This is a genomic window from Bacteroides sp. NSJ-48, from assembly GCF_014287405.1.
Lineage (GTDB): Bacteria > Bacteroidota > Bacteroidia > Bacteroidales > Bacteroidaceae > Bacteroides > Bacteroides stercoris.
The window spans coordinates 57672-115342 of sequence record NZ_JACOOD010000008.1; the positions used below are offsets into that span (position 1 = coordinate 57672).

A 57671-nucleotide genomic window follows, 5' to 3' on the forward strand; every position below is an offset into this window, starting at 1 on the left:
AATTAACGTGCTTGAAACCACCAGTTGCCACTTTTCCATCGCCGTCATTCTTCGCCGCATAATTGCCATCGCCATTCGAACTACTTGTGTTATAGGACAAATTGGAATGTTCCGGATCTATCATAGCAGAAACGTTGTTTTCATACGTTATATTACAACCTTGATTGGTTCCTTGAATCGGAGTTTTATCCAAACCAACCAATGTACAATATTGTACGGTTATTGTAGGATTGGGAGCAGTACCATAAGTATGCGGATGAATAGCCTGTCCCGACATCTTATAGAAAGTAGAATTTGTAAACATCATCGTCTCCGAACGATATTCTTCAAAGACAGAAACGATATCGTGCATATAACAATCGTTTACCACAAAAGAAGACAAGGCATTTCTTTCAACATCACGATCCTTATTACCATCCCAATTACATACATATTTCATTCCTGTAAGCTCACATTTTTTAATCTCTACCACTGCACCCGATGCAAATTGGTTATCAAGGTTATCTTCTGCCGCATTACTCAACAAAGTTGCATTTGATTCGCCTGTAATCTTTAAATTATTCAAAGAAAGTTTCTGAAGACCGGTATTTATAATGCTCTTCATGGACAATACCACTTGCTGTTTCCCGTCACCCAACAACATCAATTCCGTAACCGCAGACGGTATCACCAGATTAGTGCTAAAATTGTAAGAATTACCTGATGCAAACAACAAAGCAATCTTACCAGAAGCACCGTCCAACACAGTAGTCAGTTCTGTATCACCATTAACCGGAATGGTTTCATATCCACTTGGTATTTCCGGATTGGTCTCTGTAGCATCGCCACCTTCATTCTCACCAGGTTTCCAACCTTCATTACTTCCATTCCCGCCCGAAATCAAATCGCCGGATGAGTTTTTCAGATTTATGTTAAATATGTATTCATAACCGGCTTCAAACTTAGAAATCTTACTGGTTGCCGGTACCATATATTGAAAAATCTTTCCACCTGCTTCAATGGTTACAGACATAACCTTTGCTATATTAGCAACAGGAAGCATCACACCTACAAACGATTTATCAGACAATTTATGTAAAGTGACTGCTTTCGGTGCATCATCTACAGACAGTTCTCCTTTGAGCAGGTCAAAATGAGCAGTTGTATTGAGTCCATTTACTTTCACATTTTCGACTTTCACATCTTCATTACCTATATTTACATACAATAATGCCAACTGATGATGAAAAGTCATAGACAGCCCGCTACTTAGCAATTCATCCGAAGTCTTGTTCTCAACCTTTGCCCACATCAAGTCATGACCGGCAATACCGGCAGACTGGTCTGCCAAGTCTATCTTGTATACACCTGCACCGGCATCCACTTTCCCTTCCTCACCGGAAGAATAGGGATAATATGCCACGAAATCGCACGGTTGGTCATAAATACCTATTCCATCTGCGGCAGCTACAAAGTTGGTTTCTGTAGATGTTTCTGCCACATCGGCATTATACTGTATATTCATTGCAGAGTTACGGATGTTTCCTGTTCCTGCATCGAGCATATATACTCCGATAGCATCACCACTCTCCCACTCGCTGTTCAGATTGACACGTGTGGCAAAACGGTCCGTGCCCGAATGGATGGCATCCAATGTCTTCTCTGAGCGAATACCGGAGCTCAACTCGTCTGCTTCGCTGCAAGCAGCCGCCAATGTAGAGACGGCTGCTGCATAGAATAAATGTTTAAGTTTCATATTATTAAATTTTTAAGTTTATAATTTCGTCAGTTTTATTATCGTTCTTTTATCAAGGCAACCAGCGTGTATCACCCGCACGATTGGTAACTATCGGCGAAGAACTGTCTTTGATGGTAAGGTCGCCATTGTCGGGATCGGCAAACAGTTCGGCTGCCGTAATATCCAAGTCTGTAGCATTCATCTTGGCACCACCCAAAGCATAATCTTTCGTCGTATAGTTGTTGGCAAAATGAGTAGTGGTATTGGCACCCGCCACATAAAGGTCTCCTGAAGGCGACGCAAGCACCATGCCCTCGATAGTCAGTTCGGAGCCTACGGCAGAACCGATATTTATCAAACGCTTATTGAGACAGTAGTTATAAACGGTGATATTCTTGAATTCCAACTGTATGGGCTTATCAATGTAAGGTGCATTGAAAAGATTGCCCCAACCGAATCCTGTCGTACCGTCATTGTCACGGCTGAACGTACAATTGCGGAAGACAACTTTATCCACTTGGTCGTATGCTGTCGGGTCATTGAACGAGCGCAAATCCATCAAACCGTAACCACCTGTCTGCCAACCGCACTTATCGAAACGGCATCCTTCCACCGCAAAGCTCATGATATGCTTGCTGGTTGCCTGTTGATGACGCCAGAAGCCACGGGTAAGCCCGATGAAATCGCAGTTGACGAAGCTGACACTTTCAATGGTGAATGACTTGTCGGCATTCATGAAATACTTATTGTTGGATGTATGTGAAAACTCGATATTCTCAAATTCCAATGCCGTAATATACGAGCCTTCGGCAATCCTCCACCAATCGTCCAAAATCACTTTCGGCTTGACACCCTCACTGCTACCTACCAGACGGAAACCTTTGGCAAGTTCGAACGGAGTAATACGGTAGGAAGAACCGGCAGGCAGGTAATATTCCGTTCCTTCCGGAATCTCCGGATTAAGGTCATTCTCCAGCAACATGGCAGAAAGATCGTCTTCCGGTCCTACAGGAATGGACGATGCAGACGGTCCGGCAGTACGGAGCGTTACGGAATTGTAAGGTTTGTCGTACTTGCGAGGTTTATTAGTATCGTATACATTAACTGTATAAAGCGTATTCTTCGTCAGCCCTTCAATTTCCGCATACCCCTGCAACATTTCATCAATGGTGAGATAACGGCTTACTCCCGGCAATGTAGCGTCCATCATAGGCATTACGCTGATACTGTCCACGGGATCTTTCTTATAATCTTTCTTCCAACGGATAATAGCAGTTGTTTCTGTAATCTCTGTCTTTGAAACATCTTCGAGCAGACGGGTAAATTCCGGCCGTTTCTCGGTAGAAGCCGTGGTGTAACTCCACTGCGAATTGTTGGCCTCATCAGCCGCATTGCTACGTACACGAATGTAATACGTAGTTCCGTAAGGAATGTCATCGACAAACAATTGCGGTACTGTTGTTTCCTGAGCCATGAACAAGTTGCTGTGGTACTGGTCGAGGTAATACTCCACCGTATAGGAAACAGCATCATTAACCTTATACCACACAAGGCTGATAGAATTGCCTTTCACTTCCGGCTCCTCCAATACGAAACGAGGCTGGAACAGGTCGTTTATCTTATTATATTTATCATCCGTACAGCCGGTAAGCAGTGTTCCACACAGCAATACGGGCAATGCGGCCGTCATCAGTTTATGAAATAACTTTATCATAAGTTTCATCTTTTAGCTGTAATTAATATCCGTAATAGTTTTGAATCAGTCCTCTATGGTCGGTAATCACTTTGGACGGATAAGGACAGAGATAACGCAAAGGATCGGTAGGTTTCACCATCTGCTCATTGTTTTTATTAATGAATCCACGGAAACTCCAGTAAATTTCGCTTGCCGGCTCATACTGCTGGGTCTCCTGATTGAGCGTACGCCATGTAATGGCATATTCCTTCATCTCATAACCGGCAGGACGTCCCACCTCGGGACCGTATTCATCGATTCCCACAATGTCAAGAACCGTACGACCGGCATGTTCCGGGTCGGGTACGCTCTTATAGTAGATGCGTTCGGGTACTTTCTCTATTCCCGGCACAGCCGTACCGTTGGCTACCAGTCCCCAATTAATCATTTCATTGTAAAGGTTATAAATAACTTCACCGTATTTATTCCACCGGGCAAGGTCGTACTTACGGATACCTTCACCGCCAAATTCCCACTTACGTTCATTCATAATGGCCTGGAAGAAATCCTGTTCATTGGTAAGCGATGCCACATAAGTATCCACTTTCTCTGCATGGAGAGAAGAGGCAAAAGCACGGCGACGCACACGCTTCAAAGCTTCCTGCGCATCCTCACGGGGACCGTAAAGTTCATTCACGGCTTCGGCATACATCAACAATACGTCGGCAAAGCGCATACGCACATTGTTGACACCTGTGTTGGTTCCGCTGCTTGTGCCCAACGGAGACTGCATATAGAGTTTAGACCATTTGGCTGCCCCCATACCGGCAATACCCATATCATATTCCTGATTCAAATCCTTATCGTATTTATAAGGCGCACAAGTCATATCGCGACGCAAATCGTCCTTATCGAACGAAAAGATATAAGTGCCGCAGAAAGTGACGTAATTACGGGCACTTCCGTATTCATGGTTACCCTCGGCAATGGTAACACCGATATTATAAGCAAAACGGCTACTTATACTTTTCAGCATGGGAACTGCAAAAATAACATCATCATCATTGGCGGTTTTCCAGTTACATTCGTTCATCCACAGGTTTTCAAAACTCTGTTTCAAATCGTGCTTGCCTTCTTTGATAACCTTGCCCAAATAGGTAACGGCAATCTGATAATAATGCTCGAAATTATTTCCACGCTCCATATAGCCTACATTCGTAGGATTATCTTTATCGGCACGTAATGCCCAACCGCCACGGTACAAGGCAAGCTGTCCGATAAGTGCCTGACAGAATTCGCGTGAAGCACGTTCTACACCGTAATCCAAGTCGGCAGCATACTTCATCATCGGTTCTGCTGCAATAAGATCATCAATAAGGAATTCGAGTATCTTGTCACGGTTGGTAGTGCCGCGACTGAAGAAATCATCCGTAGACTCTGTAGGTTCGGTAACAAACACCACATCGCCCCATGTACGAATCAAGTCGAGATAGAACATGGCACGAAGTGTCTTTACCTCGCCATACATCTGTTGTGTTTCGGTAGGGCCTTCTTTACCTATCTCTTCCGACCAAAGAGGAGACTCTTGAACGGATTGCAAAAAGTCATTGGCATAGTTTATGACAAAATACAGATTATTCCAAGTACTGTTCAGTGTTCCCCAGGTGGGACGTGCATCAAAGCAACCTATATCCGACCCTGCGGAATTGACCGTACTGTTCTTGAAGGAAGACATTTCCACATCGGTATTCGTATTAAATCCGCTGGCCAGATTACTGCCGTAAAGACCGTCTTCCGTCATGGAAGAATAAATACGGGTCATCAATGATTTCATCTCCGTCTCGGAAGAGAATACGTAATCGGGGGTAAATCCCGAAGCCGGTGTCACATCCAAGAAGTCATTGCAGGAAGACAAAGAAAGCAGAGAACCTGCAACGAACGCATATAAAAGTTTCTTATTCATAGTTCTTTTTTTAAAGATTCAACTAAAAGGTCAACTGTGCGCCAAAAGTATAGGTACGGCTACGCGGATAACGGTTATTGTCTATATTCGGCGTTAATCCCGTGGCAATATCCACTTCAGGGTCATATCCGGTATATCCGGTAATAGTAAACAGGTTACTTCCCGCCACATAAAAACGCACTTTGCTCAGACCTGCTTTCTTAGTCCACTCCTGCGGAAGCGTATAACCCAAAGTAGCCGAGTTCAGACGCAGGAACGAACCGTCTTCCACTGCATAAGACATACAGATAGGCTTACCTATGGATGTAGGATTCCACATAGTAGCGTTCTTATTGAATTCGGCAAGAATTTCCGGACTATAGCGGATTTCATTACCCATATCGTCGAAATTGCGCCAACGTCTGTCGGAAGCTACTTCCATACCGAAGTTATTTTCATGGTTATCCGCCCACGTGGTAAGCATTACCTTATTGGCATTGAATACATCGAAATCGTACATGAAGTTAAAGAACATACTGAGGTCAAAACCTTTATAGGTAGCGTTCAAGCCAAAGCCACCCGAGAACTTCGGAGTCGTATTTCCGATAACGGTACGGTCGGCTTCTGTCAGTTGATAAGGATTGGCGCTGTTCGGGTCTACCGGAGTCAGCTTCTTGAACTTGGCATTACCGGGACGCGGAGTATCCGACAACGGGCTGGAGTCTACCACACCCTCTTTCAATTTCCAAGTACGCGATTTAGCATCGAACGATTCAAAATCATCCACCGTATAGAAACCGTCATTGACGTATCCGTAAATCAGGCCACTGGTACCACCTACGTAAGCACGGTAATCATCAGCATTCATCAGACCTTTATTCCAACCGGAAGTCAGTATCCATTCTTTCTCACCGCTTGCCAGTTTGTCTATTTTGTTCTTATTATGACCGATATTGAAATTCGCATTCAGAGAGAAATCTTTTGTTTCAACGATATAGGCATTCAACTGAAGTTCGATACCCCGATTGGAAGTCTGCCCCACATTAGTCATCAATTTGGTATACCCCGTATAGCCGGGAATGTCCGAAGGAACAAGCAAATCTTTCACCGTATTCCAGTAAATATCTACCGTACCGCTGAGACGTTCCTTAAAGAAACCGAAGTCGAAACCAAGATTACGGGTAATGGTAGTCTCCCATTTCACATTGGGGTTGTACACATATCTGGTATTATAGAACTGATAATAGTAGCGGCTTATTTCGCCCCAGCCGGCAGGCGTCTTGCTGCTTACTCCGTAGAGTTTCTGATAGAGGTCGGCATCAATACGGTCGTTACCGGAAGTACCGTAACTCAAACGTAGTTTCAGGTTGGAAATCCAGGGAATGTCCTGCATAAAGTCTTCATTGGAAAGACGCCATGCCAAAGCTCCTGCCGGAAAGAATCCCCAACGATTATTGGAAGCGAATTTCGATGAGCCGTCGGCACGAAGCGTAAACGTAGCCAGATATTTGTCCTTATATCCATAATTGATACGACCGAAGAAAGAAGATATGCGTGAGGGAGAATCCGCTTTTGAAGAATTTTCGTACGGAGTACCGAGTGACAGATTGTCAAACGCCTGCTCGGCCGTAGTATTCTCCGGGAAATAACGGGTGGAATAAGTCTTGGTCTTGGTTTGCTGGTGTTTGATTTCCTGTCCCAACATCAGCCGGATATCGTGCGCATCATCATCCAAAGTAAAGTTGTAGTTCAATACATTGGTCAACTGCCACTTGGTGCCTTGCTTCATCATCCATTCCGCCATAGGCTGGTTATTGTTATTCTTGGCATTCTTGGTGCCCATACCCCAGAATTTGCGTTGTTCTTCGGTATTATTTTCAAAACCGAACTCATTGCGCAAAGTCAGTCCTTTCTTTATTTCCCATGTCAGCGCTCCCATGGTATTGAGCAACTTATTAATACGTTTCTTATAGTTTTTTTCTGACTCTTCTTTGGGATTGAAACGTACGACTTCTTCCAGCTGGTCCGGATCGAAATAAGTATCGTCCTCAGGTAGAGTCATGTATTCATCCAATCCTTCGGTAGGTGCCTGGCGCAAAGCATCCAACAAACTGACTCCCTCTGTTCCGGAACCGTCTACTTCCTTATGCAACAAGCGGGTACGATATTCCATTGTGAGAAACTTGAAAGGCTTTAGGTTGAACGAGGCATTCAGGTTGTTCTGCTTCAAACCATTGCCTACCATTACGCTGGGTTGATCCTGATGAATAAAAGCCAGTTTGTATTTTGCTTTCTCCGTACCGCCATTCACACTGAGATCAAGATAAGAAGCCACGGGATGAGTACCGAACACCTCATCCTGCCAGTCGGTACCAGGGTCGCCTTGATAGATATAATGTTCGTAGGCATGACCGTATTTATTGTTAAAGTCAGTCGGATTGGAGCTCTTCTGGCGGGCATTCTCATACTGCATCAATACAAATTCATACGGGTCCATCACATCCAGTTTGTTGGAAAGCGTCTTGGTTTGTACATAGGTATTCAAGCTGATAGAAACACGACCCTCCGTCGGATTCTTGGTTGTCACCAAAATAACGCCGTTGGCTCCACGAGCACCATAAATAGCTGTAGAAGCGGCATCCTTCAATACTTCAATAGATTCGATATCCGTGGGCGGAACATCATTCAGGCTGTTTACTTCAAAACCGTCGAGAATAATCAGCGGACTGTTGTCCTGTGTGATAGAGCCGCCGCCACGTACCAGAATCTTAACTTCCGCATCGGGCGAACCATCGACCGTCGTCACCTGTACGCCCGGCAGTTTACCGACAATAGCTTCGGCTGCAGAAGTTGTCTGCACTTTTTCCAGAATCTTTCCCGACACACTGGAGATAGAACCGGTAAGATTACCTCTTTTCTGAGTACCGTAACCAATAACGACTACATCTTCCAGCATACTGGCAGACTCAGTCATGTGTATATTAATACCCGAAGTACGACCCTTCAACGGTTCTTTCACTTCTTCCATACCTACAAAACTGATTTTCAAAACAGCCTTGTTCACATCAGGAACGTTTGTCAATGTGAATTTGCCATCCAAATCCGTAGTACAACCCAATGTCGTACCTTGTACAATCACAGTGGCGCCGATTACAGGACCATAGTCGTCGGTCACCGTACCTGTTACGGTGGCAGTCTGTGCCATTGCACCGACCGCTACCATCAACAAAGTAAATATGCTTATGATTAACTTATTCATTTTTCTAAAATATATAGTATATGTATGTGTTGTTCACTATTTTCTCTCCATAGACAGACCACCTTCATTCTGATAATAAACGATATGCTGTACCAGATTATGGAAATATACTTCCAAATTGGAGTAACGGCCATTAGGATCTACATTGGTACTGATTTGATTGGCATCTGCAGGGTCTTCCGGATTCATGCCGTATGCCTGTTCCCAAATATCGGGTATGCCGTCATTATCACTATCCGGCCAAAGATAACCTTTCTTCACTTCTTTATAGCCTCCGGCTGCATCACTCGGAGTATCGATAATACCCGGTTTTTTATCAGAGTCTTTCAGAGTAACCAAATTTCCTTTGTCATCCCAATATTGCATCTTCGAACCTTTATAAGGAGCACTTCCTGCCCTGACTTCTCCTACTACTCGCTGGTCTATCTCATCACGACGCAAAGAAGCCCCGGCATAATCCAATACTCTTTCATAAGCAATTTGCGGCGTATGACTGGTCACCTTACCGAACGGTTGATAATCCGCCATCTTCATAGCTTGTTTCTCTTCTTCAGACACACCTTGCTCAATCAAGCTCTTATCAAACTGCGCCCAAACACCGTCCGTCCAGTTATCGGCACTGACCTTCGAATTACCTTCTACATAATTACCATCGATATAAGCTCTGGCAGTGGGATCGGAAGAAAGAATACGATATGACTTATATCCCGTACCGGTAGCCGGTCCCGGTTTATAATAACAATTTGTCAGATTGAATTTCGCATACTTGCCACCATAGCTTCCGAAACCGCTTTCACTCCAATTGTAATAAACATTATTGCGTACATCAAAATATCCGCAATAGTCATAGTCAGCCTGAGTTCCCGGTTCCGAAAGATCGGAGATACGCGGACAACGGCTACCATGATGTGCCAACAGAATATGGTGGAAAGAAGCATTATCACCGCTAAACATAGCACCGTAACCATGGGCGCCTTTGGCATGGTTAGACAAGTTCAGACTCTCACTGGCAATGCACCATTGCGCCGTAAAGTTTCTCACTCCATAGAAAGTCAACGTTTCATCCACACTCCAACCGGCAGTAACATGGTCGATGATTCCATCTGTAAAATAGCGTCCGCCAATAGCATCCTCGGCATAATCGGAATGAGTATCTCCCGGACGGATTCGCAAGAAACGGACAATAGCATTGATTTTACTTCCTGCACCTTCTTCCGGCTTTTTGGAAAGGTTGAAAGAAAAATTATAATTCTTCAATGTAATACCCTCTCCCGGAGCAGTCTGTCCGATGATGCTCAAATCCGGATGATTTACCAGATAAATACCCTGTTTCAATTCAATAATACCGTCAACATCGAAAACGATAGTACGAGGACCTTCCACTTGTTCGATACCATACCGCAGACTACCTTTTATCGGTGTTTCTCCACTACCGTAATCTTCCAAATTGGTAACCTTATAGAGTGTACCGCCACGTCCGCCCGTAGTAAAGCGACCACCACCTTCCGCACCGGGGAAAGCCAACGCTCCGACACTCTTGTCATCACCGATGCCGGTATCGGGCTTTCCGTATTGGAAAATCGTCACGCTCTTATCCAAGATACGCACTGTACATGTACGGGGTAAAACACCCTCATTATCTGCAATTGTCAATACAATCTCATTTCCTGTTGACTCCCGCTTATTGTGGGTAATCCAAGACTCAGAAGGAATGGCATCGAAATCCTCTACCAATTCATCCCCTTCCTGGGTGAAAGGAATTACCAGTTTACGGCATTTATACGGAATGGCGTACTCATCCTGTTCAATGGTTGCCATACCGTTCACTGCTTCTTGCATTACTTTCAGTACACGTTGCAGTTTGTATTCGCCTACTGTTTTGAAAACAAGTTCCGTAGAACGGGCAACACCCGTATTAAGAGCCACTTTGAGTTTCAGGTTATCGGTAGTGAAATTACGGGTTGCCGGAGTTTCCTCCACTACTTCAATCCAATCACACTGCTCATCGATATTCATTTCCCACTCTATGTTAGAAACGACTTTAAGTTCCACTTCCGCTCCCCGGAAAGAGATAGGTTCGGAAGTAAATTCAAACAGAATGTCAGGGTCGGAACCCAGTTGCTCTACGGAAATCTCCTGTTCCAAAGCAGCACCGGCACCCGCCATGGTTATTTTAACCTTACCAGTACGTTTGGCTCCATCTGTATTTTCCGTAACAAACAGACGAAGTTCATCATTTCCCGTACCACTATCTTTCGACAAGGTAAGCCACGTATTCTCCGCATCGCCAACCGGTTCTACCACAGCAGCCACCCAGTCGGCAGTAGCCGTTATATCCACAGTAGAAGAACCGGCTACATTGGAAAGTTTCAGTTCATTCTTCGACAGTTCCAGATTATCGGCTTCCACGGCGCCATTCAGTTCGCCATCGTCGCTACATGCTCCTAACAAGCCCGCCAATAATATGAATAAGAAAGTTCTCATAGTTTTTATTTGTTTTTCGTTAGTATTCCGGTTTTATTTTCTCCAATACGGGTCACCGATGCCTTGTGTATAAACCTCAGAGGATTTATCCTTAATGGTGAAATTCCTGTTAGACACATCTTCGAACAGTTCATTCATGGGAAGAACGGTTTCTATCGGTTTTTCATCCTCTTCCACACCCCAGTTTTTCAATGCAAAACCATTGGTGATATAATTGTTCTCGAATGTACGGGCAGTGATATTTTTATGAAGACTGAACCAAGTACCATTATCAGCATCAACCTCACCACTGAAAAGGTTGTTTTTTATTGTGACACTTCCGTCAGTAATATTCTTGGCATTCAAGTCAAAGAAAGTCATACCTGCTTTCGTGGCAACAAACGTACAGTTCTCCACCACTATATCCAGTTTACCTTTCATTGAGCTAACTCCTGTAATCAACGCTTTAGTCATATCATTGGCGTGGAAAGTCGAGTTTCTAAATTCAAAGGCATGTATCGGGGCATCCTGTTTGGTAGAAAGGCCGAACAAACCACTCTTACCCGAATTCAAACCCAAAATACGGCAATTCTCAATGCAAACCCTATCCACAATTTGCTTTTGAGCGGCATCTACCTCCTGATACCACATAGTACGTTGCAAATCATTAATTTCACAATTCTTCCATGAAATAGTACCTACATGGAATTTTTGATTTTTCAGTTTGAAGAAATCTTGTGCATCTACTTTAATAACCAAATTCTCAAAATGGAGTTCCTCAATCAGATTCTCACTTGCCATACTCAAACTCGATTTCAATTCCAACACGGCAAGTCCTTCACCGGCTTTAGGTTCTTGTCCAACAATCGAAAGTCCTTTCGGAATATTATCCAATGTCTTGGATGTAAACTGATAAGCAGTTCCGGCTTTCAGGAACAGTTTAATGTCTGCTGCCGTCTCATCACTCTTCAATTTGTTATAAACATTATTAATATTCTCTCCGGGGCTGACAAATGTATACCCATCCGGCACACGAATAGGAGCATCTGGAGTAATATCCTCTTCTTCCCATTCTTCGGGAGTAATCGTTACCGTATAATCCTGAATTGTAGGTTCATCCGGATTATTAAGTTCGAATGAAACCGTAGTAAGCTGTTTAGGCAGAATGGAGAAGGTACCATCTATGTCCTTGGTCTGAATTACCTGTTGTTTCTCATCGAGATACTCAATACGTACAGTTACGGCTTCTTGACTGGTCTCTGTTTCAAACAGCACCAAATCATCGGTATAGTTCACACCCCCTGTAGAAGTCGCAGTATTGCGTACCACCTCGATAGGAGACTTCACAAATGTGGCATCCGAAATCTTATACCCGGATATAGGTGTAGATACAATAGCACGTATCGTGGAATACCGTTTGTCCGCTTTACGGTCTGTAGCTCTCAAACGGAGCGTACCGGTACGGTTGTACATACGAACCTCCAAAGGATTATTAAACGGAGAAGTGTATTCCACAGGTGCGGATAAAGCATATATTTTCTCTGCTTTCGGGTCTTGATTAAGCACGATGTCGTTCAAATTGCCCGGATGAGGAAGAGAATCTGCTTCGGTAGTAGCAACAACACGGTATGTACCGTTAGGAAGCTGAAAACGATATAACGTAGAATAGTTAGCCACATACCTGCCATCGGAGGCATAAATAAACAACGGCTTATTGGACGAGCCGGTATTCAGCGAATAAGCCTCATCGTCCAGATACAATTGAATGTCCGTCACCACCGAAGAATCATATTTATTCTCCTCGGAGCAAGCGGCAATGCCGAGCAAGAACGTCACTCCTGCCACAGCTGATAATATACTTTTTCTCATATCAGATTTTGCTGTTTTTTAAAAATCAATTTCTTCTATCATACTCTCCCACTCGGTTTCCACCCAGTCTTCATTCAGTATTTCCATATGAACAACCGAACGTTTGGAAGATTTAAAGATGATACCCGTATCGAGAGAGCCATTCGTACGGTTCACTATTACTCCCTCTTTCAGATAAGCGACATCAACAGAAGTGCGTGAACCGTTGTTCTCCGTAGGGAAAGAATAAACATATGCACCAAAATCTGACTCGCGGTTTGTGCGTACAGTGACGTCCTCAAGAACAGCCTTTTCTTCTTTCACACTATAAGCTACTCCTACATTGGTGAAAGTTATGTCCAATGCATCAAATTGAATAATGCCATCCATTTCCTCCTGCGACTCCACCGGAGCAAACACAGCCTGCCCCACTAACCGTTTCAGCTCCACATCAAGTGACTTTACAGAGTTATCAGAAGTAAAACCTATTATTTCAGAAATGTAAACCGGCTTTTGCATATTATCGTTCTGACGGATAACAGCCGTGGAAAGCTGATCGGCATCAGCCACCTCATCCGCATTCGCCACAACAAAAGTCTGTAGGTTTTCTCCCAAAGGTAAGGGAACTTCAATAGCACCATGCACCAAAGGTTGCTTCTCTCCATATATAAGAGAACCGTCCATGTACACATAAATGCCAATTTCTGAAATACCTTCTTCTGCAAATGCAGCAATACTTGATTTACTAAAACTGATACCGACGGGATGCAAAGTAGCTTCCACAGAAGCATCCTCATTGTTCTGAGGAAGATCACCGTCGTTCAAAACGCCATCGACTTGCGTAGTGCAAGAAAAGAATAGCAAAAACGGAACAAATAATAATTTCATTAAATGTTTCATAAGTATTAGTGTTTTATAGTTAGTATTCAATAGTCACAAATAAACATTCTATTGCCTGCGCAAATATCCGTAAAAGACAGCATCACCATGAGTAAGATTTAGTACAAAAAGAGTAAAATCCGGTCTGCAATAAATAAATCACCTTTGCTCTGAGTATCTCTACACCAAGATTAGCACATTTCAAAGATAAATGTATCCGAATATAAAGCAAAAGGGCTGCACTTACAAAAGCGCAACCCTTAACTATATCCAACCATCAAAAAAACGTTGTCTATTTCCGTTCGAGATATTACGGATTCAAACCTTGACAAGCTCCTTATAAAGCCGCTGCACCGGCAGCCCCATAATATTATAATAGCTTCCCGAAATATTCTCCACCCCGATAAAGCCAATCCATTCCTGCACCCCATAGGCACCGGCTTTATCCATCGGCTGGAACTTATCTACATAATAGGTTATTTCTTCTTCGCTCAGCTCAGCAAAGCGTACTTCCGTCTGAGCGGCAAAGCTGCGCTGCCATTCCGTTGTAGTAATACAAACTCCGGTAAACACTTCGTGGGTGCGACCGGACATATCCCGCAGCATGCACAAAGCGTCTTCCCGGTCTTTAGGTTTCCCAAGCACCCGCCCGTCCAGCCAGACAATGGTATCGGCAGTTATCATCAGTTCGCCCGGTTGCAACATGTTCCGATAGGCATCCGCTTTTTCTTTTGCGATATAAAGAGGTATATCCGCACCCTGCAATGTATCAGGGTACGATTCATCTACATCCGGTAGGGTACGCACTTCGTAGTCCACACCAAGTCCTGCCAGCAACTCTTTCCGACGGGGAGAGTTGCTGGCAAGTATAACTTTATATTTTTTGAGATTATCCAACATGGCTTTAAGTAGAGTTATGAGTTATGAATTATAAGTTATGGATTGCGAGGTATAAAACCGACAGAAGTTACCAACCGAAGGCCCGCTCGTCTGCCATCCAAAGGCCTTTCACTTTCAGAAACTGCTCCACGATATCCCGTCCGCAACCGTATCCCCCCTCTTTGTGGGAGATGTAGCGGGCAACGGATTTTACCTCAGGAGCGGCATCCCGCGGACAGCAAGGCAAACCGCAAGTGCGCATCACCTCAATATCGGGAATATCATCGCCTACATATAGAATTTCTTCATCCCGCAGGCCGTAGCGGTCGCGGAAGTCGCGATAATCGTGTATCTTGACGGAAGACCCCATATAGATATTCTCCGGCAATAATCCCAAAGCAAGGAAACGCTTGCGCACCGCTTCCGTGCGTCCACCGGTAATGATAGCCAATGGAATTTCATGTCTGGCAGCCAGATGCAAGGCATAGCCATCCTTTATGTTTACCGTACGCAGCGGCTCGCCTTCCGTACTCATCGGAATGACATTGGCGCTCAACACCCCGTCCACATCAAAGGCGAGGGCTTTTATCTTATTCAAATCGTAATTGATTGTACTCATCCTTATTTTTTCCAAGAAGTTAACTATTTTGCCGATGTATGCTTTCGCTAATCAGCCTATACAGTTCCTGCATGTCCGGTTCGTCGGAAAGCATCTGCAAGTGCTCGCCGATAACATTTTCGTCATACCGCACGGCAGGCCCCGTCTGCGCAAGACGCGGTTCGAGTTCATGCACCTTACGGGCGGTCTCGTCTATCAAAGGCAGCATCACTTCAAAAGGAAGCCCGTATTTCTTCAACAACCCGGCTGCAAGGGCATACATATGATTGGTAAAATTACAAGTGAACACCGCTGCCAGGTGCAGACTTTTACGCTGTTCGGAATCGGCCTCATAGACATTCTCGGAGAGTACGGAAGCAATATCTTTCAGTGTCCGGGTATCTTCCGCAGAATTGCTTTCCACGAAAACCGGTATCTGCCGGAAATCGACCGTACGCTGTTTGCTGAATGTCTGCATCGGATAGAACACGCCATACCGGTTTACCTTGCCTGCCCAAACATCCATCGGGATACTTCCGGCTGTATGTACCCACAGGGCATTTTCTTTTCCGGCAACAATTTCGGGCAGCAGTTGCACAAACGCCGCATCTTTCAGCGAAACGATATACAGCCGGGCATCCGCTGCCACAGACGACAAGTCGGTAGTATAGGCAGCCTCTACCGCCTGTGCCAATATTCGCGCCGACTCTTCCGTACGGCTGTATACCTGCACGATACGGAATCCTTTATAATAAAGCGCCTTTGCCAGATTCGTAGCCAGATTGCCGGCTCCGATAAATACAACAGATGTATCTTCTATGCTTCTTTTCATCTTATCTCGTAGATACCAAATACAAAATACCGCCTACAACCAACAGTGCCACCGGCAGCAAATAAGCGGACATAGTACCGAGCAGAGCCGTTATCAATCCGAAATTCAATATCAGCCACAGGCCCGTCAGCACCAGTCCCACCGACTTGTCATTCTTGAATAACAGGAAGATGACTGCCGTATAAAGCAGAAAATTATCCCGGTTCATCACCCACGACAGTCCCAGTGTGGAGAAATGCAGCAGTTTGTCTGCCAGATAGAGCACGCCGAACACAATCAGCGTGATAGCCGTAGCCTTATAGGTATCTTTATTGTTATTTGCTTTCGCCGCGCTCACCGTTACTTTCCTCCATATTTGTTAAGGTGAATCTTTTCCCATTGCAGGTTGTCCTCATTGAAAGGCTTGCGCTCCATTCCTTTATGCCCGATGGCAATGATACTGAGAGCCTGCAACTGCAAAGGCATGTCGAGTACTTCGTGCACATATTCGTTAGAGGACATGCCGGATGCCGTAAAACGCTCGCGAAGCTGTACCCAGCAACTGCCCAATCCCATATCTTCCGCCTGAAGTTGCAGGTAAATGGAAGCGATAGAGGCATCTTCTATCCAGACATCGCTTGCCAGCGGGTCGGCGGTTACAACCACAGCCAATGCGGCATCCGCTATGAATTGCGACGCCTGCTCTTTACAGAAAGACAGCTTTTTCAATGTTTCCTTATCATCCACCACGATAAACTGCCACGCATTGCTCCGTTTGGAAGTAGGCGCCATCAGTGCGGCTTTCATCAGCGTAACCACCTGTTCTTGCGTCAACTCCTCTTCTGTAAACTTCCGCATGCTGCGGCGGGTCTTTATCAATTCGCTAAAACTTTCCATAGTGTATATCGTTTAGAAATGAATACTTTGTCGTTAAGTAATGCAAAGATACAAGATTATTTTTTTAAATTTGCAGCAATGCCCTTGAAACTGACTACATACCATCGGGGAAGCCGGATACCCGAACTGCCGGGAACCGATACATTCCACTCTACGGAGCTGTTTCACGTCTATGAAGCAACTCCGGGATACACACCTTTGCTTATTGTGGCGTCGGAAAACGGAATACCCGTAGCCAAGTTGCTTGCCGCCATACGGAAGAGCGTACGACTGTTTCCACCCGCCATCATCAAGCGGTGTGAGGTGTATGGCACCGGAGAATATTTCGATGAAACGCTCGACCGCGAAGCTGTCTTTAGCGATATGCTGCAACGCCTCACGGACGAAGCCCTGCGGGAAGCCTTCCTCATCGAGTTCCGCAATCTGGACAATTCGTTGTCCGGTTATAAAGTATTCCGCAAGAACCGTTACTTTGCCGTCAACTGGCTGCGCGTACGCAACTCGTTGCATAATGTGGAGCAGGTAGAATCCCGTTTCAGCTCCTCCCGCATCCGCCAAATCAAAAAAGGGCTGAACAACGGAGCAGAAGTAAAAGAAGCGCATACCCCGGAAGAAATCCATGCTTTTGCCAAGATGCTGCATTACAACTACTCTGCCAAGATACGGCGGCATTTCCCAAGCATAGACTTTTTCCAGCTTCTGGAGAAGCAAATGCCCCGGAAAAGCCGTATTTTCATTGTAACCTATAAAGACAAAGTTATCGGCGGAAGCGTCTGTATCTATTCCAATAACAGTGCATACCTATGGTTCTCCGGCGGCATGCGTAAAACATACGCTTTGCAATATCCCGGCATTCTTGCCGTGTGGCAGGCATTGCACGATGCCAAAGAACGCAGCTACCGCCACCTGGAATTTATGGACGTAGGCCTGCCTTTCCACAAACACGGCTACCGCGAATTCGTGCTCCGCTTCGGCGGAAAACAAATCAGCACCCGTCGCTGGTTCCGTTTTCGGTGGGAATGGCTGAACAGGGTGCTGATAAAGATGTATGAGTAAACGGGCTATTGGGCTATTTTATAGACCACTGACGAATATCCTCCCAACCGTATGGAAGTATTATCCCCTTCTTTCACCTGAACAGTTCCCGATACACCGACAGCCTTCTCGATATTATCTGTCAATGACAGTTTAACAGATGCGCTTCCAAAGTTGTGAAGAACAAGCATCTTTTCATTATCTTTTGTCATATACCATGCAGCAATGCTCTTGTACTTTTCGTTCGATTCGTTATATACTGCATGTTTTGTCATTGTACCTTGAGCCAAAGCCGGATAGGTATTACGCAAACGGGTAAAAGAGAGATAGGTATTCAGCAACGAATTTGCATTTTCCTTCTGTTCTGCTACGGATTTTATACTCGAAGCCACGGTAGCATCAATCTTATCCGTATAGGCAGTAGTGCAATTATCTCCCCACAGCATCGGACTACGTACATATTCATCCGCCTTTTCTTTCGTTCCGTAGATACCCAATTCTTCCCCATAATAAATATAGGGTTCGCCCGGTGCGGTGAGCAATACGGCAGCCGCAAGTTTACACTTTGCCTCTGATTTTCCTAGTTTGGATGCTGTACGGTCTTCATCATGGTTGGATAGTTTGGTAGCTTCTATGTAATCGGCACGGTATCTCGCATATTTCTGTTGGAAAGAAAGTATGTCTTTCGCAAAGTAACAACCAGTGGAGTTGGCAATCGACCAGTCCAGTTTATACCAGAAGTCAAACTCAAACAATGCGGGAAGTCCTTGATAATAAGGTGCCACCTCGTCACTGCCCGAAAGGACTTCACCTACAATATAAATATCATCTGTATGCCCTTTCGATTTATAATATTCGTTCATATCATCATAGAACATTTTCAGAAAACGGGGATTCTCATCCGAAGTGGCACTGTGATAAATATGCTTCACCGCATCCAAACGGAAGCCGTCAATTCCCCTGTCTATCCATTTTTTTGCAGCAGCGGATATTGCTTTATATGCCGGAGAGTTGTCAGCATCATCAATAGCACCGTAATTAAGGTCGGCAAACCAGTCTGTTTGGAAATGGGAATGGAAATACCATGCTTCGACCGATGCAAACAATATGTCCTCAGGATTTGCATTACTCAAAGTAAAAGGCTTGCCCAACTGCACTTTACTTGCTTTAGACGGAGCTCCATACTTCGTTCCGTTGTCCCATGAAGTATTGCTTGTACGGATTAAAAAGCCCCAATCCGTATCAAGATCAACCGTTAACTCGTACTTATTATTGCCTCTCGCATAGAATTTCTTGCAAATGCCCTCACCATAATATAAGTACTTGGCATCTTGCGTGGTTACGTCCGGAGTATCCGCGTTCGGAGTATCTGCTTTTGTAACTGTTATGGTGGGTCTTGCAGCATTAGACCAGTCGAGTACAAACTTATAATATCCTTTCATGGCATCACCTATACCAGCCGAAAACCATTCGCCTGCATTATATCCCATAGAGCTTTCCCGCTTTATCATTGGAATTTTACCGGCAGTAATATCGGATTTCGGGTCTTGTGAGAAGATGTAATAGTTACGGTATTCATTGTTCGGAGAGGCCTTGGCTTCCTTAAACCAAGGATGTGCACTCCCCGTATGATTCATCACATAATCCAGATAAATTTTAATACCGAGGCTATGGGCTTTAGTAACCAACTCTTCAAAATCGGCCATCGTTCCATATTGCGGATTCAACCCTGAATAGTCTGTCACATCATATCCATGATATGACATAGCCGGATGAATAGGTGATAGCCAAATAGCCTTTATCCCTAAATCATTAAGGTAATCCAGTTTTGTAATAAGTCCTCTGATATCTCCACATTTATCATCATTACTGTCAGCGAAAGAGTATACCAACAGCTGATAAGATATGTCCGCCCTCTTTTCACCATCCCAATTGGCAGAAGATGCCGCAACATCTATCCAAATACCATCGTCATTGCCACTTCCACCACCAATTTCATCGTCACTGCATGCTATGAAGCAAAAGGGAATTATCCAAAATAAAAAAAGAAGAAGTAATTTTACTTTTTTCATATCATTAGATTTTTCTGTTTAAAACTAATATCGAAAAGAAGAGAAGAGGCTACAATGAAGATTCATCCATTGTAGCCTCACTTTCTTTTATTCTTAAGACTTATTGGATAGTACCGGTATTTGTCCTAAAATCAAGAGTAACAGTCTTTCCGGTTTCTATCTGAACACGAGGTTCCTGATCGCCACCCTTACCACGGTATTCAATTTTACCATCTCGTAGCAGAAATTCAGACTGCCACCAATCAACTCCTTGAATTCCAGTAGACACATAAATACGCAGGTCTCCGTCTCCGGCTGCTACAGCCTCATAAGCAATGCCATCTGACGACAAGGTGAAAGCAACTTCCGAATCATCCGGTCTACCTGCACCTGCGTCTGCCCATCCACCGGCACAAGCACCTCTTAAGAAGAGTTTCGGCTCAGCAAGAATAACTTTTCTGTTTATAGATTTTTTATCCGCAGAAAGAGTACAAGATACAATTACCAAATAATATCCTGTATCAGCAACTTTTAAATTAGAACCACCAGCCGGATATTCACCATAACCTTTAGGATCCTCATTTTCCACTCCGAAATTCTCACCGGTACTCCAACTCTTTTCATTATTGAATTTCATTCCGTCACCTGCCTGCAAATAATAGATGCCCCAGAACATTCCATCATGGCTATGAACAGGTATCATCTCAGGAGCTGTACTCCAATCCTGCTTCCACTCCCAAGCATCACCATTTACAAACATTTTTTCAGGTAATGTAGCAGAAGATGTATCTTCAGCTGTACAAACAGCTTTTGCAGAGAACTGCCCGGTACGCAAATCCAGTTTTAAGGTAACTGTATAGACACCGGCTTTGCCCACCTGAAAGTTTGCTCCACCACCTTTACACTCACTAAAAGCTTCTGATATTGCAGATGCATTATCGCCATTATATCCCATATTAGTATGAAGTTTAACCTTACCACCTTGATAAGGGAATTCCAGCCCCCAATCACCTGAATAACGGAACTTCATTTCTTTCTTATCCAACGTTACATCACTAATAGTATATTCAACCGTAGCCTGAGTTTCATTATAACTTGCCTGCATGGCAGTTTCACCATTCCATTGCAAGGGAGTAGCATCACCGATAATACCGAATGTAGCAGGTATTATCGTCAGTTGATTATCTGCTTTATTCATAGCCACATAGTACAAACCATCCTCCGCAACAGTGAAAGGCGTACCACCAGCTGCTAAAGCTACTGTTTCAGCAGGAGTAGAAGCTACTACGTCACCCTTGCCATAATTTATCTCATTACCTTCCTCATCTACATTCAGAATGGTAAAACTTCCGTTTGACTTCAGCCAAGTGTAAATACCTATTACATTTGTACCTTCCGGAGCTCCATCCAACGGTGCAGCCACCAGTTGGGACGATGTAGCCGTAGCACTATAAATCGTAGCATCACCAGTGATATAAGCTCCCGGTTGAGCATCAGTAATGATTCTCCAGTTATCATTGCCTTCTTCACAACTTGTTCCCACCACCAACAGCAATAGGAGCGTTGTCATATATTGGAATACTTTTTTCATATTACTTTCCATTAAATCATTAATTATTAATAACCGTAATTTTGAGTCAGTTTACCATTCAAGCTCAATACATCTTCATGAATCGGGAATACAGTAGTATAACCAGTATCTTCTTTCGGCAACTGAGGTCTATCAGTATATGCGCGGGTAAACTTACCGAAACGAACTAAATCCTGACGGCGAAGACCTTCCCATGCAAATTCTCTCAAACGCTCTTCCAATAAAGTTTCAAGAGTGGCTGTCACATCCAAAGTAGCACCGGCACGCTCCCGAACCTCTGTCAGTTCAGCATCTCCATTGCCACCATTACGCACTTTAGCTTCACTCTTCATTAAAAGTACATCAGCATATCGGAACAGAACAATATCATTACTTTGAAGTTTACCATCATTGGTAGCAGAAGCATCCAATTCATATTTTTTCATACGTGCACCTGCCGTCTTCTCTGAGGCTTTGCCAGACAAATCCAAAGTAATTTCAGAAGGTACATATTCCAAATCTGTTCCATCATCAAGCTTTATAGTCCCATTAGGTCCTTCTACTTTTCCTGCATAATAAGTCAATTCAAAACGCGGATCTGGGGAGCTTGTACCATAACCAAAGGCATCGAGAGCTTCTTTTGTTGCAGACGAACCATTCCATCCACCTTGTCCATAAGCATTACCATGATTATAGTGGCGGGAACGAATCAAATTATAAAATTCATTCTTATAAAGATTTGCATCCATCGGAATAGTAAAGATATTCTCTACTGACGATTCATTCTTAAGTGAAAAGTTTGCTTCAAATTTTTGTTCCAATTTATAGCCCAGATTCTTTATCTTGTCACAGTATGCGATTGTAGCTTCCCAAGCATTCATTTCAGTACCGTCTACTGTAAATTTGATATTCTTTCCATCCAATTTGGTACCGTCCGTCCAATTGTCATCTGCATAGACTTCTGCATTAAGAGCTAGCTTCGCCAACAGAAAATACGCAACAGGTTTTGTTATTCTACCATAATATTCACCTGTCAAATTACTGTGCGCATCGCTTAGGTCTTCAACCGATTCTTCTAATTCGGTTCTTACAAAATTAAAAACAGCGGAACGTTCGGATTGTACTACATCTTCCATTGCTACTGAAGAAGAAGTAACCAATGGAACACGGGCAAACATATCCAATAAATAATAATAGTACATTGCCCGGAATGCCCGTACTTCCGAAATATATTTAGGAACTGAAATGTTCTCCGGATTGTTCTCCAAAATTTCTTTCAATTTATCCAATGATTGATTAGCTTGTGCAATCACCTTATAAAGATAATCCCAACTGCCTTTTACCAAATCATTCTTCGTACCCCAATTATGAAGAAACAGATTTTGCCACAAGCCACCATCATACCAGTCACCACCGCGCGTGGGAAGCATAGCTTCATCGGTTGTGAAAGTATTCAAATCATAAAGCCCACGGTCAGTACCTTGTAGTCCTGCCCCACCGCCATTAGCACCAACTTGCGTATAAAGGGAAGCTACCGTATTCAAGTATAATAAGGTAGAATTCTGATAAGCTTGTTCTTCTGTAATTTGGTCTTTCGGATTTTCCGACAAGAAAGATTCACAAGAAGATAAGCCAAGTGTTGCTGTCATCAACAAACTATATAATATTCTTCTTTTCATAATATGCATCTAATTAAAAGTTAACACTAAGTCCCAATGAATAAGTACGTGACAAAGGATAGAAACGCTTGTCATCAATACCAAGGTCACTTCCTACCGTTGTACTGTTTATCATCGGAGAAAGCCCTGAGTATCCTGTAATCGTAGCCAAATTATTTACAGAGAAAGTAACACGTAAAGATTTGATGGCTTTCAGATTTTTTGTATTCAAGTTCCAACCCAATGTAACATAGTCAAAATGCAGGTAATCACCTTTTTCCAACCAATAATCGGTTACAGTTTGGTCTTTAATATTTTTCTGAGGAGCTTCAGCCAAAACATTATAAGTCGGGAACTGACTCATATTCATATAAGACAAAGAAGTACCATTATAAATCTTATGTCCAAAAGCTCCATTCATTTGTACCTGAATATCAAATTGTTTATAACGGAATCCGATATTTGCACCCAATAAAGCTTTAGGCATAGCCTGACCAGCAATATAACGATCCTTTCCATCAGCCAAATCAACACCTTCCACGCCATCAATATCTTGAACATGATAAGTATAATCACCAAAACCATTATCAACCAATCCATCGCATTTAGGCAAATAGAATACGCCTACCGGTTGTCCGACCATTTGATAAATAATTTGATTGTATCCACCAATAAATCCGGCACCATTCATACCGCCCAAGTTCATGTATTCCTTAGCGGTCATAGGTTCTCCCATATACGTTCCGTTCAAAGAAAGCAACTTATTCTTTTGAAATGCAACATTAGCACTGATATTCAACTCCATATCTTTTGTTTTCAACGGAGTACCGCTGATTGCTATTTCAAAACCTGTATTACGCATTGCACCCAAATTGGCAAGCAAAGTAGGATAAGTAAAAGGCGGAACCTTTACATCATAATTATACAATAAATCTGTTGTTTTTGAATTATAATAGTCTAAAGTTAAACTCAATCGTTCATCAAACATCCCAAAGTCCAAACCTACATCAAAAGTTTTCTTTACTTCCCACTTCAAATCAGGATTGTAATTGCGAGTAACTCCCATTGTTACTACCGGAAGCCCATTTACTGTTGTCGTACCATTAGGACTCATCAATGGCAATGAATTATAAGAGCTAATAGCATCTTGATTACCAGCAAGACCGTAACCTACTCTCAATTTCAAATTACTAATCATATCAACATCTTTCAAAAACGCTTCTTCTTTAAGAACCCATGCAAGAGATGCTGACGGGAAAAACGCCCATTTATTGTTCTCTCCTACTTTTGAAGATCCATCTGTACGAGCATTCACTGTAACAATATACTTATCTGCGTATGAATAATTGACACGTGCCATGAAAGAAGCCAAACTCGGGTTATTATAATAAGAAGTATTATCTCCCCATTTCAATACAGCACCAGCCTGCAAATTGTTATATAAAAAATCGTCTGTGCTGAAACCATGTACCGTAGATCCAAAACCCGTATTGGTTACCCGTTGAACTTCCGCCAAACCTAAAGCATTGATATAATGTTTTCCAAAGCTTTTTTTATAAGTCAACATCAAGTTAGCCAACATTGACTGAGATTTATTATCACCACGATATGCCTCTCCACGATTACTCAGGCCGGCCTTTATAGAAGAAGGAATATATTTTTTATTCTCTTTTACATTATAGGTATATGAACCGAATGCACTTAATTTCAAATCATTATTAATGCTCCATGTAATGCGGGCATTTGTATTGATAAAAGCATTAGTTTCGCGGTCATCAATATCCAAACGGCCCAATGGATTTTGTACTTCATTAGCATTTGCATTTTCATCCCACATACCTGTTTCCGGATTTTTAAAATTAGGGAAAGTAGGATTATAAGAAGCAGCAGAATAGAATGTTTTCTGATAGTCATTCACATATCTGTTTTCTTTCAACGAACCGAACATTCCAAATTCCAACTTCAACTTATTATGGAACATATTTTGCATAGCATCAATCTTAGCGGTATAGTTACGCATTGTATTATTTTTTATAATACCTTTTTGATCTATAACACCAATAGAAGCACGGTAGTTTGAATCATCATTACCATTGGAGAATGACAAGCGATGATTTTGAGTATAACCAGTCTGCTGCATTTCTTTAATAAAGTTAGTATTATACCCCTTATCCAATATATCAATTCCCAAATTCTGTGCAGCAGCTCTATACTGGTTAGCATCCAGCATTTCCAAATTCTTATAAACGGTTTCAATACCGAAACTACCATCATAACTTAAGCTCTTAACACCATTTTTACCTTTAATAGTGGTAACAACAATGACACCGGAAGCACCACGAGAACCATATTGAGCCGTTTCAGAAGCATCTTTCAGCACTGTAAAATTCTCAATATCAGCAGGAGAAATAGCATTCAGCATATTCAAATCGCCAAATACGCCATCAATAATAACCAACGGGTCGTTACCACCAGTCAAAGAAGTAGTACCACGAACACGAATAGCCGGAGCAGCAGTAGGGTCACCACCGGTTTTCTGAATATTCACACCTGCAACTTTACCTTTAATGGCAGATAACGGATTGACGACAACACCGGCATTCATTTCTTCACGTCCCACTTTCTGAACTGCACCGGATATTGTCCGTTGACTTCCTGTTGCATAACCAATTACAACGACATCATCAAGAAGTTGAGCATCTTCTTTCAAAACAACATTAAGTACGGATGCAGCTTTTACTTCTGCAGGAAGATAGCCCACAAAAGAAACAACAAGAGTTGCACCCGCCGATGTTTGCAACTGGAAATTACCGTCTAAATCAGTAATAACTCCATTTGTAGTACCTTTTTCCAGTACATTTGCGCCAATTACAGGTTCACCTGTAGCATCTTTTACATTTCCTTTTACAGTAATGTTCTGTGCATAAGCGCCAACTGACAAGAATAACCCTAACAACAAGGGAAGAATCGTTCGATAGATTCTAAGATTAACTTGCTTCATGCATTTAAAAATTAAAGTTAACAATATTAATTATCCATAGTATATTCAAAAAACGTTTCAGTATATTAACTTTATTACGAAACGTATCCCAAATACTTTATTATGATAGAACAAATGTATACCATATTATCGAGTAAGCGACAAAGATGCTGCAAAAACTTCAATAAGAAGAATGCAAACGATTGCACTATATCCGGTATAATACACAATCATCTGATAAATGCACGGACACATAAACAAAACACGCAATGAATAACGGGAAATCAACAAGATAATACCTGCAAAAGCACTCACTTAATAGTAGTTTACCTACTATATTTTCCCCGAAAAAGCAGGTTTATTTTTTCGTTTCGCAGCTGTGGGCTCTACGGTTGCCAGCTGCGGGCTGTTGGGCTTGCAATTGGCAACTGTAGAGCCCGCAACCGAAAAACAAGGAAAAGAAAGTGATAAAACGATATTATATATGCGATAAAGCAAAAAAAAGAAAGAAGAAATAAGACATTTATCCCTAATAAATACCTTATTAATATAAAGCAGATTCAAAAAATTACGAGCTTTTTATATCCAAATAGTACACCGAATTGCATGATAAAGCTACTTTGAACTTAGAAATCATTAAATAAGTCTCTATTACCACCTATACGCAAAACATCATAGCATCCTCATTATAAACTAAATAACACTTATCTAAGTGATGACCAAAAATTTGTCAACACTCTCGTCACACTTGTCATCACACTCTGTATCCCTTTCCAATAAAGGGATACAGAGTGATTGGTGACGAGTGATGACAAAATGTATAAAACTCTAAAACAGGAACTCCTTTCCCAAAAAGACAGACAAGGCATCCCGTCTGCCCCATTAAGGCAATTCATACGATACCGTCCTACCGCAAAATTCCCCCTGCGGCATAGGTACTTCTATCGTTTTACCGTTATAAGTAAGCGTTATTTTCTTCAAAGCCGCATTCATGCAGGCATCCGTCACTGTAAAGACGGACTTTCCTGCCACCGTCTTTATCATTACGGTACAAGGTTCAGAAGCTGTAAGCGACACACCGCCGGCCTGCAGGCCATTGTTGCCCGGATAGAACACCGCCTGCAACAGTTTTTTGTCTGCCGACTGCACCGCCTGTACCAAAGAGTCATTCCTCAGTACACGAAAAGGCAACCGGGCGGACGGAGTGCCCTTTCCCGTATACACGGTATAACCGTACGTATCATCCACGGGCGCTTGTCCGTGGTCAATCCACAAACGGAGAATTTTCACGCTATCCGGCAGATTCTTCTTACCGGCATTTGTTTTGTTGTGCAGCACCCAGTTCGCAGGACGCGTTTCGCAGGCTACGAACGCTTTCCGGCTGTATTCAGGAAGAACGCGGTAAGCAAATTGCCCCTCCTGCACCAGCCAGGGTGTGTTCTTGCCTGAGATTTTCCAGGTATGCACACCGGCTGAAAGAGCCGTTTTCTTGCCTTTCTCCAACAAACAGACATCATTCAGCAAGGCCGTCTGGTCGATAGTGGTACGGATGTGTCCCGGCTGTCCGGACTGCCTGTTCGTTATACCCGCTCCCAAGGCAACCATATAGTCTCCCTGAATAAAATAAGATTTATAAGCCTTTACGCCATAAAGCACCTCGTTACAGCCGGCACTGCTGCCCCGGTCGTTCACACCCTCTTTCTCCGAAGCATTCATTTTCTCGAAAATATATCCCGCCACTGCATCGCCGCTACCGTCCGTGGCTGCTGCCGCATAATTATGCTTACTGCAATAGCCGCGCCAATTAACTACCGGTTCCAGGCGCTCCATGCCTTCGCGTGCGGTTACTCCGGGAGATGCCGTTACGTCCCAGCCACCCATGATGGAGCGATATTCGTTGCCGCTGCGCTGAAACAAAGTCATACCGTCCGTAGGGTAGAAATTATAGGCATCGGCAAAGTTGGGCGCACTCTCCAAGCCGTCACAACGCACGGAAGCCATATTCACCATTATGTGGCAGTCGGGGGTTTTCTTTATCAAATCATCGTTATTAAAGAACCAGCGGGTTTCGGAATACATGCCCGGAGCGTACCCCGCCATCCGGATATGCTTTTCTTTCACTTCTTTCCATAACTGCCGTAACTCCGCCTGCTCGGTTTCCGTAAAAGCATCCATCCAGTCCGTCAGTACTTTATTCAGCATCTTTGCGTAAGGAATCTCTTTTTCGGCAGCGGTATAGACATACGAGCCACGGTCCAGACAAGGCAAGGTAAATCCTTTATAGTAGTACCAGTTTCCACCGCGCAGAAAGTTCAGGATAGCTTGGGCATTCTCCCTGCTCAGGCGCTCCGCCCACGGTGTCCCTTTCAGCATACCCAGCATATTCAAGGCATTGAAGGTTCCGTCTATGGGATATCCCCAAATCAGGCATTGCTTGCCATGTCCCCACCCTGCACCGTCGGCAGTAAAACCTTCGGTCCAGAAAGAATCGTGCAGAGTAAGCTGGGAAGTCACGCTGATACCTCTCCGGCAAACTTCTGCCAATACATCCACCATAGGCACCGAACTGTACATTGCAGCTACGGGCAATAGCGAACGGTATGCCAACGCGTTGCCGCCCACCCACCATACATGATTGCGGAAACGTTCTATCGAAACAACGTTCTTGTCGGTTTCATCATGACGCAACGGCTGCGTATAGGCTTGCAGCCCCAATACTTTCAGCATATCGCAAGCGGCCTCCAGCAAAGGAGTTGCACCGCCGCGTTCGGCAAGCTCCATTTTATCCAGCCAGGCGAAATAGATGTTTACCGCAGCCGTAGGAATGGCAAAGCAGGAAGCGTGAAAACGGGAAACGGCGTTCGAGCGTCCGGCTTCCAGCATGCCGTAGTGCACCACCGCTTTCAGCACTTTGTCGCTCAACGACTCGTCTGCCGTCAGCGTACCGCGGCGGTATGCGTCGGCAATGCAACACAAGCGGTCAAGAGCGTTTCCGATGAAAATGCCCACCCGGTCATCGGCCGTTGTATGAAAGCCCTTCCGATAGGCATTGCTACGTTCGAACTCAGCTTCCAAAGCGTCCATATCCGAGAATGTCCCCTCCGGCGTAAGCAACTCCAGACACCTGGCGGGCGGCACGGACATGTTCACCTTAGACAGCCTGTAAGGATGCTCATGAAAATAAACACGTAATTTCTTCATTGCCTCCAATTTTACACTATCGGTGCAGAGGCGCGCCTCGCGGTAATAACGGCGATAGTTATCGAAAGCAAACTTAACTTCCTGCTCTTGGGCAGAGGCAGCCAATGCCGGCAAGCATAGGCAAAAAAATAAAACAAGTCTCTTTATCATAGTCAGTCAATACATTATATTAATAAAGGCCGGTATGATGATTAAAAACCGGTTGAGAAAGACAGCCTCTAAACGACTCCCTGAAGAATGCCGGACAAAATTCAAACAAGCTCTAAAATCTTTATTTGAACATGATAGCGATACCACATTTTTCAGAGGATAAAGTTACGGAGATTTATCGTATAGCAAATGATTTTTACCGGGAATTTACCGTGCAACGGGCAAATACATGGTTGCAAACAGTATATGCAATCGTTTGCACAAACTTATAATCCGATATGTATCAACAGAAAAGTTTTATTAGACGCATTCCGCTATTTTTGCAGCAGGATAAATAAGAAGCCCGGCTACGGTCTTCGTATATCTTCCTATTTTTATTACCTTTGGCTGAAAATTGAAATCATACTGATGAACAAACCGCAGATAACCATTAAAGATATTGCCCGGGCATTGAATGTCTCGCCGTCCACCGTGTCGAGAGCGCTCAAGGATAATCCGGACATCAGCCGGGAAACCCGCGACCTCATCCATGCCTACGCCCGCGAACATAACTACAAACCCAATGTGCTTGCCGTGAACCTCCGTTCGAGCCGCAGCAATACGATTGGCGTGATTGTACCCCAGCTGGTGCATCATTTCTTCTCGTGCGTGCTGAGCGGCATCGAGACAGCGGCGGCCAAAGCCGGCTACAACATAATCGTGGCCCAAAGCAACGAGTCCTACGAACAGGAAGTCAAAATCGTCCACTCTTTCCTTGCCGCCCGCGTCTGCGGCGTCATAGCCTCCCTTGCCAAAAACACGGAGCAATACGACCACTATCAGGAGCTGCTGAACAACGACATACCGATTGTGTTTTACGACCGCATCTGTACGGAGCTGAAAACGGAACGGGTGGTTGTGGACGACTATGCCGGCTCGTTTGCCGCCGTAGAGTACATGATTCAGACCGGATGCAAACGCATCTTCTTCTACGGCGCATCTCCGCATCTGGAGATTACCAAAAACCGGCGGAACGGCTATCTGGATGCCATGAAGAAATACAAAGTGCCGGTGGACGACAGCATGATAAAGCTGTGCGACAACCGTGAACGCGCCATTGCCATAACGCCCGACCTGCTGGAGAGCGACAACCGTCCCGACGGTTTCTTCGCCATCAATGACGAAACGGCATCGGGCATATTGTATGCCTGTAAGCTGGTAGGACTGAAAGTGCCGGACGAGGTTTCCATCTGCGGCTTCACCGACGGAGCCATCGCCCAAAGCACCGACCCGAAACTGACCACCGTGGAGCAGCACGGAGAAGAAGTGGGCAAAAGCGCATTCGGCATCCTTACAGACAAGCTGAACGGGCACGAGGGGAAAAGCACCAACAAGATTGTACGGACAAATCTGGTGGTAAGGGGAACGACCAAATAAAAACACAACCGAATTCATCTATAAACTAATATCATAAAAAACAAGAGAGCAATGAAAGTAAAACCCGATTTAAGTTTCTGGAAACTATGGAATATCAGCTTCGGTTTCTTCGGCGTACAGATTGCGTATGCCCTGCAAAGCGCGAACATCAGCCGTATATTCTCTACTTTAGGAGCCGACCCGCACAGTTTGAGTTATTTCTGGATATTACCGCCGCTGGCAGGTATCATCGTGCAGCCCATCGTAGGAGCTGCCAGCGACAGGACATGGACACGGTTCGGACGTCGCATTCCCTACCTGTTCATCGGTTCGCTGGTTGCGGTACTCGTCATGTGCCTGCTGCCCAATGCCGGCAGCTTCGGTATGGCGGTGAGCACGGCCATGATTTTCGGTCTGGTATCGCTGATGTTTCTGGATACTTCCATTAATATGGCAATGCAGCCGTTCAAGATGATGGTAGGCGACATGGTAAACGAAAAACAGAAAGGACTTGCCTATTCCATCCAGAGTTTCTTATGCAATGCCGGCAGCCTGGTGGGCTATCTGTTCCCGTTCATATTTGCGTGGGTGGGTATCAGCAACACGGCGCCCCAGGGGGTAATTCCCGATTCTGTAATCTATTCGTTCTATATCGGAGCAGCCATTCTGATATTCTGCGTTATCTATACAACGGTCAAAGTCAAGGAAATGCCGCCCGCAGAGTATGCCGAATATCATGGTATCACGGAAGAGCAGGAGCATGAGAAAGTCAATATGCTGAAGCTGCTGGTAAAAGCGCCGAAAGCCTTTTGGACGGTAGGGCTGGTGCAGTTCTTCTGCTGGTTCGCCTTTATGTTCATGTGGACATACACCAACGGAAGCATCGCCGCAAATGTATTTGATGCTCCCACCGTTGAGAATACGGTAAATGGAATCACAAAAGTAGTTCTCGACACCAAGAGCCTGCAATATCAGGAAGCTGCCAACTGGGTAGGCGTACTGTTTGCCGTACAGGCTATCGGTTCCGTACTTTGGGCAATCTGCATTCCCATGTTCAAAGACCGCCGCTTCATTTACGCGCTGAGCCTCGTGCTGGGCGGTATCGGATTTATATCCACCTATTTCGTACACAGCCCATATGTGCTGTTCGTATCTTTCCTGCTGATAGGCTGCGCATGGGCCGCCATGCTGGCACTGCCTTTCACCATCCTGACCAACGCCTTGTCCGGCGGACACATGGGTACGTATCTCGGGCTGTTTAACGGAACCATCTGTATTCCGCAAATCGTAGCAGCGGCGTTAGGCGGAAGTATTCTGGCACTGTTTACGCCAGAAAGGATGCTTCCCCCTGAAATAAACATGCTGGTAACGGCAGGTGTGATGCTCATTATCGGAGCTGCCTGCGTATATTTGATAAAAGAGACCAAAGGAGAAAGAGCGTAAACAGCTCCTCTCCTCACCGATGAATATATGCTTCCTCACCGGTAAGAGGGTGTAAAATACACTTGATGATTTCTTTTAGGCACGGATTACGCGGATTGACACGGATTTATTTTATCTCTTTTCCGTGAAATCCGCGTAATCCGTGCCTAAAAATAAATAGCAAACAAATTTTAGTTTTGGCACATTCTTCTTTTTTCCGCATCCTATTTGTTTATCCGTTTATTTGTCTATCTTTACACCGATAACACAGAAAAAGAGCGCCATGAAGAAATACCTTAAAACCGATGAATGGAATATTATAGAAGATAGTTTTCAAGCCGACCGCATGCGGTGGTCGGAAAGCATATTCAGTCTTGGAAACGGCCGTTTCGGACAACGGGGACATTTTGAAGAACCATACAGCAGCGACAGCTATCGCGGCGCATTCGTGGCAGGTATCACCTTTCTGGACAAAACGCGTGTAGGCTGGTGGAAGAACGGTTTTCCGCAATTCTACACACGCATTCCCAATGCTCCGGACTGGAGCAGTATCAGCCTGCGCCTCATCGACGAGGAACTGGACCTGGCACAATGGGATGTGGACAGTTTCAACAGACGCCTCGACATGAAAGCGGGTATTTCTTATCGGGACGCGGAAGTAACCTCTCCGCGGGGAAACAAACTCCGCCTGCACGTGGAACATATCGCCAATATGGCTCACCCCAATCTCTGCCTTATAAAGTACAGCGTTACGTCCGTCAACTATACAGGCAAGGTTTCACTCGTGCCTATCCTTGACGGAGACACCGCGAACCCGGTCAGGCATCCGGATGAAAAGATATGGAATATCCTGCGTTCCGGCACCACCAGCGATTGCGCCTATCTGTGGACGCAAACCAGGCGGGAGGATGCGCAGATATGCTATGCCATGACCTACCGGTTCTTCAAGAACAATAAAGAGACTTTTGCCAACCCAATACGGATAGAAAAAGAAAAACAGGCCGGATTCAGCGTAGGCACTGAAGTGAAGCCGGGAGATACCGTGACGCTCGTCAAATACATTGCCATAGCATCTTCCCTTTATTATGAACGGCAGGATTTGATAGAAGCCTCCGTAGCAGAAGCCCGCAACGCCCAAAGTACAGGCTGGGATGCTCTGGAACAGGAGCACCGGAATGCCTGGCAGGAGATATGGGACGAAACCGATGTCAGTATCGAAGGCGACCCGGAAGCCCAGCAAGGCATACGCTACAACATCTTCCAGCTCTACCAGACATACCGGGGAGACGACCCCCGCCTGAATATCGGCCCCAAAGGTTTCACCGGCGAGAAGTACGGCGGAAATACTTACTGGAATACCGAATTGTGCTGCGTACCTTTCTTCCTGCTTTCCACCCCGAAGAAGATTGCCGAAAACCTGCTGATATACCGCTATAAGCAACTGCCCAAAGCCATTGAGAATGCCCGTAAGTTGGGATTCGACCATGGAGCCGCCCTCTTCCCGCAGGTCACCAGCAACGGAGAAGAGTGCCACAGCGAATGGGAGATTACTTTTGAAGAGGTTCACCGGAACAATATGATTGTCTATGCCATTCTGCAACATGCCACGCTTACGGGTACGCTGGACTACATCGCCCATTACGGATTGGAAGTAATGATAGCCGTCAGCCGCTTCTGGAGCCAACGGGTGTCTTTCTCGCAACCCAAGCAGAAATACGTCATTCTGGGAGTTACCGGACCCGATGAATACGAAAACAACGTAAACAATAACTGGTATACCAACTACTCCTGCATGCGTTGCCTCGAAACCACTCTCAGTTTCCTTGAAATCATTGCCCGGCAATATCCCGATGAATATGCCCGCATATGCAGCATCACCAACCTGAATTATACGGAAGAGAGTGAACGCTGGCGGGACATTATCGAACGGATGTACCTGCCGGAAGATCCGGAACGCGGTATCTTCATCCAAAACGACGGCTACATGGACAAGGTTCTGCAAAGCACCGACGCCATTCCCGCCGGCGAACGCCCCATCAACCAGTATTGGTCGTGGGACCGTATCCTGCGTTCGTGCTACATCAAGCAGAGTGATGTCCTGCTCGGCCTGTACCTCTATTATTTCAACTTCGACCGAGAGACCATCCGCCGCAACTTCGAATTCTACGAACCGATGACCGTGCACGAGTCTTCCCTCTCCCCGCACATCCACTCCATTCTTGCCGCACGCATCGGGAAAGTGGAAAAGGCATACCAACTATTCTTACACGCTACCCGCCTCGACCTGGACGACTACAACAATGAAGGAGAGCAGGGACTGCACATCACCAGTATGCCGGGCAGTTGGCTGGCTGTCGTACGCGGGTTCGCAGGATTGCAGGTACAAGACGGCACGCTTAAGATTGAGCCGGTCATGCCGGAGAAATGGAGCGGCTATTCGTTCAAAGTGAATTACTTGGGCAATACGCTGCATATACAGGTAGGCAAAGAAATAAAAATCAGCCTGACCGCAGGAAAACAATTGAACATACAGGTATATCAAAACGTTTATGAATTAAAACAAGGGTTGGATTTGACTGTCAACCGCAAAGACTTGTCTTAATCAAAAACAAATGAAGAAAATGTATCTGTTCGCCCTGACGGTGACACTTATCGTCACGTCCTGCGGGCAAAAGAAAGGGGAAGATATTCCCCTCGTGCGACCTGTGAAAACTGCCACCGTAAGTTCACAGTCGGTAATACTCAAAGACTTCTCCGGCATGGTGGAAGCGGTGGAATATGTGAAACTGGCATTTCGTGTCAGCGGACAAATCATCGACCTTCCGGTAGTGGAAGGACAAAGGGTCAGGAAAGGACAACTGATTGCCGCCATCGACCCGCGGGATATTTCCCTGCAATATGCCGCCGACAAGGCTGCCTATGAAACCGCTGCCGCCCAGGTGGAGCGCAACAAACGGCTGCTGGGCCGCCAAGCCATCTCCCTGCAGGAGTATGAAATAAGCGTAGCCAATTACCAGAAAGCCAAATCGGCCTACGAGCTGTCCACCAACAATATGCGCGATACGAAACTGCTCGCGCCCTTCGACGGCTCTATCGAAAAGCGCCTGGTAGAGAACTATCAGCGCGTCAATTCGGGAGAAGGGATTGTGCGGCTGGTAAATACGCAGAAACTGCGCATTAAATTTACCGTACCCGATGATTACCTGTACCTGCTTCGTGCCAAAGACGCCACATTCAAGGTGGAGTTCGATACGTACAAAGGCAATATATTCAATGCCAGACTGGAAGAGTATCTTGACATATCGACCGACGGCACGGGTATTCCGGTTACCATCACCATCGACGACCCCGCCTTCGACCGTGCCGTATACGATGTGAAACCCGGATTTACCTGCAACATCCGCCTCGCTTCGGACATTGCTCCCTTTATAAGGGAAAAACTGATGAATGTACCGCTGAGCGCCGTATTCGGTGACAGCGAAAACAAGAATACCTACGTATGGGTGGTGAAAGACAACAGGGTAAGCCGCCGCGAAGTAACCGTGTATTCGCCGACCGGTGAAGCCAATCTTCTAATCTCCAAAGGACTGAAACCGGATGAAACCGTTGTCATTGCCGGAGTATACCAACTGGTAGAGGGACAGAGGGTAAAAGAGGTGGAATAACCGCTTTCCCTCTATCACTTCATAACTTTATCATCCTATCACCTTTTATATATGAACTTAGCCAAATATTCATTAGATAATACAAAGATTATCTATTTCTTCCTTGCCGTGCTGCTCATCGGCGGCATATTCTCATTCGGCCGTTTGGGGAAGAAAGAAGATGCACCCTTTGTCATCAAGACAGCGGTCATCATGACACGCTATCCCGGAGCCGAGCCTGCCGAAGTGGAACGGCTCATTACCGAACCCATCTCCCGCGAAATACAGAGCATGAGCGGAGTGTACAAGATTAAATCGGAATCCATGTACGGACTTTCCAAAATTACGTTCGAGCTACAGCCGTCGCTTTCCGCAGCATCTATCCCGCAGAAGTGGGACGAACTGCGCCGGAAGGTTCTCAACATACAGCCCCAACTTCCGGCAGGAGCTTCCGTACCGACGGTATCGGACGACTTCGGCGATGTATTCGGCATTTATTACGGACTGGTCGGCGACGACGGCTTCTCTTACGAAGAAATGCGCAACTGGGCGGAGCGTATCAAGACGCAGGTTATCACTGCCGAAGGGGTTATGAAAGTAGCCCTGTTCGGCACACAGACGGAAGTAATCAATATCTTTATCTCCGTAAACAAACTGGCGGGGATGGGCATCGACCCCAAACAACTGGCAGGCTTGCTGCAATCGCAGAACCAGATTATCAATACGGGTGAAATCGGTGCAGGCGAACAGCAGTTGCGCATTGTGGCCAACGGTACTTATACCACCGTCAACGACATCCGCAACCAGACAATCACCACCCCCGGCGGGCAGGTCAAGCTGGGCGATATAGCCGTCGTTGAAAAGGGATACATGAACCCGCCCGGCACCATCATGCACGTAAACGGAAAACGGGCCATCGGCATCGGCGTCTCCACCGACCCGCAGAAGGATGTGGTAAAAACCGGTGAGCTGGTAGACAAGAAGCTCGCCGAACTCTTACCCCTCATCCCCGTAGGGTTGGAACTGGAAAGCCTTTACCCTGAAAACGTCATTGCCAAAGAAGCGAACAACGGATTTATTATCAACCTGATAGAATCCATTCTGATTGTAATCGTCATCATCATGCTGGTAATGGGGATGCGCGCCGGCGTACTCATCGGCTCTTCACTGATATTTTCCATTGGCGGCACACTGCTCATCATGTCGTTCCTGGGAGTGGGACTGAACCGTACCTCGCTGGCAGGCTTTATCATCGCCATGGGAATGCTGGTGGATAACGCCATTGTGGTAACCGACAATGCACAAATTGCCATAGCCCGCGGCGTGAACAGACGGAAAGCGCTGATAGACGGCGCCACCGGTCCGCAATGGGGATTGCTGGGAGCAACCTTCATAGCCGTCTGCTCGTTCCTACCGCTTTATCTTGCACCGTCTTCCGTTGCCGAAATTGTAAAGCCGCTATTTATCGTACTGGCTATCTCACTGGGGCTGAGCTGGGTACTGGCATTGACGCAAACCACCACCTTCGGCAATTTCATACTGAAAGCCCAAACCGGCAACAGCGACAAAGACCCTTACGACAAGCCTTTCTACCATAAATTCGCATCCATCCTCAGCCTGCTGATACGCAAGAAAACGCTCACGTTGGGAAGCATGGTCGTATTGTTCATCCTCTCCCTCGTCATCATGGGACTGATGCCTCAAAACTTCTTCCCTTCACTGGACAAACCTTATTTCCGCGCCGATGTATTCTATCCCGACGGATACGGCATCCGCGATGTAGAGAAAGAAATGAAGAAAGTGGAAGCCCACCTGCTGGCACAGCCGGAAGTGAAACGGGTTTCCGTCACCTTTGGCAGCACCCCGCTGCGCTACTATCTGGCATCCACTTCCGTAGGTCCAAAACCCAACTTCGCCAACCTGCTGATAGAAGTGACAGACAGCAAATACACCAAAGAATATGAAGAGAAGCTGGACAGCTATATGAAGGAGAATTACCCCAATGCCATCACCCGAACCACGCTCTTCAAACTCTCGCCTGCCGTAGACGCCGCCATCGAGATAGGCTTTATCGGCAATAGCACAGATACGCTGGTGGCGCTGACCAACCGGGTTTTAGAAATAATGCACCGCGACAAAGACCTTATCAATGTGCGCAACTCCTGGGGTAACAAGATTCCTATCTGGAAACCCGTATACAGCCAGGAGCGTGCGCAACCGTTAGGCGTATCCCGCCAAAGCATGGCGCAGAGCATACAAATAGGAACAAACGGAATGACGCTGGGCGAATACCGCCAGGGCGACCAAGTGCTTCCTATCCTACTGAAAGACAACACAATCGACGCGTTCCGCATTAACGACCTGCGCACGCTGCCCGTATTCGGAACTACGCGCGAAACCACCACGCTGGAGCAAGTGGTCAGTGAGTTCGACTACCAGTACAAGTTCTCCAACGTGAAGGACTACAACCGCCAGATGGTTATGATGGCGCAAGCCGACCCCCGCCGGGGTGTAAATGCCATTGCCGCCTTTAACCGTGTGTGGGAGCAGGTGCAGAAAGAAATCGATGTTCCCGAAGGATATACCATGAAGTACTTTGGCGAACAGGAAAGCCAGGCCGAATCCAATGCCGCACTGGCAGCCAACATGCCGCTGACGTTTTTCCTGATGTTCGTCACCCTGCTGTTCCTGTTCAAGACCTACCGCAAACCCATCGTCATCTTGCTGATGCTTCCGCTTATCTTTATCGGCATCGTACTGGGACTGTTGCTGTTAGGCAAGACATTCGACTTTTTCGCCATCCTGGGCTTGTTGGGATTGATTGGAATGAACATCAAGAACGCCATTGTCCTCGTAGACCAGATTGATACGGAAACGGCCGCCGGAAAAGCACCGCATGAAGCGGTTATCAGCGCAACGACCACCCGCATTGTTCCCGTAGCCATGGCATCGGGAACAACTATCCTGGGTATGCTGCCGTTACTGTTCGACGCCATGTTCGGCGGTATGGCGGCCACTATCATGGGCGGCCTGCTGATAGCTTCGATACTCACCCTGTTTGTATTGCCCGTGGCCTACTGTGCGATACACCGGATAAAAGGATAGAGGGATTGCGACTCGGCTATTTACGATTTACGATTTACTATTTAATGATTTAATGATTTGACTATTTACGATTTGAATGATGAGAAAGATTATATTTATATTGTCAGTAATCAGCTTCGGTATAAATGCCGCGGCACAAGAAAGCTATCTCAGCCGCGAGGCTTATCGGGACAAAGTGGAAGCATACAGCCAACTGCTGAAACAGCAACGCCTGAAAGCTACGGCAAGCACCGAAGCCCGCAAGATAGCACAGACTGGCTTCCTGCCCAAGATAGACATTACTGCCGAAGGAACTGCCAATCTGAGCCATCTGGATGCCTGGAACAGTCCGGCGGGACAGTACCGTCCTTACACCTATCAGGCATTGGCAACACTGGGACAGCCTCTTTACACAGGCGGTTCGCTCATGGCCCGGAAAAAGATTGCCAAAGCCGATGAAGAGCTGGACAAACTTGCCATAGAGCTGACCCTCGACCAGATACACTATCAGAGCGATGCGGTTTACTGGAATGCCTCGGCCGCATTGGCAACACTCGAAGCCGCCGCCCGTTTTGAAGGGATTGTCAGCCAACAGTACAACATCATTCAAGACAGGTTTAATGACGGAGCCATCAGCCGTACGGATTTACTGATGATTTCCACCCGTAAAAAAGAGGCCGAATTGCAGTATATCAAAGCCCGCCAGAACTATACCCTTGCCTTGCAGCAACTCAATATCCTGATGGGAGTGAAACCGGATGCCGCAGTAGACAGTCTTTGTGAAATCGGCATACACTGTCCGCCCGTCGATTTACTGAGTCTTGACGAAGTATTGTCCCGCCGTGCGGACTATACCGGAACCCATGTCAGTATCGCCAGGAGCGAAGCGCAACGCAAGGCAGCCCTCAGCCAGTATAATCCCCAACTCAGTATGTTCCTGGCAACCGGTTGGGATACCGGTATCACCTATATGGGACAAGATGTGCCCCATACGCCCATTGCGGGAATCAATCTCAACATCCCCATTTTCCGATGGGGTGCACGCTTCAAGACCAACCGCCAGCAAAAGGCATATATAGGTATTCAGAAATTACAGCAAAGCTATGTGGCAGATACTATTTTAGAAGAGCTGTCCGCCGCTACCACCAAACTGACGGAAACGGAACAACAGGTAAAGACAGCCCGGGAGAATATGGCGCTTGCCGAAGAGAATCTCGACCTGGTTACATTCTCATACAATGAAGGCAAGGCAAGCATGGTCGATGTGCTATCCGCACAGCTTTCGTGGACACAGGCCCAAACCAACCTTATCAATGCGCACCTTGCCGCAAAGATGGCATTGGCTGAATACAGGAAAGCTATCAGTGAATAAAGGCGAAAATAAAAAGGGAATGCGTCAAAACACTCGTTATTTGTGTTTTGACGCATCCCCTTTTTATATCTCAACTTTCTTATCCGAGGAACGAAATCAATACGCCTGCCGCCACCGCAGAACCGATGACGCCGGAAATATTACTGGACATACAGTAATTCAGTACGTGGTTCTTAGGGTCGTACTTGGTAGCGATTTCATTGCATACGCGGCTTGCCATAGGCACGGCGCTCAATCCCGTCGCACCAATCAGCGGATTAATCTTCTTCTTGGAGAACAGATTGAACAGCTTCACAAAGAAGATACCGCCTGAAATGGACAAGGCAAATGCAAGGAAGCCGCCGACAACGATGCCGATAGTGGTCCAGTTGAGGAATGCCTCGCTCGTCATGGTAGCCCCCACACTCAGTCCGAGGAAGATGGTTGCCGCATTCATAATGCTGTTGGCTGCCGCATCGAACAGACGGCTGGTATCGGAACCGATTTCCTTAATCAGGTTACCGAACATCAGCATACCAATCAAAGGCACTGCCGTCGGCACGAAGAGAGCTACAATGGTAGTAACGGCAATCGGGAAAATAATCTTCAGTACACGCAGATTCTTTATCTCGGTCTTTGACGGATAAAGCTTTTCCTGCTCCTTCATATTAATCATCAGTTCCTTCTTGCTGCAGAGCAGTTTCACAACCAATGGAATGATAACCGGAACCAGCGCCATGTACGAATAAGCCGCAATGGCGATAGGACCCAGCAGATGCGGAGCGAGCTTAATAGTGGTGAAGATAGCCGTAGGACCGTCCGCACCGCCAATAATACCCAATGCACCGGCTTCCTGCGGCGTGAAGCCCATCATTACGGCACACAACAGTACGGTAAAGATACCGAGCTGCGCAGCCGCACCGAATATGGAAAGACGCAGATTGCGGAGCATCGGTCCGAAGTCCGTCAGCGCACCCACACCCATAAAGATGACAGGCGGCAGAAATCCGGTCTTTATCAGCATATAGTAGATGAAGTTCATCAGGCCGAGGTCGTGTGCAATCTCGTGCAACGGCATTTCCCAGATGTTCTTCAACACTCCGTTCACCATTACCATGCCGTTTTCATCTGCCTGGATAACCCCCATGTCGCCACCGGGGAAATTGGCAATGAGCACACCGAAAGCAATGGGAACCAGCAACAGCGGTTCGTAATGCTTCCTGATGCCCAGATACAGCAAAATAAAGGCAATGGCATACATTATAAGGAACGACGGATCGGCAATGATATTGCTGAACGCCGTCATATCATAGAGTTTCGCAAATATATCTTCCATCATCCAATCTTCATTAATACATCATCTTCAGAAACAGAATCACCCGGATTGACGCAGATAGCGGTCACCGTTCCGCTGAAGTCGGCACGGATGGCATTATAGGTTTTCATGGCCTCGATGTAGCAAAGCAGGTCGCCCTCCTTCACTTTATCTCCTACCTTGAGGGGAGTTTCCTGTGCATTCTTGGTCAGGAAGAACTTGCCTTCGAGCGGGGCAGCCACTTCCTGCCCTTCACCGGCGGGAGCGGTAATCTTGTCGGTGGCGGAAGCCGGCAGGTCGATGTCGCCGTAAGCCACCGTCACGCGATAAGCCTGTCCGTCCACCTGCACGGTAAGCGTCTTGGGTTTGGCATCGTCCAGAGGGGATTTGTCGCGTTCGGCACGGCGTTTCTCCACATCGGCAAGAAAATCCTCTTTCGCCTTGCCACTCTTGTAAGCCTCGTACTGTGCCGGATGCATGGCGTATTCAAAGAGTTCTTCATCATCTTCGCCAAGTTCCCACTTGTTTTCCTTCATCAGCTTGCGGTACTTGTCGAGTGCATCGGGATAGTTGTCCTGCGGGTTGCCGTTGAAGAACTTACGTCCTTCGCGTTCCGCCTTTTCAACGAGTTCGGGAGCGAGTTCGCCCGGCAGCTTGCCTGCCTTGCCCAGCAGCATGTCCCAAATATCGTCGGCTATCATACCCCAACGCTCTTTTCCTTTCTCCATGGCCATGACGTTCATCATGGAAAGGTTCTTGACGTACTGGCTGAACGGAGTCACCAACGGTGGATAACCTACGCGCGGCCATACGTATGCCACTTCGTTGAAGAGTTTGATAAGCAGTTCGTCCTGCTTCATAAACGGCAGGTTACGTTTGGCCTTGTACTTGTTGATAGATTCCAGATTGGATTCCAGGTCCGCCATCAGACTTCCCATCATGCCGCCCGGAAGTCCCGGACCAATCAGCAACGAGTTCATCAGACGGTTCTTCGGGCTGATGTACAGACCGAGGAAATCATCCATAAACTCCTGGATAAGTGCACGTACTTTCATGTACGCTTCCATATTGATTTCGGGAACCTTGAAACCGGCATCCTTCAGCATGGCCTGCACGCTGAGCAGGTCGGCATGTCCCGTACCCCATGAAAGCGGCTCCATACCCACGTCGATATAGTCGCAACCGGCCTCACAAACCGCAAGGATGCTTGCCATGTTGAAACCGGGTCCCGCATGGCTGTGATACTGGATGGGAATGTCCGGATGAGCAGCCTTGATGTTTGCCACAATCTTGCCTAAAGATACCGGACGGCCGATACCTGCCATATCCTTGATACAGATTTCGTCTGCACCCAGCTTGATAAGCTTCAATGCTATATCTGTATAGTATTCCACAGTATGGATAGGCGAATGGGTGATACAGAGCGAACACTGCGAAATCATTCCCGCCTCGTGCGCATAAGTGATGGAAGGAGCGATGTTACGTATATCGTTCAGTCCGCAGAAAGTACGTGTGATGTCCGTACCCTGCGCCTTCTTCACTTTATAAAACAGCTTGCGCACATCGGCAGGCACGGGGCTCATGCGCAGGCCGTTCAGTGCACGGTCCAACATATGTGTCTGTATACCGGCTTCGTGGAACGGCTTCGTCCACTCGCGCACAGCTTTATTGGGGTTCTCGCCAAACAATAAATTTACCTGTTCAAAACCGCCGCCATTCGTTTCTACACGAGCGAAACATCCCATCTCGACAATGGCAGGCGCTACCTTTACCAGCTGGTCTACACGGGGCACATATTTTCCGGCACTTTGCCACATATCCCTGAATACCAAGCTGAACTTAATTTCTTTTTTCATACCAAATTATTCCTGTGTGTGTTTATATAAGATTAGTTATTTCAGATTTTCTCCACTTTCGCAACTTTACCCTTGCCTTGCGTCACTACCGTAACCGCCGCACTGATAGCCGCCATGATGTTGCCGGGAACAACCGCAGGAGCATTTGCCGCCTGTTTGGCAGGAGCAACCTCTTCGGGTGCATATTTATTCACAAGGGCGATAAGTCCCTTTCCCAAGTAGATTACAATCAGCAGGATGGCAAAGACCGTTGCCATACCCACTATCATTAGCAGGAGCGCTATGTTCAAGTTTTCCATATTATAAATTATTAGTTATTCTATCAGATTTGCAAAAAAATCGTCCGAAATTAGTGATAATAGACGAGAATATAGAATATTACAATGATAAATTATGCTAAAATAAAAGTAAGAAAAGAGCAAGTAGCCGGTCACTACATATCTTCCAACGACAAACAAACCGTCTCAATCCGATATTTCGGCAATAGCTTTTTCTTTAAATGTCCCACTTTCCCAGCCAGCAGTTCCGGTTTGAAGTTTTTCTTTTGCCGCTTCACTTCTGCCGCCACAGCTTGATTTTTCTCCAATTTCAGAGCAATAATATCAATTTCATTCTGATTGCCCTTCGGCTCCCACCACGAACCTATAGCCCGATATTGGAAACTTTCGGCAAACTGCTGTTTGAAATATCTTTCCAGCATGATACCTGAATAAGTTGAATAGTCGGATTTGATGATAGACCTGTGGCCTTTGCCACACGCTCAAACGGAAACACCGAATGAAGCCCGCCAAATTCACTCTCATGAAAACTCTTGCAGTATCTTTCCTGAATATCAAATTCTGTAAAGCCCAAAGTAGGGTGAATTTCTGAAATATTTTGTATCTTAGCCATATCTTTATTGGGAGATTTCCCCCGTTTTAGCTGACAAACCTTATTTGCGGCGGAACACCTAAAGATACAAAAAACGACTAATTCGCAATGCTTTATCTATGAATCAATTAGCTAATTTTATAATATTTACTGAATGTCCCTAAATAAAGTTGTATGAAACACTTTTGGTATTTAATATGTATTATTTTTCCACTACATGGAGCCGCACAGATAAACATACGGATAGATTATGATAATACGAGTAAAGAAATAACTTTATTTCTCAAGAATGAAACAAATAAAGTTTTTAAATTTATACCTACAGAGAGAATTGTTTACGAGTATGTCTCTTCTATTTCATTCTTATATAAAGATAAGAATGGCAATATCCTTTGTAGTAGAGAAAGGCTTATTTATGATGACCAACATTATTATTATAATATAGGAAAAGGACAATACCTAGCCCCATATGAAGAAAACCGTTATATTCATAAATTAACCAAATGGTGTCAAAATAATAATATTTATGCAGTAGACATTTCTGTTAAGATAGATGCAAGAATTATAGCAAAGAAAGAAAATGGAAAGATAGTAAAAGATGAAGAGAAGGGGTATAAGACCGAATTCAAAAAAAGTATCTTATGGGAGTAAAATGAATTAATCTGTTAGCAGAGTTATATACATCGGTATAACTTTGCCAGCAAATAAAAGTGTGCAACAGATCCTTGTGTCTAAGGCTTGGAATTTAGAAAAAGATTCAAAAACAGATTTTAGATTTGTTTTTACTCGTGATAGTATGGAATTTTATAAACTTAAATGAATATGAAAAAATTAGTATTAATTTTAACAATGTGCATAATGCACTTTCTAAGTTATGCTCAAGAACCAGTTTTTGCTTATGATAACAATCAAATCAAAAGCAAACCTCAATTTATTGAAGCTTTTAATAATGGTAATTTTGACAATATAACATCTCATTCACTGCAAAAAAGTTATAATGTATCAGCACAAAATGGAGATAAGTATATTGTAAAATGCTTTAAAAATGCAGGTTGGGAAAATGAACCGGGTGATTGGCACTATCTTGAAATTGCTTATAATGGACAAACAATATATTCTATAGATTATGCTGATGGCTGGGAATATCTTTCACCAAATTTGAAGAGTTCTTTATCACCTATGGCAGATGCCTTTTATCAAAAGGATTTAGACTGTGATACTGTCATGCTATTATTTACAGGGATAACTATTATGAGTCAACCTCCATATATCACTGTGATTATACTGAAAAAGGGAAAGGCCACTTTAGTTCTTAATAAACCATTTTTTATCGAGAAAGTGCAACATTCAAATAACGAGGATGTATTTTCTTTGTGCGCCAATACTGTTGAATATTATGATAATGGTACTCCAATGAATAATGCTTCTATTCAAAAATTATATGTGAAGAATAAAATGATTTTTATCTCCAATAATTAAAGGTAAGCATCCGATAAAGTACACATTGTCTTTTTCAGGCACTATAAAATATTTTGTTTCTTTTTAGACACAGAATACGCGGATTTCACGGAAAAAGAATAAAAAAAATCTGTGCCTTCCGTGTAATCCGCGTAATCCTTTAGATTTGCGTGCCTAAAAAACATCAAGTGTATTTTAACACCCTTCTGTCATAGCGCAATAGTATATATCTACATTAGAACTCGCTCGTAAAGTGGAACTTGATATGCTTGAAATCCATCTGCGCCATCTGCAGTACGTAGCCACTGTCTGCAAGGAACACATCCCTGCCCTCGCGGTCTTTCGCCATATATTGGTACTTGCGTTTCTTGAACGCCTCCAGTTCGGCAGGGTCATCACTTTCAATCCAGCAGGCCTTGTAAAGACTCAACGGCTCCCAACGACATTTGGCACTGTACTCATTTTCCAGACGGTATTGGATTACCTCGAACTGCAACTGCCCTACCGTACCAATAATCTTGCGTCCGTTAAACTGGTTGACAAACAACTGCGCTACACCTTCGTCCATCAACTGGTCGATACCTTTGGCAAGCTGCTTCTGTTTCATCGGGTCGGCATTCTCGATATACTTGAACATCTCGGGCGAGAAGCTCGGCAGTCCGCGGAAGTGAAGCATCTCACCCTCCGTCAGCGTATCGCCGATTTTGAACGTACCGTTGTCCGGCAAACCGATAATATCTCCCGCCCATGCCTCGTCGATGGTAGTCTTGCGCTGCGCCATAAACTGCGTGGGCGACGAGAAACGCATGGTCTTGCCATGACGCACATGCAGGTAGGGCGTATTACGGGTGAACTTGCCGGAACATATCTTGCAGAATGCGATACATGAACGGTGGTTTGGGTCGATATTGGCGGTAATCTTAAAGATGAAGCCTGTGAATTTAGGCTCTTCCGGTTCTACTTCGCGTTCTTCCGCCTTCACAGGACGGGGACTGGGAGCAATCTCCACAAAGCAGTCCAGCAACTCCTGCACACCGAAGTTGTTCAGGGCGGAGCCGAAGAACACGGGGGCCAGTTCACCTTTCAGATACTCCTCTACCTGAAATTCGGGATACACACCGTCTATCAGTTCCAGTTCGCCGCGCAGCTTGTCCGCTAGTGCCGAACCGATCTGATTATCCAGTTCTTCCGTATTTATATCTACTTCCACCTTTTCCGTCACCACCTGCTTGGAAGGCTGGTAAAGATTGAGATTGCGTTCATAGATGTTGTAAACTCCCTTGAAGCGGGGACCGCTCTCGATAGGCCACGTCAGCGGACGGACGTGGATGGAGAGTTCCTCCTCCAGCTCATCCAGCAAGTCGAACGGGTCTTTTGCTTCACGGTCCATCTTATTGATAAAGATAATCACCGGAGTGTTGCGCATGCGGCAGACTTCCATCAGCTTGCGTGTCTGTGTTTCCACACCTTTCGCACCGTCCACCACGATGATTACGCTGTCCACCGCCGTCAGTGTGCGGTAGGTATCTTCGGCAAAGTCCTGGTGACCCGGAGTATCGAGGATATTGATTTTATAATCGTGATAGTCGAACTCCATTACGGAAGTGGTTACGGAGATACCACGCTGTTTTTCAATATCCATCCAGTCCGACGTTGCCGTCTTCTTTATCTTGTTGCTCTTTACCGCACCCGCCACCTGAATCTGACCGCCAAACAGCAGCAGCTTTTCAGTCAACGATGTCTTACCGGCATCCGGATGGGCGATAATCGCAAAGGTTCGTCTTCTCGCTATTTCTTGATTACTTGCCATATATATAAGGTATAATATTCAAATAAGTATTATTTTGCTTACTGCGCCAGCCTATCGATGCAGACCTGCAAGCTCTCCTCCCAATGGGGAATCTCGATACCGAAAGTCTTTTTAATCTTCGTCTTATCCAATACGGAATACTGAGGACGCGGAGCTTTGGCCGGATACTCGTCCGTATGCAACGGGCTGACTTTACACGAGGTAATGCCCGCCATGCGGTGAATGGCCACCGTAAAATCATACCAGGAGCATACTCCCTCGTTGCTGAAATGATAAATACCGGGAACAATTCCCTGATTGACAGCCGCAAAGATGGCACGTGCCAAATCGTTGGCATAAGTCGGCGTACCGATTTGGTCGAAAACAACTCCCAACTGCTCGCGCTCATTGCCCAAACGAATCATGGTCTTTACAAAATTATTGCCGTAAATGGAATATAACCATGCCGTACGGATAACCATCGCACGGCTGCACTTCTCCATAACAGCCTGCTCGCCTGCCAGTTTTGTGGAGCCGTAAACGGAGTTGGGGCAAGGAGTGACTTCTTCCGTATAAGGAATATGACCGGTTCCGTCGAACACGTAATCCGTAGAAACCTGTATCATGGCAGCACCGCAAGCCTCGGCGGCGGCAGCCAGATAACCGGGAGCTATATGGTTCAGTTTATCGCAAAGTTCGGGATTGTCTTCCGCCTTGTCCACTGCCGTATAAGCGGCACAGTTCACAATAACATCCACCCGATTATCGGTCACGAATGCACGTATGGCCTGTTCATCACATATATCCAGTTCCTGCACATCTGTAAAAAAGTAAGTGTGTTGCTGATTTTCAGCAGAGAGCACCCGCATCTCATTGCCAAGCTGACCGTTGGCACCGGTTACTAATATATTCATCTTAACAGTTACTATTTATTCCCTATGGTTATGATACCTCTTTTATCTCCAACACACAGGTACGTTGACTATTTTCAGTTTACTATTTATCACCCGACTATTACCCTGCTTCATGCAAACATTCCGTCAGTCATTATCCAGTTTCAACTCGCCTTTCCTCTCTTTGTCGTAATAATTGGCAAGCAGGGAAAGAAAACTGCTGATGGCTTCTATCGCCTTGGCAGTGCCCTGGCTGATTTCCTTTTTCTGCAAACGCAGCAGCAGTATGCCGTAAAGCGCTTCAAAACAGGTCTCCAATTCGGATTCTTCCGCCTGTCCGCTCTTTTGCCGCAATTCCACAATAAAAGGCAACGCTTTGAAATATGCCGCATTATAAAAGGGATACTTCGTGGAAGCCAACAAATCGGCATGCAGGTCCGTAAGGTTGCGGATAACGTTGCGGTTAATCTGCAAATGCCCTTTCTCCGTCACCCCCTCGGCACGCATCATATCGGCAAGATTGCCGTACCACTCCTCCAGAGCCGCATGTTCTTCGGCAGGATAACGGGAGATGACATTGCTGCGAATCAGGTCTATATCGCACTTGTTAGCACGAAGCAAATCCTCCACTTGCCACATATATATAAGGTATTCGGCAATATTCTTCTCTTTCAGTTGCTGTGAAATCTTCACGTTGAGATGATTTATGATTTATAATTTATATTCTTCACCAAGATACCGCGGTCCGTTCCCGTAACTAATAGAGCGATTCACCCATCAGCGTAAACACCAGTCCGAATGCAGATACCACCATGACAATGCCGCCGATAATACGGTTCAATATCCAAATGCCGCGTAAATTGAATTGCGTACGGACCTTGTTGACAAAAAAGGTAATTCCAAACCACCACGTCAATGCTCCCAAAGCAATGGCAAGATACCCCGTAACGGCCTCAAAGACCAACACGCCTTCGCTTACAAAAGCAAAGCGCGCAAAAAGGCCTACAAAAAGAAATATGATAAGCGGATTGGAGAGAGTGACAGCGAACGCTGTGATAAAATTGTGAAAGTAAGACCCCTTGCTGGTGGATACCGGACGAATGGACTGCACCGGATTACTGCGGAACGTATAAATACCGAATATCAGCAGCAGGATACTCCCGAACAGTTGCAGATAGAAGATATTCTTGTTGACATAATCGAATACGAAACTCATTCCGTAGCCTGTCAGCAAAGCATAGGCAATATCACTCAGCGAGGCGCCTATACCGGTCACAAAACCATACCAACGCCCTTTGTTCAAAGTACGCTGAATGCACAATACTCCTACGGGGCCCAACGGTGCAGATACGATAACACCTATTATGAACCCTTTCCATAATATGTCAAGTATGGTCTCTATCTGAATCATGCCTGCAAATATCGGACTTTTTTATGAGACAACCGAATAGAGTTAACGTTTTTTCGTCAGAAAAGGAGTTTAGATACAAAGTCAATCATCCGGCGGGGCGGACTTCCCCCATTCCACTGAAGTTTTTTATTTCCTTTTCTTTCTCCCACCCGACGATTTTCTTTATCTTTGCGCCAAAAGCAAAGGTAAACTGCATCCCGGCATAAAAAAACAGACAAGTTCGTTTTATTCTGCCTCCGGTTTGTACTATCTTTGCACCCAGGAAGAAAAGAGAAGAAGCTAACTGACAGACAATAGCATAGTTTCAATCACAAAGTAGCAAATCGTAAACTCTTAAATAAAAGTATGATTCTTTTTTTCAGAACACCATCCAAGAGCGTGATTGCCGTAGAATGCGACCACGAACTTACCCAGGCAGACAGCGACAAACTCTGCTGGCTTTTTGGAGAAGCCACCCCCGAAAGTGAAGACAACCTGAAAGGACATTTCGTAGGTCCGCGCCGCGAGATGATTACTCCCTGGAGTACCAATGCTGTGGAAATCACCCAGAACATGGGTCTGAACGGTATCACCCGTATCGAAGAATATTTCCCTGTGAAAGATGAAAACGCAGACCACGACCCGATGCTGCAACGTATGTATAAAGGTCTGGACCAAAACGTATTTACGACCAACCGCCAGCCGGAACCGATTATCCACATTGACGACCTGGAAGCATACAACGAAAAAGAAGGTCTGGCGCTCTCCAAAGAAGAGATGGATTACCTCAAGAAAGTGGAGAAAGACCTGGGACGTCCGCTAACCGACTCCGAGGTATTCGGTTTTGCGCAAATCAACTCCGAGCACTGCCGTCACAAAATTTTCGGCGGCACATTCATCATCGACGGAGTGGAGCAGGAATCTTCCCTCTTCCAGATGATTAAGAAGACCACCCAGGAAAATCCGAACAAGATTATATCGGCCTATAAAGATAATGTTGCCTTTGCCGAAGGTCCGGTTATCGAGCAGTTTGCCCCGGCAGACCACTCCAAGCCCGACTTCTTCCAGATAAAGGACATCAAGAGTGTTATCTCCCTGAAAGCCGAAACCCACAACTTCCCTACCACCGTAGAGCCTTTCAACGGTGCATCTACCGGTACGGGCGGTGAAATCCGCGACCGTATGGGCGGCGGTAAAGGCTCATGGCCTATTGCCGGAACAGCCGTATACATGACTTCCTACCCCCGCACGGACGAGGACCGTCCCTGGGAAGAAATACTTCCGGTGCGCAAATGGCTGTACCAGACTCCCGAACAAATCCTGATCAAAGCATCCAACGGCGCCAGCGATTTCGGAAACAAGTTCGGCCAGCCGCTGATTTGCGGTTCCGTACTCACCTTTGAACACAAAGAGAAAGATGAGGTGTACGGTTACGACAAAGTCATTATGCTTGCCGGCGGTGTGGGATACGGTACACAACGCGACTGCCTGAAAGGCGCTCCCGAAGCCGGCAACAAGGTTGTCGTGATCGGTGGCGACAACTACCGCATCGGTTTGGGCGGCGGTTCCGTGTCATCCGTAGATACGGGACGCTACAGCAGCGGCATCGAGCTGAATGCCGTACAGCGTGCCAATGCAGAGATGCAGAAACGTGCTTACAACGTAGTACGTGCGCTTTGCGAAGAAGACACCAACCCGGTGGTTTCCATCCACGACCACGGTTCTGCCGGACATGTAAACTGCCTGTCCGAGCTGGTAGAAGAGTGCGGCGGACTTATCGACATGAGCAAGCTGCCTATCGGTGACAAGACTTTGTCTGCCAAAGAAATCATAGCCAACGAGAGTCAGGAGCGCATGGGTCTGCTGATTCAGGAAGAGGCCATCGAACACGTACGTAAGGTAGCCGAACGCGAACGCGCTCCGATGTATGTAGTCGGTGAAACCACCGGCGACCACCGCTTCGCTTTCCAGCAAGCCGACGGCGTACGCCCGTTCGACCTTGCCGTAGAACAGATGTTCGGCTCTTCACCCAAAACCTATATGGTGGACAAGACCGTAGAACGTCATTATGAAATGCCGGAATACGAATTGTCGCAACTGCACGAATACCTTACCAACGTACTCCAACTGGAAGCCGTTGCCTGCAAAGACTGGTTGACAAATAAGGTAGACCGTTCCGTAACAGGTAAGATTGCCCGCCAGCAATGCCAGGGCGAACTCCAGTTGCCGTTGAGCGACTGCGGTGTCGTAGCTTTGGACTATCGCGGCGAAAAAGGTATCGCAACTTCTTTGGGACATGCTCCGCAGGCAGCCCTTGCCGACCCGGCAGCCGGTTCTATCCTCTCCGTCAGCGAAGCGTTGACCAACCTGATCTGGGCTCCGCTTGCCGAAGGTCTGGACAGCGTGTCCCTATCAGCCAACTGGATGTGGCCGTGCCGCTCGCAAGAGGGCGAGGACGCACGTCTTTATACGGCGGTAAAGGCATTGAGCGACTTCTGTTGCGCCCTGCAAATCAATGTTCCCACGGGTAAGGACTCTTTGTCCATGACGCAGAAATATCCCGACGGCAGCAAAGTCATCGCTCCGGGTACGGTTATCGTATCTGCAGGCGGCGAGGTTGCAGATGTGAAGAAAGTGGTATCTCCCGTGCTTGTCAACGATGAGAAAACCACGCTGTACCATATCGACTTCAGTTTCGACAAGCTGAAGCTGGGCGGCTCCGCCTTCGCACAGTCACTGGGTAAAGTAGGCGACGAAGTTCCTTGCGTACAAGATGCCGAATACTTCCGTGACGCTTTCCTGGCTGTACAGGAATTAATCAATAAGGGACTTGTTCTTGCCGGACACGACATTTCGGCCGGCGGTCTTATCACTACGCTGCTCGAAATGTGCTTCGCCAATGTAGAGGGCGGTATGGAAATCGACCTCGACAAGATGAAAGAGCAGGATCTCGTCAAGATATTGTTTGCCGAAAACCCGGGTATCGTTATCCAGGTGAGCAACAAGCATAAGGAAGAAGTCAAGAAGATACTGGAAGATGCCGGTGTAGGCTATATCAAAATCGGTAAGCCGACCGACGAACGTCATATTCTCGTAAGCAAAGACGGCGCTACCTACCAGTTCGGCGTGGACTACATGCGTGATGTCTGGTACTCTTCATCGTATCTGCTGGACCGCAAACAGTCCATGAACGGATGCGCCAAGAAACGTTTCGAGAACTACAAGATGCAGCCGCTGGATTTGGTATTCCGGCCTGAATTCAAGGGTAAGCTTTCGCAATACGGTCTCGACCCGAACCGTCGTACCCCGACCGGTATCCGCGCCGCCATTATCCGCGAAAAGGGAACCAACGGCGAACGCGAAATGGCCTATTCACTCTATCTTGCCGGCTTCGATGTGAAAGACGTCACCATGACCGACCTCATCAGCGGACGTGAAACGCTGGAGGACGTAAACATGGTGGTTTATTGCGGCGGCTTCTCCAACTCCGACGTATTGGGTTCCGCCAAAGGTTGGGCAGGCGCTTTCCTCTTCAACCCAAAAGCCAAAGAGGCGCTCGACAAGTTCTATGCACGCGAAGACACGCTGTCTCTCGGCGTATGCAACGGTTGCCAGCTTATGATGGAATTAGGCCTCATCACTCCCGACCACGAAAAGAAGGGAAAGATGCTGCATAATGATTCCCATAAATTCGAATCGACCTTTATCGGCCTGACTATCCCTACCAACCGCAGCGTAATGTTCGGCTCTTTGAGCGGCAGCAAGCTCGGTATCTGGGTGGCACACGGAGAAGGAAAATTCTCATTGCCTTACGATGAAGACAAGTACAATGTAGTGGCAAAATATACCTACGACGAATATCCGGGCAATCCGAACGGCTCCGACTACTCTGTTGCGGCAATAGCCAGCACCGACGGACGCCACCTGGCCATCATGCCTCACCTGGAACGCTCCATCTTCCCGTGGCAGAACGGCTACTATCCGCAAGACCGCGTTCACAGCGACCAGGTTACCCCATGGATAGAGGCATTTGTCAACGCACGCAAGTGGGTGGAAGAAAAGACTGGAAAATAACCACGTGTAAAACTGTAATGCAATAATGGATAATGTGCCAAAGACTCTGCTTTTGCAGGAGCTTTGGCACATTTCTTATATCTCCACACCGCCTTCCATCCTGCCGCTTTACCACTCTGTATTTCCTTTTTTGCATATCTCAAACATTTTCACTACTTTTGTGTTAATATTAAATCCCCCCAACTTTATCAAACTCAAATACCAAAATCGGCTAATATGAAAAAGCATTTCTTTTTCTTTCTTTTCCTTATATCATCCTTTCTGGCTGCCGCTCAGACATATAACTACATCGGCGTAGAGGATGGTTTGAGCAACAGGCGGGTATATGCGATTCAAAAAGGGCCTAAAGGTTACATGTGGTTCCTCACGCACGACGGTATCGACCGTTATAACGGAAAGGAATTCAAGCACTATAAACTCATGGACGGCGAAGATGAAATCAACTCCATGATGAACCTCAACTGGCTGTATTCGGATTCGCAGGGAAGGCTATGGGAAATAGGCAAGCAAGGACGCGTGTTCTGTTATGAAAGCAAGCACGACCGTTTCCAACTGGTATATAAATTGCCCAAAAGCGAAACGGAAGGCCTGCATACTCCCGTCAGCTATGGATTTATCGATGATAATAATATAATATGGCTCTGCAACCAAAGAAACATTTACCTATATAACAGCCTGACAAAAGCAACTGTTGTCATAAAGAATGAAATCAACGAAAGCATCACCGACATCGAGCAGATAGACGAGACCCACTATTTTATAGGCACGGATGTAGGCGTGCATTATGCCGAACTGAGAAACAATGTGCTTGCGCTAAGCCCTTGCGAGAAACTGGATACGCTAAGACTGCAAATCAACGAGCTGTTCTTTCATAAAGGCAGCCGCAAAATCTTTATCGGAACCTTTCAAAGAGGTATCTATGTATACGATCTGAACCTTCATAAGGCGTTCCACATCAAATCCGGCCTGATAGATGTCAGCATCAACCGTATCTGTACCTTCGGCGAAAAAGACATATTGATAGCGACAGACGGTGCAGGTGTCTACAAGATGGATGTGGACACTTACCGGTCCGAACCGTACATCGTGGCCGACTTCAACCGATATAACGCCATGAACGGCAATACAATCTACGACATATATGTGGATAACGAGCAACGCATCTGGATGGCGAACTATCCTATCGGCATTACCGTACGCAACAACCGGTACAGCGATTACAAATGGATAAAGCATTCCATCGGTAACAAACAGTCCCCCATCAACGATCAGGTAAACGCCGTTATGGAAGACGAAGAGGGCGACCTATGGTATGCCACCAACAACGGCATCAGCCTGTATGAGCATCGTACCCAACAATGGCATTCGTTCTTGAGCGTCTACGATAAGGAGCAGAAGAACCAGAGCCATACATTCATGTCTCTGTGCGAGGTCAGTCCCGGCATTATCTGGGTAGGCGGCTACAGTTCCGGCATCTACCAGATAGATAAGAAAAAGCGTTCTGTCAGCTTTTTCACGCCCGCCTTGTTCGGTGGCGCAACGATTCGTCCCGACAAGTACATCCGTTCCATTACCAAAGACAGAGACGGTTATATCTGGTCGGGGGGATACTACAACCTGAAAAGAATAGACCTGAAACATAAAAACATTGAATCGATACTCGGGCTGGAAGTTATAACGGACATCAAGGAGCGGGACGAAAAATACATGTGGATAGGTACAGCCAACGGCTTATACCTGCTGGAGAAAGCAACCGGCAAATACCGGTACATAACGCTGCCGGTAGAGTCCTCCTATATATACTCCCTGTATCAGGCCCCCAACGGACTGCTGTATATCGGCACAAACAATTCCGGTCTGCTGATTTACGACCCTGCCAGGCAGAACTTTGAACACTATCATAAAGATAACTGCGCACTTATCTCCAACAATATCTATACAATTCTGTCAGACGGAAAAGATGATATTCTCTTAAGCACAGAATACGGACTGAGCGGTTTCTACCTCAAAGAAAAAAGATTCCATAACTGGACCAAAGAGCAGGGACTGCATTCCGACCATTTCAATGCCAACTCCGGAACACTGCGCAAGAACGGGAATGCCATTTTCGGAAGTACCGACGGAGCCATAGAATTTCCAAGAGACATGGTATTGCCCCGCGAGTACAGTTCGCGCATGATATTCAGCGATTTGCGCGTTTTCTACCAAACAGTATACCCCAAAGACGAAGGTTCTCCTTTGGTTTTGGATATCGACGAAACCAAAAGCCTGAAACTGAAATACAGCCAGAATATATTTTCGCTTCAGGTATCGTCCATCAATTATGACTATCCTTCCCTCATCCTGTATTCGTGGAAACTGGAAGGATTCTATGACGGCTGGAGCCGTCCGGGAGAGGAAAATGTCATCCGGTTCACCAATCTGAATCCCGGTCATTACACCCTGCGTGTCCGCGCCATATCCAGTGAAGACCGGCGTATGGTCTTGGAAGAGCGCAGCATAGATATTATTGTCGAGCAACCCATTTGGCTCAGCATATGGGCATTATTACTGTATGCGCTTATCCTTGTTGCAATTGCAAGCATCGCATTGCGCATAATCGTATTGCGCAAGCAACGAAAGATATCCGATGACAAGATCCGTTTCTTTGTCAACACCGCGCATGACATCCGTACTCCGCTGACGCTCATCAAAGCACCGTTGGAAGAACTCTCCGACCGTGAGAAACTAAGCAAGGAAGGAACGGACAACCTCAGCACGGCGCTTCGCAACGTCAACGCCCTGCTACGTCTCACAACCAACCTCATAAACTTTGAACGTGCGGATACCTATTCGAACAATTTCTACGTATCCGAATACGAACTGGGAGCTTATATGACCGACATTGTCAATGTTTTCCGTTCATACGCTTCCGTAAAGCACATCGACCTGACTTACGAAAGCAACTTCCGCTATCTGAATGTCTGGCTGGATAAGGATAAGATGGACTCCATTTTGAAGAATATCATATCCAATGCACTGAAATACACGCCCGAAGGCGGAAGCGTGCATGTCTATGCTTACGAAACGGAAGATACCTGGAACGTGGAAGTCAGTGACACGGGTATCGGCATTCCACTGGACGAGCAGAAAAAGCTGTTCAAGATGCACTTCCGCGGCAGCAATGCCATCAATTCCAAAGTAACCGGCAGCGGCATCGGACTGCTTCTTGTATGGAAACTCGTGCATATGCATAAAGGAAAGCTCAACTTCACCAGCACCGAAGGAAAAGGCTCCTGCATCAAAGTATCTTTCCCTAAAGGCGAGAAACGCTACCGCAAGGCCATACACCGTCCTGCTCCCACCAAAGAGCAGGAACAGAACAATGAACCGGAACAAATCACCTCTCCGGAAAAGGGCACTCCGGACACCCCTGCCTTCAACACGCCCATAGAGGGTTACGAACATGCCCAACAGCAAACTCAGGATGCCGGTAACCGCCAGAAAATACTGATAGTAGAGGATAACGACGAACTGA

At 45.9% G+C, this 57671-nt stretch carries 35 protein-coding genes and 2 pseudogenes (2 of these 37 cut by a window edge); 11 read left to right on the forward strand and 26 right to left on the reverse strand.

Annotated features, from left to right (window positions below; genetic code table 11):
* The 12 genes from H8S52_RS05725 to H8S52_RS05780 all read right to left on the reverse strand — a co-directional run.
* Positions 1-1735: the 5' portion of a fimbrillin family protein gene (locus H8S52_RS05725; protein ID WP_186909446.1), read on the reverse strand. Its footprint begins 113 nt before the window's first position; 1735 of the gene's 1848 nt are visible here — the first part of the coding sequence; the start codon lies at positions 1733-1735; the stop codon falls past the left edge of the window.
* Positions 1736-1787: 52 nt separating this feature from the next.
* On the reverse strand, positions 1788-3431 hold the full coding sequence (locus tag H8S52_RS05730; protein ID WP_117901700.1) for a DUF5123 domain-containing protein: 1644 nt from the start codon (positions 3429-3431) through the stop codon (positions 1788-1790).
* Between the two features lie 22 nt (positions 3432-3453).
* Positions 3454-5355 carry a RagB/SusD family nutrient uptake outer membrane protein gene (locus tag H8S52_RS05735; protein ID WP_117901677.1) on the reverse strand — a complete coding sequence of 634 codons (1902 nt, stop codon included), beginning with the start codon at positions 5353-5355 and terminating at the stop codon, positions 3454-3456.
* Positions 5356-5377: 22 nt separating this feature from the next.
* Positions 5378-8593 (reverse strand): TonB-dependent receptor, encoded by a 3216-nt coding sequence (locus H8S52_RS05740; RefSeq protein WP_186909447.1) that lies wholly within the window; start codon positions 8591-8593, stop codon positions 5378-5380.
* Positions 8594-8629: 36 nt separating this feature from the next.
* Entirely contained in the window at positions 8630-11077 is a 2448-nt protein-coding gene (locus H8S52_RS05745; RefSeq protein ID WP_186909448.1) for a BACON domain-containing protein, read from the reverse strand.
* Between the two features lie 33 nt (positions 11078-11110).
* Positions 11111-12925 (reverse strand): DUF5123 domain-containing protein, encoded by a 1815-nt coding sequence (locus H8S52_RS05750; protein ID WP_186909449.1) that lies wholly within the window; start codon positions 12923-12925, stop codon positions 11111-11113.
* An 18-nt stretch (positions 12926-12943) separates the two neighbouring features.
* A complete protein-coding gene (locus tag H8S52_RS05755; RefSeq protein WP_186909450.1) occupies positions 12944-13804 on the reverse strand; it encodes a hypothetical protein in 861 nt (286 codons plus the stop codon).
* A 297-nt stretch (positions 13805-14101) separates the two neighbouring features.
* Positions 14102-14683, reverse strand: a complete 582-nt coding sequence (locus H8S52_RS05760) for a Maf-like protein (RefSeq protein WP_117901672.1) — start codon at positions 14681-14683, stop codon at positions 14102-14104.
* 67 nt (positions 14684-14750) lie between these two features.
* Positions 14751-15281 (reverse strand): HAD family hydrolase, encoded by a 531-nt coding sequence (locus H8S52_RS05765; protein ID WP_022103778.1) that lies wholly within the window; start codon positions 15279-15281, stop codon positions 14751-14753.
* Positions 15282-15300: 19 nt separating this feature from the next.
* On the reverse strand, positions 15301-16092 hold the full coding sequence (locus tag H8S52_RS05770) for a Rossmann-like and DUF2520 domain-containing protein (protein ID WP_186909451.1): 792 nt from the start codon (positions 16090-16092) through the stop codon (positions 15301-15303).
* Position 16093: 1 nt separating this feature from the next.
* A complete protein-coding gene (locus tag H8S52_RS05775; protein ID WP_005654653.1) occupies positions 16094-16429 on the reverse strand; it encodes a hypothetical protein in 336 nt (111 codons plus the stop codon).
* 2 nt (positions 16430-16431) lie between these two features.
* Positions 16432-16968, reverse strand: coding sequence for a nitroreductase family protein (locus H8S52_RS05780; RefSeq protein WP_005654652.1), 537 nt, complete (start codon positions 16966-16968; stop codon positions 16432-16434).
* 78 nt (positions 16969-17046) lie between these two features.
* Between H8S52_RS05780 and H8S52_RS05785 the strand changes: the two genes are divergently transcribed.
* A complete protein-coding gene (locus H8S52_RS05785; protein WP_186909452.1) occupies positions 17047-18024 on the forward strand; it encodes a GNAT family N-acetyltransferase in 978 nt (325 codons plus the stop codon).
* Positions 18025-18029: 5 nt separating this feature from the next.
* Here the strand turns inward: H8S52_RS05785 and H8S52_RS05790 are convergent, their stop codons facing one another.
* From H8S52_RS05790 to H8S52_RS05810, 5 genes are all read right to left on the reverse strand, one after another.
* Positions 18030-20075 carry an alpha-amylase family glycosyl hydrolase gene (locus H8S52_RS05790; protein WP_117984398.1) on the reverse strand — a complete coding sequence of 682 codons (2046 nt, stop codon included), beginning with the start codon at positions 20073-20075 and terminating at the stop codon, positions 18030-18032.
* A 100-nt stretch (positions 20076-20175) separates the two neighbouring features.
* Entirely contained in the window at positions 20176-21657 is a 1482-nt protein-coding gene (locus H8S52_RS05795; protein WP_117984400.1) for a SusF/SusE family outer membrane protein, read from the reverse strand.
* Positions 21658-21671: 14 nt separating this feature from the next.
* Entirely contained in the window at positions 21672-23312 is a 1641-nt protein-coding gene (locus H8S52_RS05800) for a RagB/SusD family nutrient uptake outer membrane protein (RefSeq protein ID WP_117899232.1), read from the reverse strand.
* 4 nt (positions 23313-23316) lie between these two features.
* Positions 23317-26283, reverse strand: a complete 2967-nt coding sequence (locus H8S52_RS05805) for a TonB-dependent receptor (protein ID WP_117954470.1) — start codon at positions 26281-26283, stop codon at positions 23317-23319.
* Between the two features lie 861 nt (positions 26284-27144).
* On the reverse strand, positions 27145-29613 hold the full coding sequence (locus H8S52_RS05810) for a polysaccharide lyase family 8 super-sandwich domain-containing protein (protein WP_117954472.1): 2469 nt from the start codon (positions 29611-29613) through the stop codon (positions 27145-27147).
* Positions 29614-29859: 246 nt separating this feature from the next.
* Here H8S52_RS05810 and H8S52_RS05815 point away from each other — a divergent pair, with 246 nt between their 5' ends.
* From H8S52_RS05815 to H8S52_RS05840, 6 genes are all read left to right on the forward strand, one after another.
* Complete coding sequence (locus H8S52_RS05815; protein ID WP_181987216.1) at positions 29860-31029, forward strand: LacI family DNA-binding transcriptional regulator; 1170 nt, start codon at positions 29860-29862, stop codon at positions 31027-31029.
* Positions 31030-31080: 51 nt separating this feature from the next.
* Positions 31081-32451 carry an SLC45 family MFS transporter gene (locus tag H8S52_RS05820; protein WP_186909453.1) on the forward strand — a complete coding sequence of 457 codons (1371 nt, stop codon included), beginning with the start codon at positions 31081-31083 and terminating at the stop codon, positions 32449-32451.
* A 262-nt stretch (positions 32452-32713) separates the two neighbouring features.
* Positions 32714-35032, forward strand: a complete 2319-nt coding sequence (locus H8S52_RS05825) for a family 65 glycosyl hydrolase domain-containing protein (RefSeq protein ID WP_186909454.1) — start codon at positions 32714-32716, stop codon at positions 35030-35032.
* A 10-nt stretch (positions 35033-35042) separates the two neighbouring features.
* On the forward strand, positions 35043-36095 hold the full coding sequence (locus tag H8S52_RS05830) for an efflux RND transporter periplasmic adaptor subunit (RefSeq protein ID WP_186909455.1): 1053 nt from the start codon (positions 35043-35045) through the stop codon (positions 36093-36095).
* Positions 36096-36146: 51 nt separating this feature from the next.
* Positions 36147-39179, forward strand: a complete 3033-nt coding sequence (locus H8S52_RS05835) for an efflux RND transporter permease subunit (protein WP_186909456.1) — start codon at positions 36147-36149, stop codon at positions 39177-39179.
* A 76-nt stretch (positions 39180-39255) separates the two neighbouring features.
* Positions 39256-40530, forward strand: coding sequence for a TolC family protein (locus H8S52_RS05840; RefSeq protein WP_186909457.1), 1275 nt, complete (start codon positions 39256-39258; stop codon positions 40528-40530).
* A gap of 79 nt (positions 40531-40609) precedes the next feature.
* On the opposite strand, the gene H8S52_RS05845 is transcribed toward H8S52_RS05840, so the two are convergent.
* The 5 genes and pseudogenes from H8S52_RS05845 to H8S52_RS19800 all read right to left on the reverse strand — a co-directional run.
* The gene (locus H8S52_RS05845; protein ID WP_016661442.1) at positions 40610-41845 is read right to left on the reverse strand and encodes a sodium ion-translocating decarboxylase subunit beta; all 1236 of its coding nucleotides are present in this window, start codon (positions 41843-41845) and stop codon (positions 40610-40612) included.
* Positions 41845-43680 carry a biotin/lipoyl-containing protein gene (locus H8S52_RS05850; RefSeq protein ID WP_186909458.1) on the reverse strand — a complete coding sequence of 612 codons (1836 nt, stop codon included), beginning with the start codon at positions 43678-43680 and terminating at the stop codon, positions 41845-41847. Before H8S52_RS05850 ends, H8S52_RS05845 begins: the two co-directional genes overlap by 1 nt.
* Before the next feature lie 41 nt (positions 43681-43721).
* A complete protein-coding gene (locus H8S52_RS05855; RefSeq protein ID WP_117984402.1) occupies positions 43722-43979 on the reverse strand; it encodes an OadG family protein in 258 nt (85 codons plus the stop codon).
* Between the two features lie 134 nt (positions 43980-44113).
* Positions 44114-44428, reverse strand: a pseudogene (locus H8S52_RS05860) (DUF234 domain-containing protein); the annotation flags it as partial.
* A pseudogene (locus H8S52_RS19800) lies at positions 44413-44571 on the reverse strand (DDE transposase); the annotation flags it as partial. The pseudogenes H8S52_RS05860 and H8S52_RS19800, both read right to left, overlap by 16 nt.
* Positions 44572-44724: 153 nt before the next feature.
* Between H8S52_RS19800 and H8S52_RS05870 the strand changes: the two are divergent.
* Both H8S52_RS05870 and H8S52_RS05875 read left to right on the forward strand, forming a co-directional pair.
* Positions 44725-45201, forward strand: coding sequence for a hypothetical protein (locus H8S52_RS05870; protein WP_186909459.1), 477 nt, complete (start codon positions 44725-44727; stop codon positions 45199-45201).
* A 171-nt stretch (positions 45202-45372) separates the two neighbouring features.
* Positions 45373-46029 (forward strand): hypothetical protein, encoded by a 657-nt coding sequence (locus H8S52_RS05875; protein ID WP_131796826.1) that lies wholly within the window; start codon positions 45373-45375, stop codon positions 46027-46029.
* Between the two features lie 214 nt (positions 46030-46243).
* On the opposite strand, the gene H8S52_RS05880 is transcribed toward H8S52_RS05875, so the two are convergent.
* From H8S52_RS05880 to H8S52_RS05895, 4 genes are all read right to left on the reverse strand, one after another.
* A complete protein-coding gene (locus H8S52_RS05880) occupies positions 46244-47818 on the reverse strand; it encodes a peptide chain release factor 3 (RefSeq protein ID WP_005657707.1) in 1575 nt (524 codons plus the stop codon).
* 38 nt (positions 47819-47856) lie between these two features.
* Positions 47857-48711, reverse strand: a complete 855-nt coding sequence (gene rfbD / locus H8S52_RS05885; protein WP_186909460.1) for a dTDP-4-dehydrorhamnose reductase — start codon at positions 48709-48711, stop codon at positions 47857-47859.
* Positions 48712-48837: 126 nt separating this feature from the next.
* Positions 48838-49383 (reverse strand): DUF4924 family protein, encoded by a 546-nt coding sequence (locus H8S52_RS05890; RefSeq protein ID WP_117954487.1) that lies wholly within the window; start codon positions 49381-49383, stop codon positions 48838-48840.
* A 64-nt stretch (positions 49384-49447) separates the two neighbouring features.
* Positions 49448-50101, reverse strand: a complete 654-nt coding sequence (locus tag H8S52_RS05895; RefSeq protein WP_005657713.1) for a LysE family translocator — start codon at positions 50099-50101, stop codon at positions 49448-49450.
* Between the two features lie 345 nt (positions 50102-50446).
* Between H8S52_RS05895 and purL the strand changes: the two genes are divergently transcribed.
* A complete protein-coding gene (gene purL, locus H8S52_RS05900) occupies positions 50447-54154 on the forward strand; it encodes a phosphoribosylformylglycinamidine synthase (RefSeq protein WP_117984408.1) in 3708 nt (1235 codons plus the stop codon).
* 216 nt (positions 54155-54370) lie between these two features.
* Positions 54371-57671, forward strand: partial view of a response regulator gene (locus tag H8S52_RS05905; protein WP_186909461.1) — the 5' portion only. Its footprint extends 752 nt past the window's final position; 3301 of the gene's 4053 nt are visible here — the first part of the coding sequence; its start codon is at positions 54371-54373; its stop codon lies off the right edge, out of view.

Excerpts from the sequence above, each read along its gene's own strand:
- H8S52_RS05840 (WP_186909457.1), top strand. The coding sequence starts at position 39,256 with ATGATGAGAAAGATTATATTTATATTGTCAGTAATCAGCTTCGGTATA.
- H8S52_RS05855 (WP_117984402.1), bottom strand. The coding sequence starts at position 43,979 with ATGGAAAACTTGAACATAGCGCTCCTGCTAATGATAGTGGGTATGGCA.
- H8S52_RS05880 (WP_005657707.1), bottom strand. The coding sequence starts at position 47,818 with ATGGCAAGTAATCAAGAAATAGCGAGAAGACGAACCTTTGCGATTATC.
- H8S52_RS05835 (WP_186909456.1), top strand. The coding sequence starts at position 36,147 with ATGAACTTAGCCAAATATTCATTAGATAATACAAAGATTATCTATTTC.
- H8S52_RS05845 (WP_016661442.1), bottom strand. The coding sequence starts at position 41,845 with ATGGAAGATATATTTGCGAAACTCTATGATATGACGGCGTTCAGCAAT.
- H8S52_RS05790 (WP_117984398.1), bottom strand. The coding sequence starts at position 20,075 with ATGAAAAAAGTAAAATTACTTCTTCTTTTTTTATTTTGGATAATTCCC.
- rfbD (WP_186909460.1), bottom strand. The coding sequence starts at position 48,711 with ATGAATATATTAGTAACCGGTGCCAACGGTCAGCTTGGCAATGAGATG.
- H8S52_RS05770 (WP_186909451.1), bottom strand. The coding sequence starts at position 16,092 with ATGAAAAGAAGCATAGAAGATACATCTGTTGTATTTATCGGAGCCGGC.
- H8S52_RS05745 (WP_186909448.1), bottom strand. The coding sequence starts at position 11,077 with ATGAGAACTTTCTTATTCATATTATTGGCGGGCTTGTTAGGAGCATGT.
- H8S52_RS05780 (WP_005654652.1), bottom strand. The coding sequence starts at position 16,968 with ATGGAAAGTTTTAGCGAATTGATAAAGACCCGCCGCAGCATGCGGAAG.
- H8S52_RS05800 (WP_117899232.1), bottom strand. The coding sequence starts at position 23,312 with ATGCATATTATGAAAAGAAGAATATTATATAGTTTGTTGATGACAGCA.
- H8S52_RS05740 (WP_186909447.1), bottom strand. The coding sequence starts at position 8,593 with ATGAATAAGTTAATCATAAGCATATTTACTTTGTTGATGGTAGCGGTC.
- H8S52_RS05760 (WP_117901672.1), bottom strand. The coding sequence starts at position 14,683 with ATGTTGGATAATCTCAAAAAATATAAAGTTATACTTGCCAGCAACTCT.
- H8S52_RS05875 (WP_131796826.1), top strand. The coding sequence starts at position 45,373 with ATGAAAAAATTAGTATTAATTTTAACAATGTGCATAATGCACTTTCTA.
- purL (WP_117984408.1), top strand. The coding sequence starts at position 50,447 with ATGATTCTTTTTTTCAGAACACCATCCAAGAGCGTGATTGCCGTAGAA.
- H8S52_RS05810 (WP_117954472.1), bottom strand. The coding sequence starts at position 29,613 with ATGATAAAGAGACTTGTTTTATTTTTTTGCCTATGCTTGCCGGCATTG.
- H8S52_RS05735 (WP_117901677.1), bottom strand. The coding sequence starts at position 5,355 with ATGAATAAGAAACTTTTATATGCGTTCGTTGCAGGTTCTCTGCTTTCT.
- H8S52_RS05765 (WP_022103778.1), bottom strand. The coding sequence starts at position 15,281 with ATGAGTACAATCAATTACGATTTGAATAAGATAAAAGCCCTCGCCTTT.
- H8S52_RS05830 (WP_186909455.1), top strand. The coding sequence starts at position 35,043 with ATGAAGAAAATGTATCTGTTCGCCCTGACGGTGACACTTATCGTCACG.
- H8S52_RS05820 (WP_186909453.1), top strand. The coding sequence starts at position 31,081 with ATGAAAGTAAAACCCGATTTAAGTTTCTGGAAACTATGGAATATCAGC.
- H8S52_RS05815 (WP_181987216.1), top strand. The coding sequence starts at position 29,860 with ATGCAATCGTTTGCACAAACTTATAATCCGATATGTATCAACAGAAAA.
- H8S52_RS05805 (WP_117954470.1), bottom strand. The coding sequence starts at position 26,283 with ATGAAGCAAGTTAATCTTAGAATCTATCGAACGATTCTTCCCTTGTTG.
- H8S52_RS05870 (WP_186909459.1), top strand. The coding sequence starts at position 44,725 with ATGAAACACTTTTGGTATTTAATATGTATTATTTTTCCACTACATGGA.
- H8S52_RS05730 (WP_117901700.1), bottom strand. The coding sequence starts at position 3,431 with ATGATAAAGTTATTTCATAAACTGATGACGGCCGCATTGCCCGTATTG.
- H8S52_RS05785 (WP_186909452.1), top strand. The coding sequence starts at position 17,047 with ATGCCCTTGAAACTGACTACATACCATCGGGGAAGCCGGATACCCGAA.
- H8S52_RS05825 (WP_186909454.1), top strand. The coding sequence starts at position 32,714 with ATGAAGAAATACCTTAAAACCGATGAATGGAATATTATAGAAGATAGT.
- H8S52_RS05895 (WP_005657713.1), bottom strand. The coding sequence starts at position 50,101 with ATGATTCAGATAGAGACCATACTTGACATATTATGGAAAGGGTTCATA.
- H8S52_RS05795 (WP_117984400.1), bottom strand. The coding sequence starts at position 21,657 with ATGGAAAGTAATATGAAAAAAGTATTCCAATATATGACAACGCTCCTA.
- H8S52_RS05850 (WP_186909458.1), bottom strand. The coding sequence starts at position 43,680 with ATGAAAAAAGAAATTAAGTTCAGCTTGGTATTCAGGGATATGTGGCAA.
- H8S52_RS05755 (WP_186909450.1), bottom strand. The coding sequence starts at position 13,804 with ATGAAACATTTAATGAAATTATTATTTGTTCCGTTTTTGCTATTCTTT.
- H8S52_RS05750 (WP_186909449.1), bottom strand. The coding sequence starts at position 12,925 with ATGAGAAAAAGTATATTATCAGCTGTGGCAGGAGTGACGTTCTTGCTC.